50 protein-coding genes, 7 tRNA genes, 1 rRNA gene and 1 other RNA gene (1 of these 59 only partly in view) are annotated in these 56,661 nt (G+C 62.7%); 6 read left to right on the top strand and 53 right to left on the bottom strand.

Annotated elements, in window-relative coordinates; genetic code table 11:
• The 4 genes from H582_RS0115910 to H582_RS27960 form a co-directional block, all read right to left on the bottom strand.
• Positions 1-153: the beginning of an SRPBCC family protein gene (locus H582_RS0115910; RefSeq protein ID WP_028599316.1), read on the bottom strand. The gene continues 294 nt to the left of window position 1, outside the view; the window shows 153 of its 447 coding nt (coding positions 1-153); its start codon is at positions 151-153; its stop codon lies off the left edge, out of view.
• Positions 154-284: 131 nt separating this feature from the next.
• Positions 285-1,127, bottom strand: a complete 843-nt coding sequence (locus H582_RS0115905; RefSeq protein ID WP_028599315.1) for an aldo/keto reductase — start codon at positions 1,125-1,127, stop codon at positions 285-287.
• Between the two features lie 103 nt (positions 1,128-1,230).
• Positions 1,231-3,363, bottom strand: a complete 2,133-nt coding sequence (locus tag H582_RS0115900) for a pectate lyase family protein (protein WP_028599314.1) — start codon at positions 3,361-3,363, stop codon at positions 1,231-1,233.
• 298 nt (positions 3,364-3,661) lie between these two features.
• Positions 3,662-4,285 carry an NAD(P)H oxidoreductase gene (locus tag H582_RS27960; RefSeq protein ID WP_043111463.1) on the bottom strand — a complete coding sequence of 208 codons (624 nt, stop codon included), beginning with the start codon at positions 4,283-4,285 and terminating at the stop codon, positions 3,662-3,664.
• 37 nt (positions 4,286-4,322) lie between these two features.
• On the opposite strand from H582_RS27960, the gene H582_RS33365 reads away from it, so the two are divergent.
• A complete protein-coding gene (locus H582_RS33365) occupies positions 4,323-4,460 on the top strand; it encodes a winged helix-turn-helix transcriptional regulator (RefSeq protein ID WP_373864110.1) in 138 nt (45 codons plus the stop codon).
• 9 nt (positions 4,461-4,469) lie between these two features.
• Here H582_RS33365 and H582_RS0115885 read toward each other — a convergent pair whose 3' ends face one another.
• The 5 genes from H582_RS0115885 to H582_RS0115865 all read right to left on the bottom strand — a co-directional run bounded on the left by H582_RS0115885 (position 4,470) and on the right by H582_RS0115865 (position 10,965).
• The gene (locus H582_RS0115885) at positions 4,470-5,357 is read right to left on the bottom strand and encodes a carbohydrate ABC transporter permease (protein WP_028599313.1); all 888 of its coding nucleotides are present in this window, start codon (positions 5,355-5,357) and stop codon (positions 4,470-4,472) included.
• Between the two features lie 14 nt (positions 5,358-5,371).
• Complete coding sequence (locus H582_RS0115880) at positions 5,372-6,262, bottom strand: ABC transporter permease (protein WP_028599312.1); 891 nt, start codon at positions 6,260-6,262, stop codon at positions 5,372-5,374.
• Positions 6,263-6,353: 91 nt separating this feature from the next.
• Complete coding sequence (locus H582_RS0115875; protein WP_028599311.1) at positions 6,354-8,060, bottom strand: extracellular solute-binding protein; 1,707 nt, start codon at positions 8,058-8,060, stop codon at positions 6,354-6,356.
• Between the two features lie 128 nt (positions 8,061-8,188).
• Positions 8,189-9,238 (bottom strand): response regulator, encoded by a 1,050-nt coding sequence (locus tag H582_RS0115870; RefSeq protein ID WP_028599310.1) that lies wholly within the window; start codon positions 9,236-9,238, stop codon positions 8,189-8,191.
• The gene (locus tag H582_RS0115865; protein WP_164820111.1) at positions 9,235-10,965 is read right to left on the bottom strand and encodes a sensor histidine kinase; all 1,731 of its coding nucleotides are present in this window, start codon (positions 10,963-10,965) and stop codon (positions 9,235-9,237) included. The genes H582_RS0115870 and H582_RS0115865 overlap by 4 nt, the downstream gene beginning before the upstream one ends.
• Positions 10,966-11,176: 211 nt before the next feature.
• Here H582_RS0115865 and H582_RS0115860 point away from each other — a divergent pair, with 211 nt between their 5' ends.
• Both H582_RS0115860 and H582_RS31100 read left to right on the top strand, forming a co-directional pair.
• The gene (locus H582_RS0115860; protein ID WP_028599308.1) at positions 11,177-11,440 is read left to right on the top strand and encodes an AbrB/MazE/SpoVT family DNA-binding domain-containing protein; all 264 of its coding nucleotides are present in this window, start codon (positions 11,177-11,179) and stop codon (positions 11,438-11,440) included.
• Positions 11,437-11,841: a type II toxin-antitoxin system death-on-curing family toxin gene (locus tag H582_RS31100; protein WP_084137364.1), complete on the top strand. Its 405-nt coding sequence runs from the start codon at positions 11,437-11,439 to the stop codon at positions 11,839-11,841. The genes H582_RS0115860 and H582_RS31100 overlap by 4 nt, the downstream gene beginning before the upstream one ends.
• A gap of 178 nt (positions 11,842-12,019) precedes the next feature.
• Here the strand turns inward: H582_RS31100 and H582_RS0115850 are convergent, their stop codons facing one another.
• From H582_RS0115850 to H582_RS0115800, 12 genes are all read right to left on the bottom strand, one after another.
• The gene (locus H582_RS0115850) at positions 12,020-14,485 is read right to left on the bottom strand and encodes an ankyrin repeat domain-containing protein (RefSeq protein WP_127464372.1); all 2,466 of its coding nucleotides are present in this window, start codon (positions 14,483-14,485) and stop codon (positions 12,020-12,022) included.
• A gap of 211 nt (positions 14,486-14,696) precedes the next feature.
• Positions 14,697-15,060: a transfer-messenger RNA gene (ssrA, locus tag H582_RS31095) on the bottom strand.
• A gap of 232 nt (positions 15,061-15,292) precedes the next feature.
• Positions 15,293-15,778, bottom strand: coding sequence for an SsrA-binding protein SmpB (gene smpB, locus H582_RS0115845; RefSeq protein ID WP_028599305.1), 486 nt, complete (start codon positions 15,776-15,778; stop codon positions 15,293-15,295).
• 65 nt (positions 15,779-15,843) lie between these two features.
• Entirely contained in the window at positions 15,844-19,551 is a 3,708-nt protein-coding gene (locus H582_RS31090; RefSeq protein WP_084137363.1) for an RNB domain-containing ribonuclease, read from the bottom strand.
• A 169-nt stretch (positions 19,552-19,720) separates the two neighbouring features.
• Positions 19,721-19,951, bottom strand: a complete 231-nt coding sequence (secG, locus tag H582_RS0115835) for a preprotein translocase subunit SecG (protein WP_028599304.1) — start codon at positions 19,949-19,951, stop codon at positions 19,721-19,723.
• A 261-nt stretch (positions 19,952-20,212) separates the two neighbouring features.
• Positions 20,213-20,977: a sugar phosphate isomerase/epimerase family protein gene (locus H582_RS0115830; RefSeq protein WP_028599303.1), complete on the bottom strand. Its 765-nt coding sequence runs from the start codon at positions 20,975-20,977 to the stop codon at positions 20,213-20,215.
• Positions 20,978-21,138: 161 nt separating this feature from the next.
• Entirely contained in the window at positions 21,139-22,434 is a 1,296-nt protein-coding gene (gene eno, locus H582_RS0115825; protein ID WP_028599302.1) for a phosphopyruvate hydratase, read from the bottom strand.
• A gap of 132 nt (positions 22,435-22,566) precedes the next feature.
• Entirely contained in the window at positions 22,567-24,105 is a 1,539-nt protein-coding gene (gpmI, locus tag H582_RS0115820) for a 2,3-bisphosphoglycerate-independent phosphoglycerate mutase (protein ID WP_028599301.1), read from the bottom strand.
• Between the two features lies 1 nt (position 24,106).
• Complete coding sequence (gene tpiA, locus H582_RS0115815; RefSeq protein ID WP_028599300.1) at positions 24,107-24,862, bottom strand: triose-phosphate isomerase; 756 nt, start codon at positions 24,860-24,862, stop codon at positions 24,107-24,109.
• 15 nt (positions 24,863-24,877) lie between these two features.
• Complete coding sequence (locus H582_RS0115810; RefSeq protein WP_028599299.1) at positions 24,878-26,059, bottom strand: phosphoglycerate kinase; 1,182 nt, start codon at positions 26,057-26,059, stop codon at positions 24,878-24,880.
• Between the two features lie 118 nt (positions 26,060-26,177).
• Positions 26,178-27,182, bottom strand: a complete 1,005-nt coding sequence (gene gap / locus H582_RS0115805; protein WP_028599298.1) for a type I glyceraldehyde-3-phosphate dehydrogenase — start codon at positions 27,180-27,182, stop codon at positions 26,178-26,180.
• Between the two features lie 133 nt (positions 27,183-27,315).
• Entirely contained in the window at positions 27,316-28,341 is a 1,026-nt protein-coding gene (locus H582_RS0115800) for a sugar-binding transcriptional regulator (RefSeq protein ID WP_028599297.1), read from the bottom strand.
• 270 nt (positions 28,342-28,611) lie between these two features.
• Between H582_RS0115800 and H582_RS0115790 the strand changes: the two genes are divergently transcribed.
• Positions 28,612-28,686: transfer RNA gene (locus tag H582_RS0115790), tRNA-Arg, on the top strand.
• Between the two features lie 246 nt (positions 28,687-28,932).
• A complete protein-coding gene (clpP, locus tag H582_RS0115785) occupies positions 28,933-29,514 on the top strand; it encodes an ATP-dependent Clp endopeptidase proteolytic subunit ClpP (protein WP_028599296.1) in 582 nt (193 codons plus the stop codon).
• A gap of 156 nt (positions 29,515-29,670) precedes the next feature.
• Here clpP and H582_RS0115780 read toward each other — a convergent pair whose 3' ends face one another.
• The 23 genes from H582_RS0115780 to hprK form a co-directional block, all read right to left on the bottom strand.
• Positions 29,671-30,462, bottom strand: a complete 792-nt coding sequence (locus H582_RS0115780; protein ID WP_052333329.1) for an SIMPL domain-containing protein — start codon at positions 30,460-30,462, stop codon at positions 29,671-29,673.
• Between the two features lie 172 nt (positions 30,463-30,634).
• Complete coding sequence (locus H582_RS0115770) at positions 30,635-30,904, bottom strand: HPr family phosphocarrier protein (RefSeq protein ID WP_028599294.1); 270 nt, start codon at positions 30,902-30,904, stop codon at positions 30,635-30,637.
• Positions 30,905-31,056: 152 nt separating this feature from the next.
• Positions 31,057-31,989, bottom strand: coding sequence for a DNA-binding protein WhiA (whiA, locus tag H582_RS0115765; protein ID WP_028599293.1), 933 nt, complete (start codon positions 31,987-31,989; stop codon positions 31,057-31,059).
• 7 nt (positions 31,990-31,996) lie between these two features.
• Positions 31,997-32,986, bottom strand: a complete 990-nt coding sequence (locus H582_RS0115760) for a gluconeogenesis factor YvcK family protein (protein ID WP_028599292.1) — start codon at positions 32,984-32,986, stop codon at positions 31,997-31,999.
• A 12-nt stretch (positions 32,987-32,998) separates the two neighbouring features.
• Positions 32,999-33,880, bottom strand: coding sequence for an RNase adapter RapZ (rapZ, locus tag H582_RS0115755; protein WP_028599291.1), 882 nt, complete (start codon positions 33,878-33,880; stop codon positions 32,999-33,001).
• Between the two features lie 66 nt (positions 33,881-33,946).
• A complete protein-coding gene (locus H582_RS0115750) occupies positions 33,947-34,897 on the bottom strand; it encodes an ROK family glucokinase (RefSeq protein ID WP_028599290.1) in 951 nt (316 codons plus the stop codon).
• Between the two features lie 399 nt (positions 34,898-35,296).
• Entirely contained in the window at positions 35,297-36,244 is a 948-nt protein-coding gene (trxB, locus tag H582_RS0115745) for a thioredoxin-disulfide reductase (RefSeq protein ID WP_028599289.1), read from the bottom strand.
• 102 nt (positions 36,245-36,346) lie between these two features.
• Positions 36,347-38,065, bottom strand: coding sequence for a tetratricopeptide repeat protein (locus tag H582_RS27940; RefSeq protein WP_043111478.1), 1,719 nt, complete (start codon positions 38,063-38,065; stop codon positions 36,347-36,349).
• A 155-nt stretch (positions 38,066-38,220) separates the two neighbouring features.
• On the bottom strand, positions 38,221-39,171 hold the full coding sequence (locus tag H582_RS0115735; RefSeq protein WP_028599288.1) for a ribose-phosphate diphosphokinase: 951 nt from the start codon (positions 39,169-39,171) through the stop codon (positions 38,221-38,223).
• A 95-nt stretch (positions 39,172-39,266) separates the two neighbouring features.
• Positions 39,267-40,073, bottom strand: coding sequence for a histidinol-phosphatase HisJ (gene hisJ, locus H582_RS0115730; RefSeq protein WP_028599287.1), 807 nt, complete (start codon positions 40,071-40,073; stop codon positions 39,267-39,269).
• A gap of 92 nt (positions 40,074-40,165) precedes the next feature.
• A complete protein-coding gene (gene hisIE / locus H582_RS0115725; protein ID WP_028599286.1) occupies positions 40,166-40,867 on the bottom strand; it encodes a bifunctional phosphoribosyl-AMP cyclohydrolase/phosphoribosyl-ATP diphosphatase HisIE in 702 nt (233 codons plus the stop codon).
• On the bottom strand, positions 40,864-41,622 hold the full coding sequence (gene hisF / locus H582_RS0115720) for an imidazole glycerol phosphate synthase subunit HisF (RefSeq protein ID WP_028599285.1): 759 nt from the start codon (positions 41,620-41,622) through the stop codon (positions 40,864-40,866). Before hisF ends, hisIE begins: the two co-directional genes overlap by 4 nt.
• A gap of 18 nt (positions 41,623-41,640) precedes the next feature.
• The gene (hisA, locus tag H582_RS0115715; protein WP_028599284.1) at positions 41,641-42,396 is read right to left on the bottom strand and encodes a 1-(5-phosphoribosyl)-5-[(5-phosphoribosylamino)methylideneamino]imidazole-4-carboxamide isomerase; all 756 of its coding nucleotides are present in this window, start codon (positions 42,394-42,396) and stop codon (positions 41,641-41,643) included.
• A 28-nt stretch (positions 42,397-42,424) separates the two neighbouring features.
• Positions 42,425-43,057 (bottom strand): imidazole glycerol phosphate synthase subunit HisH, encoded by a 633-nt coding sequence (gene hisH, locus H582_RS0115710; protein ID WP_028599283.1) that lies wholly within the window; start codon positions 43,055-43,057, stop codon positions 42,425-42,427.
• A 1-nt stretch (position 43,058) separates the two neighbouring features.
• Positions 43,059-43,670, bottom strand: a complete 612-nt coding sequence (hisB, locus tag H582_RS0115705) for an imidazoleglycerol-phosphate dehydratase HisB (protein WP_028599282.1) — start codon at positions 43,668-43,670, stop codon at positions 43,059-43,061.
• A 2-nt stretch (positions 43,671-43,672) separates the two neighbouring features.
• Complete coding sequence (hisD, locus tag H582_RS0115700) at positions 43,673-45,001, bottom strand: histidinol dehydrogenase (RefSeq protein WP_028599281.1); 1,329 nt, start codon at positions 44,999-45,001, stop codon at positions 43,673-43,675.
• A 28-nt stretch (positions 45,002-45,029) separates the two neighbouring features.
• Positions 45,030-45,677 carry an ATP phosphoribosyltransferase gene (gene hisG, locus H582_RS0115695; RefSeq protein ID WP_028599280.1) on the bottom strand — a complete coding sequence of 216 codons (648 nt, stop codon included), beginning with the start codon at positions 45,675-45,677 and terminating at the stop codon, positions 45,030-45,032.
• A complete protein-coding gene (locus H582_RS27935) occupies positions 45,674-46,954 on the bottom strand; it encodes an ATP phosphoribosyltransferase regulatory subunit (protein ID WP_084137361.1) in 1,281 nt (426 codons plus the stop codon). The genes hisG and H582_RS27935 overlap by 4 nt, the downstream gene beginning before the upstream one ends.
• Positions 46,955-47,140: 186 nt before the next feature.
• Positions 47,141-48,253 (bottom strand): polysaccharide deacetylase family protein, encoded by a 1,113-nt coding sequence (locus H582_RS27930; protein WP_052333328.1) that lies wholly within the window; start codon positions 48,251-48,253, stop codon positions 47,141-47,143.
• A gap of 87 nt (positions 48,254-48,340) precedes the next feature.
• Complete coding sequence (locus H582_RS0115680; protein ID WP_028599279.1) at positions 48,341-48,835, bottom strand: acyltransferase; 495 nt, start codon at positions 48,833-48,835, stop codon at positions 48,341-48,343.
• Positions 48,832-49,494, bottom strand: a complete 663-nt coding sequence (ppaX, locus tag H582_RS0115675) for a pyrophosphatase PpaX (RefSeq protein WP_028599278.1) — start codon at positions 49,492-49,494, stop codon at positions 48,832-48,834. Before ppaX ends, H582_RS0115680 begins: the two co-directional genes overlap by 4 nt.
• On the bottom strand, positions 49,463-50,488 hold the full coding sequence (lgt, locus tag H582_RS27925; protein ID WP_052333327.1) for a prolipoprotein diacylglyceryl transferase: 1,026 nt from the start codon (positions 50,486-50,488) through the stop codon (positions 49,463-49,465). The genes ppaX and lgt overlap by 32 nt, the downstream gene beginning before the upstream one ends.
• A 24-nt stretch (positions 50,489-50,512) precedes the next feature.
• The gene (hprK, locus tag H582_RS0115665) at positions 50,513-51,451 is read right to left on the bottom strand and encodes an HPr(Ser) kinase/phosphatase (protein ID WP_028599277.1); all 939 of its coding nucleotides are present in this window, start codon (positions 51,449-51,451) and stop codon (positions 50,513-50,515) included.
• Positions 51,452-51,703: 252 nt separating this feature from the next.
• Here hprK and nagZ point away from each other — a divergent pair, with 252 nt between their 5' ends.
• Positions 51,704-53,173 (top strand): beta-N-acetylhexosaminidase, encoded by a 1,470-nt coding sequence (gene nagZ, locus H582_RS27920; protein WP_084137360.1) that lies wholly within the window; start codon positions 51,704-51,706, stop codon positions 53,171-53,173.
• A 94-nt stretch (positions 53,174-53,267) separates the two neighbouring features.
• Here nagZ and H582_RS0115655 read toward each other — a convergent pair whose 3' ends face one another.
• The 9 genes from H582_RS0115655 to H582_RS0115615 all read right to left on the bottom strand — a co-directional run.
• Positions 53,268-54,389, bottom strand: a complete 1,122-nt coding sequence (locus H582_RS0115655; protein WP_028599276.1) for an ABC transporter ATP-binding protein — start codon at positions 54,387-54,389, stop codon at positions 53,268-53,270.
• Positions 54,390-54,497: 108 nt separating this feature from the next.
• Positions 54,498-55,598, bottom strand: coding sequence for a PucR family transcriptional regulator (locus tag H582_RS0115650; RefSeq protein WP_028599275.1), 1,101 nt, complete (start codon positions 55,596-55,598; stop codon positions 54,498-54,500).
• A gap of 145 nt (positions 55,599-55,743) precedes the next feature.
• A tRNA-Lys gene (locus H582_RS0115645) sits at positions 55,744-55,819 on the bottom strand.
• A gap of 12 nt (positions 55,820-55,831) precedes the next feature.
• A tRNA-Tyr gene (locus H582_RS0115640) sits at positions 55,832-55,917 on the bottom strand.
• A 45-nt stretch (positions 55,918-55,962) separates the two neighbouring features.
• Positions 55,963-56,038: transfer RNA gene (locus H582_RS0115635), tRNA-Phe, on the bottom strand.
• A gap of 17 nt (positions 56,039-56,055) precedes the next feature.
• Positions 56,056-56,132: transfer RNA gene (locus H582_RS0115630), tRNA-Asp, on the bottom strand.
• Between the two features lie 9 nt (positions 56,133-56,141).
• A tRNA-Val gene (locus tag H582_RS0115625) sits at positions 56,142-56,217 on the bottom strand.
• A 7-nt stretch (positions 56,218-56,224) separates the two neighbouring features.
• Positions 56,225-56,301 (bottom strand) — tRNA-Met (locus H582_RS0115620).
• Positions 56,302-56,441: 140 nt separating this feature from the next.
• Positions 56,442-56,661: ribosomal RNA gene (locus tag H582_RS0115615) — 23S ribosomal RNA — on the bottom strand; the annotation flags it as partial.

Here is a 56,661-nt window from a genome sequence, read left to right as displayed (position 1 = left end):
GGCCTTGAACGTCCAGACCGACTCCCGCGCGCTGACGATCTCGTGCTTGATGTAGCCCGGCATGAGCGGCTCCCATCGGTCGGGATCGCGGATGAAGGCTTGGACCTGCTCCAGACTGGCCTTGACCTCGCTGCGATGCGTTCCGCTTGGCATGGTGAATCCATCCTTCCGTCGGCATGTTGGTTCCCGGCTTCCCTCGCCTCTGCAGCTGTTGCATGACAGATGGAAAGCGCTATCATCTGTTTAACACAGCGCTGCCGCCCGCGTCAAGCTGCCGCACTGACTCAGAATTCCTCGTATTCCGCCGGGCCTTGGCCCCACAGCCATCCGTCCGGCCGATGGAGAGTACCGATCGCCTCCATCTGCTGCGCCGACAGCTCGAAGTCGAAGATCGCCAGATTTTCCCGCTGATGCTCGGCCGAGCCGGCTTTGGGAATCGGCAGCGCTCCGAGCTGCACATGCCAGCGCAGCACGACCTGCGTCGGCGTCTTGCCGACCTGCTCCGCGATGCTGCGGATCGGCTCCAGCCCGGCGAGGTCATGGTCGCGGCCGAGCGGGCTCCACGACTCCGTCACGATGCCGAGCTCGGCATCCTTGGCCCGCTGCTCCGGCTGGTGGAAGAGCGGATGCAGCTCCACCTGATTCAGGCTCGGGGCGACGCCCGTCTCGGCGACGAGCCGATCGAGATGCTCCGGCAGGAAGTTGCACACGCCGATGGAGCGGACATGCCCTCTTTTCTTCGCCTCGATCAGCGCCTGCCAAGCCTCGACGTAGCGGTCCCGCTTCGGATTCGGCCAGTGGATCAGATAAAGGTCGTAATAGTCGAGGCCGGATCGATAGAGCGACTCCTCGACCGTCAGCAGCGCCTCCTTGTAGGCATGGCGGCGGCCCGGCAGCTTGGAGCAGAGGCGCAGCTCCTCCCGCGGCACGGAGCTTAGGCGCACCGCCTGGCCAAGCGCCCCCTCGTTCTCGTAGTTGAACGCCGAATCGAGCAGCCGGTAGCCGATGTCGATCGCCCCGGCGATCGCCTTCGCGCCTTCGGCTCCCCGCAGGCTGTACGTGCCAAGCCCGATGGCAGGTACCTTGAGGCCGTCGTTGAGTTCTCGCTGCGGAATCGTCTCTTGCATGTCTATCGCCTCCCTTTTTCCGTTTCTGAATCTAGTATATACCCGAAAAGCCATGGACCGGAACCGGTCCATGGCTTTGGCATGCTCGTGCAGCCGGCTTCCGTCACGAAGAAGGAACCAGCTTCATGTAGTACAGGTTGGCGACCGCGTTTTTCGAGATGCTGTGCGCGCCCGCGGACAGGGCGACGCTGACGGTCCCGTTCGTCATCGCATGCGCCGCGCCGTCGATATTGACCTTCGTCCCGTCGGGCGAATTGAAGACGAGCGTCAGCGTCGAAGCCGTCGCGGCCGTGAACGAGATCGAGGTCGAGCTTTCCATCTTCAAGCAGCTCGTCAGCGTCAGGCCGTCGTAGATCACCGTGCCCTTCGTCGACGACAGGCTGCCCTGAATCGCGAAGAAGGAGCTGGTCAGGCCGTCGGCCGTAAAGTTATGCACGCGGACTCCTGCACCAGGAGTCGCGGTCGGTCCGGACGTCGGCGTCGGCGTGGCCGTTGGCGTAGCCGTTGGAGCCGCCGTCGGACTCGCGGTCGGAGATGGGGTCGGGGTGGCCGGGCTCGCGTTCCCTCCGACCGAGACGAGCTGCGTCCGATACGAGACGATCTTGGCCATCAGCGGCGCAAGGACCGCATAGGACGTATCATCCGCCGCATCGTTGAACGTCCACGCGAAGTCGCCGCCGCCGAGGCGTCCGGCCTCTGCCGTCACGATCGCCTCGACCTGGCCGGCGGGATCGACGTCGGAGGCGTCGGCTCCGGTCGCGATCCGGGTATCGAAGTTGTTGTACGGCGTGCCGCCCTTGAGCGCCTTGTAGGCTGCCGGAACCGCCTCGCTCCGCGCCGATGCGAGATAAGCGTCGAACGAGGAGGCATGGGCCGGAGCCGTGCCCGCGTCGGAGTTGGCGTAGATCAAGCTCTCGGCGTCGACGACGATGTTGCCGTACGCCTTGATCATGCCGCCGTTCTCGCCCGAGAACGTGCCTTCTCCAAGCGCGTCGGTGCCTTGCAGCGAGCTCAGCATCGGATGCTTGGCGTGCCGGAAATAGTTCGCTTCGACGAAGGCCGAAGCCCCCGTCGTCACGCCTACGCCGTACTTGGAGATTCCGTCGAAGAAGTTGTTGTAGATATGGACGGAGGCGACGCGGATGCGCGGATGGCGGGAGTCGGAATGATCGAACCAGTTGTGGTGGAAGGTGGCGAAGAATTCCGCCGTCTCGCTCAAGCCGACGAGGGAGGCTTTCCCGGAGTCCCAATAGTGGTTGTACGAGATTGTAATGTGCGTCGAGCCCTTCTTGAGATCGGTCGAGCCGTCGCCCTTGGCCTGATCGGCATCGCTGCCGGCCTTGCCGTAGAACAGATCGTTATGATGCACCCACACGTTCGCGTTGCCGGTGTCGAGCGAGATGCCGTCGTCGGGGAACAGCATCCAGCCGATGTTGCGGACCTCGACGTTGCCGACGGAACGCAGCAGCAGTCCCCAGCCGTAGGCAGAGGCGTCTTTCCCGATGCCTTCGATCGTCAGGTTCAGCTCGGCGTAGTCGGCTTTCCCCTTGACCTGCAGGTAGCCGCTGCCGTTCAGCTGCCCGCTCATGTCGCCCTCCGTAATTTGTCCGACGATCCGGACCGCCAGCGGCGTCTTGTCGTAGCCTTTTTGCCTCAGCTCCATGATCTGGGCGATGCCGATGCCCTTCTGCACCGCTCCGGAGCTGCTCGTGACGACATCGAGCTCGACCGTCCGCGCCGTCGCAGAGGTGACATACAGCACCTTCGCTCCTGCCCGGAGCGTGCCGTCCTCGTTGTAGGCGCCCGATCCGGTGCCATAGGCCGAGCCCGGGGCAAAAGCGAATCCGGAGCGGTCGTGGGCCGCTACCGGCAGCGCGCCGGTGACGACGCTGGTCCTTCCGCCGCCGGACAGCAGCGCTTCGACCTTCAGGACATACGATCCCGCGGCCAGCCCTACGGCGTCGGCCCGCCAATAGGACGGGTAGCGGCGGATCAGCTCGTTGTCGAGCTGGCGGTACTGGGCGTCGGCGGCGCCGGCCGGCTTGACGTAGACCTGGTAGCCCGTCGCCCCGCTCTCCGGCGTCCATTCCACATAGGCCGTCTCGTTCCAGCCCCCTGCGCTCGTGATCGCCAGGCCGGCAGCATGGATCGTGGCGGCCCTTCCGCCGGACAGGATCGTCAGCAGCAGCGCTGCCGCCAGAGCCACGCAGGCCAAGCGGATGATTCTTTTCTTCAATGGAATCCCTCCTGAATTCATGCAGGATTTCGGCCGATGCCGCTTCGCTGCCGTTCTCGAATGCATGCAACCGCTTTCAATAAATCGCTTCGCTTGTCCTCCTCTCCCCTCCGGATGCGGACTCTAGAATCGGCTCCCGACAGAAGCTCTCGAAAGCTCCTTCACCTTACCTTCCCGACTCCAGGTTGCGAAACAATCATTTGCTGGGATTTGCCGCTTCCTATCGCAGAACTGAGTCGATGATTATCGGAATAACCGCAAAAGCCATGAACCGGAAGTTCCGGTTCATGGCTTCGCATCAGATTTCCGTCCCGACCTTGAACCTCGCGGCATGCTCCGCATGCCACTGGTCATAATGGACGCCCAGCTCATGCGCATCGTCCAGCAGCTTCTCCATGTACGCTTGATCGGAGCTGAGCGTATCGTACAGGATCTCTAGCCTGGACTCGGCTATGCCGGAGTAATGGGCCAGACCGACATTGAGCTGGTGGCCGAGCATCTCGTCAAAGCCCCTCTTCCGGAGCTGCTCCTGCGTGGCCGCCGCCAGACCGATCCACAGCACGCGCTGATGCGGAAGCTTGGAGTCGCCGTAAGCGAAGCCGTAGTTCCAGACGCGGTCGATATATCCCTTCAGCATGGCCGGCAGGCCATACCACCAGATGGGGAAGATGTAGGCGAGCGCATCATGCCGCCTCATCCGCTCCATCTCCGCTTCCGCCTCGGCGGAGTATTTCTTGCTCCCGTTCGACCAGTCGGGCTCATCCTCCTCCCGCAGCACCGGATCGAAGCCGCTGCGATGAAGATCGAGCACCTCCGCCGAGTGCCCTGCGTCCAGCAGGCCTTGCTTGAACCGCTCCGTCACCGCAAACGTAAGCGAGCCGCTTCTCGGATGGGCCGTTACAATCAGTACGTTCTGAGCCATTGCCTCTCCTCCTGACCAAATCTGGAATAGGTAGAGTATGATTCATATAATGAGATCAGGGGTCGTCTATGAGATGACCGAGCTTGGACAATCGCTCAGCGGCATTTTGGACCAGCTATGCGAATGGGGAGAGAAGTTCATTCGGGGCGACTTTCAAACGAAAAGAAAGGAGTAGGACCGAGTCCTACTCCTTCACCGCTCCGAGCATGATGCCCGACACGAAATATTTCTGCAGGAACGGATAGACGATCAGCATCGGCACCATCGCGATGAACACCTTGGCCGAGTTCAGCGTCCGGTTGGACAGCTCCGACAGCTTCTTGTACTGGTCGGGCGTCAGGTTCGTCCCGGTCGGGATGTTGACGACCAGCTGCTGGATGTACGTCTGCAGCGGGTACTTGTCGGAGGTGTTCATCAGCACGAGCCCGTTGAAAAACTCGTTCCAATGGTACACGCCGATGAACAGCGCCACGGCCGCCAGCACGGGAATCGAGCACGGCAGATAGACGCGGAACAGGATCGCCCACGGGCCGGCGCCGTCGACGACGGCGGCTTCGTTCAGCTCCTTGGGCAGGTTGCGGAAAAAGTTCATGATGAGGATGACGTTGAACACCGGCAAGCCTCCGGCCAGCACGAGCGCCCAGATCGAGTTGATCAGGCCGTAGCTCTGGACGGTCAGATACCACGGGATCAGTCCGCCGCTGAACAGCATGCAGAACACGAGGATCCACATGAACACGTTGCGCAGCCGGAATTCCCGGGAGGGCCTGGCTAGCGGGTAAGCCATCAGCACCGATACGAACAGCGACAGCCCCGTGCCGAGCACGGTGCGCTGGATGGAGATCCAGAACGAGTTGAAGAACAGCGCGTCGCCTAGAATTTCCTTGTAGGACGCCAAGGAGAAGCCGATCGGATAGATCGTCACGAGGCCCGCGTTGGCGGCGGCCTTGTCGGAGATCGATACGCAGAACGTATACCAGAGCGGATACAGGCAGCTGAACAGCAGAAGGGCGAGCAGCACGTAATTGGCGCCGTCGAACGCCCTCGAGCCGAATGTCTTGCTTTGGACCATGCCGTCTCCCTCCCTTAGAACACCGTGTAATCCGCATAGCGGTAGGCCAGCCGGTACGAGACGACGATCAGCACGAAGCTGATGGCCGACTTGAACAGTCCCGCCGCCGTCGCCAGCGAGAATTGCAGGTTCTGCAGGCCGAGGCGGTATACCCACGTGTCGAGGATGTCCCCGGTCGAGTAGACGAGCGGATTGTACAGGTTGTACACCTGGTCGAACCCGGCGTTGAGCACGTTGCCGAGGCTGAGCACGCCGAGCAGGACGACCGTCGTCGTCATCGCGGGCAGCGTCACGTTCCGGATCAGCTGCCAGCGGCTGGCGCCGTCGATCGCGGCCGCCTCGTATAGGTTGAGGTTGATGCCGGTCAGCGCCGCCAGGTAGATGATGGCGTTGTAGCCGAACTCCTTCCACACGTCGGTGCCGACCAGCAGCTGGCGGAAGATGCCGGCATCCGCCATGAACAGCTGCGGACTCACGCCGAACATGCCGAGCACCGTGTTGACGACGCCGTAATAGCCGAAGATGCCGATGACGATCGTCGCCATGATGACCCAGGACAGGAAGTGCGGCAGGTAGGCGACCGTCTGCACGAGCTTTTTGAAGCGCAGATGCCGAAGCTCGTTCAGCAGGATCGCGAAGACGAGCGGAATGATCAGATTGAGCACGATTTTTCCGATGGCGATGATGAACGTATTGACGATGACCGTCCGGCTGTCGCTCAGCTGGAACATGTACCGGAAGTTGTCCAGCCCGACCCACGGCGACTTCAGCAGGCCCGCCCCCGGATTGTAGTTCTGGAACGCCATCACGATGCCGGCCATCGGCACGATGCTGAACAGGACGAGCCAGACCATCCCCGGCAGCAGCATCAGATAGTAATGCTTCTCGACGTTCATTCTTCTCATGGCCGCCGATCCCCCCTTCACGGACTCGCCGGCTTGCCGCAGGCTCCGGCCGCCTTTTTGCAGGCAGCCGGAGCCGCTGGCCGGCGACTCGTTATTTTTTCAGCAGCTCGGCGACCTCGGCCGTGATCTCGTCTCCGCCTTGAGCTTTCCAGTCCTTCACGAACTTGTCGAAGGAATCGATCGGCGCCTGGCCCAGAATGATTTTCAGCACCGTCTCGTCCTCCAGCTTCTTGAGGTTGGCCCACTTCGTCTCCATCGTCGGCGTCTGGTTGTAGGTGACGCTGAACACCTTTTTGTCGATCGGCACGGTCGAGAACGGACGATCGCCGATCAGCAGCGAGTAGAGGCGCTGGAAGTCGCCGAAGTTCGCCGTATTGAAGTTGCTGACGTTCAGCTCGTCATAGGGCGGCTTGATGACGTCCTTCACTTTTTTGGCGTCGGCGTACATCAGCTTGTACAGGCTGTTCGGCACGTTGTAGTCCTCGGCCTGCGTCTCGCCCTTGAGCACCTTGAGCAGCTCGGCGTATTCGTACTCCGTCTCGTTGGCCGCTGCCATGACGTTGCGCAGCGGATACCAGCCGACCGCTACCGACAGGTCGAACGTCGCCTCGTCGCGGACGAGCGCGTTGTTCATGATGAGGATCGCCTTGACGACATCGGGCTTGGCGTTTTTGCTGATGAGCGTATAGGTGCTGCCGGTCGTCTTCATATGCGCGTTCCACTTGCCGTCGTCGGTGTAGACGGGATAGGCCTGCCAGTTGGCCGTCGGATCGTTCTTGAACGAATCGCCGTTGCCGTAGCCGCCGCTCCACCAAGGGCCGAAGAAGATGCCCGTCTGGTTCGCGTTGATCGGATCGCCGACGTTGTCGCGGGTGCCGGCCTCGGGATCGATCAGCCCTTTTTTGTACCAGTCGGCCAGCGTCGCCAGCGTTTCCTTGGTCTGCTCCGTCAAGGTTCCGTACGTCACCGAGCCGTCGCCGTTGTCGAGCCAGTACCCCGGGTAGGCGTCCTTCGCGCCGAACAGCGGATCGAATCCTCCCAGGTTGTTGGACGAGGTGAGGAAGGTAGCGTAAGGGAACGTGTTTTTCGACGGTCCGGCGATGCCGATCGTGTTCGCGCCGCCGAGCTTGCCGTCCTTGAACGCCTGGGCGGTCTTCTCGATGTCGGCCAGCGTTTTCGGCACCGGCAGCCCGAGCTTGTCGAGCCAGTCCTTGCGGATCCAGAGCAGGTGGACGCCGTCGGTGTCAACGGTAATGTTGGGCAGCGAGACCATCCGGCCCTTGTAGCTGGCGTTATCCATGGCGCGGCCGCCGGTGCTCTCCATGATGTCCTTCACCTGAGTCGACTGGTATTGCTGGAACAGGTCGGTGATGTCGTAGAGCAAGCCGGAGCTGGCCGCCTTCGTCATGAACGAGCGGTCGTCGACGACCATGCCGTCCGGTAGCTTGCCGGAGGCGATCGTCAGGCTCACCTTCTGCTTGAAGTCGTTGCCGGTCGCCGCCGTCCAGTCCACGATGACGTTGATGTTGTACTTTTCCTTCAGGTAGCGCGTGTACTGGTTGTTGCTGACGCTGTCGCCCGCCGGCAGCGTCTTGTCGGTCGGATCGACCGGCATGCCGATATGGACGTCGACCGGCTCCGGGAATCGGTAGAACGCCAGATCGTCTCCCGACAGCGCCGGGCCGGACGATTCCGCGGGCGCCTGCGCGTCCGTATTCGTCGAGTTGGAAGATGAGCAGGCGGTCAGGCTTAGCCCCAGCATGAAGGCGGCCAGCATCGTGGCCATCGTTCGTTTCATAAGATCCCTCCCCTTGAATCGGTGCTTTCCCATTGTAATATGAAAGCGCTTCACAAAAGTCGGGGAGCTGTGCCGCCTTTTTCGGCGGCCTCTGCGGCAGGGGCGGTCAGATGTTTCGTCCGCAGCGATCATTCCTCCCCCTTGTGGTGCTGGGCGCGGAATTCCGACGGCAGCAGCGACGTCTGTTCGTGAAAAAGCTGGGAGAAATATTTGGAATCGCTGTAGCCGACCGCATTGGCGATCCAGCCGATGGAGCGGTTCGTCTCGCACAGCAGCCGCTCGGCGGCGCGGATCCGCTCCTGCCGCAAGTACTCGTTGAACGTCGAGCCGGTCCACTTCTTGAAGCATTGGCAAAAGTAGCTGCGGCTCATATGCACATGCTCGGCCGCGTCTTCGGCATGCAGCGTGCCGGTAGCCCGCTCCCGGATGAACAGGACGGCCTTCAGCATGCTCTCCATCGTCGTGGCGCCGTCGGAGGCCGCCGCGACCTGAGCGTAGATCACCGAGCGGCAGTCGCGCATCCACTGCAGGGCGGCGGCGACGTCGCCCGCTTCCGCCAGCCGCCCGAAGTCCGGCGCATGGACGTTCTCCAGCGGCGCGAGGATGCGGGGAAACAGCCCGGCCAGCCGGCGCACGGAGACGCCTGCCTCCGCCGTCCGCTGGCAGAGGCGCTGGAACAGCGCCTCGCTGTACAGCCAGTGCAGCGAGCGCCACTGAGCCTCGAGCGCGGTCCAGTCCTCCTCCGCGGGAAGAGGGACGCTGCCGGGAGCAGCCGCGGCAGGAGCAGAGCGCGGCGTCTCGCTTGCGAGCCGCTCGCCGATCCGCTGCAGGATCTGCTCGTCGTCCTCGGATTCCAGCCGGACCTTCGACAGATAGTCCAGCACGCCCAGCCGGTACGCCGTCTGCACGCTTTCGAACTCCTCGTGAAAAGACAGCACGACCGACCGCACGTCCGGGAAGCGGCTCTGGACGATGCGCAGCAGCTCCAGGCCGGACATGACCGGCATGGAGAGGTCGACGAACAGCAGATCCACCTCCTGCCGTTCCATGAACTCCAGCGCCTTCGCGCCGTTCGCCGCCTCGCCCACTACGGTCATGCCATGCCGGGACCAGGGCAGGATGGAGATCAAGCCCTTGCGCGCCAGCTTGTCGTCGTCGACGATCAGCACCCGGATCATATCGCTCGCTCCTTTGCTTGGGGAAGGGAATAGGGCAGCAGCAGCGTCACCGTCGTGCCCTCGTTCGGGCCGCCCTCGATCGTCAGGCGCGCCTTGAAGCCGTAGAACGATTCCAGCATCGAGCGGACATAGCGCAAGCCAATGCCCCATCCTGCCTGCCGCTCGTCCGGCGTCTCGCGCTGCAGCAGCTCCAGCGTCTCGCGGCTCAGCCCCTTGCCGTCGTCGCGGATGACGATGGCGACCGTCTCCGTCGACGGATCGGGACGAACGACGATGTCCAGCCTTCCGTTGTCGTCGATGCCGTGGCAGACGGCGTTTTCCACGATCGGCTGCAGGATGAAGCGGGCGACGGGACAGTCGAGATAACAGCCCTCTTCGACGTCCAGCCTCACCTCGAAGTCATAGCGCATCTGCTGCAGCTCCAGGTACGTCGCCATGACCTGCAGCTCCGATCGCAGCGTAGCCGCTTCATTCGACTTGCCCAGGTTGTAGCTGAGCAGCGCGATCAGCGCCGCCGCGAACTTCTCGATCTCCTCCTGCTTGTGCAGCGCCGCCAGCCAGCGCATGGAGTTCAGCGTATTCATCAGAAAATGCGGGTTGATCTGGCTGGCGAGCTTCTCCAGCTCCAGCTGATGCCGGCGCTTTTCCTTCTGCTCCGCCTCCATCATCAGCTGCTGGATCTGCCGCTTCATGACGTTGAACTGGTCGAAGATGCGGTCGAACTCCAGCATGCCCGTATGGACCGTCCGGGTGCCCATGTAGCCTTTGCCGAACGTCTTCATTTCCTTCTCGATCAAGCGGAACGGCCGATTGATCAGCCGGCGCAGCAGCAGCATGAGCAGGAGCATCGTCAGCAGGGCGGCGCAGACGATCCAGAGCATGTGGTTTTTCCAGGCATACAGCTCGCGGTTGTAGCTCGATACGGGAAGCAGCAGCGCCAGGTCATAGCCGTACTCGCCCTGTACCCGGTTCCAGACGTAGCCGTCCGTCATGCCGGATTCTCCGTTCAGCTGCAGGCTCGCTCCGGCGGCGTAGGCATTCGGAGCGCTGCTGTAGGTCACCTTGCCCGCGGCATCGGCGACGAGCAGGATGTACGGCAGGTCCAAGTTGTCTGTAAGCGTTTTCATGTCGGTGATGATTTCGGCTCTGGCTTCGACATAGACGACGCGCTCCGTCCCGTCGGAGAATCGGATTTCCCGCGTCACCGATACGACTTGATCGTCGCTGAACCGGCACATCGAGAGATGGGGAGATTGATAGGCGATCCCTGCCGAGGCGGCCGCATCGGGCAGCGCGCTCAGATGGAAGCTTTCGCGAAGCGGGAGGTTGGAGTAGGAGGCCTGGCCTTTCGCCTCGTCGTAGTACATGACCAGCTCCATGGACGGGTTGGAGAAGGTGATCAGGCCGATATTGTAGGCGATGTCCCGCGAGAGGAGCAGCTGCCGGTAGGAGTCGGGCGCGGCGAGGTACGCCTCCGTCAGGTTGCCGACCGTGCCTTCCGGCGCCATCTGCTGCGTGACCTGGAGCAGATGGCTGTAGAGCTGGTTCAGCTTGCTGCTTTGCTGATACAGATTGAACGCCATGGACGTCTTGATCTTGTCGCGCTGCATCGTATAGATCGCATTGTAGGACACCGCGGCCATCAGCATGGCGAAGCATGCGAAGCCGACGATCAGAAACAGCATGATCCGCTTGCGCAGGGAGGAGAACCTGAACCACCGGCTCATCCTGCTGTCTTCCTCGACGAACATCCGGCGCAGATCGAGCATGGCGTCACCTCGCGAAAAGGATACCCTTGAATTCGCGGTTCGCGCGGCAACTCCTGCCTGGCGGACGGCAGAGAGATCAGGGAGATACTGGGGACGTTGTCATTGAACATCTATTCCATTGTTGTATAATTGTTATAACAGTTGAATATACTCCTAAGGAGGGATTTCCATGAACAGGGTGGTTGAAATGGAACGAAAAGTGACCCGAATCGGCAACAGCCTTGGCTTGACGCTGACTGAAGCGCTGAAGCAGATCGGAGCGGAGCAGGGCGATCTGGTCAGCATTGAAGTGAGTCCCGCTACAGGTGAAATCAAGATTAGGAAATCAACCAAAGTCTCTCTGCCTGAGGGAATCAGCGCAGACTTCATGGATACTCTATCCGAAGTTATGGAGCAGTACGACAAGACGCTTCATGGACTTAAGGACAGATGACTCCGATTCGCTATCTTTCAGTCACGGAAGCGATCGCCATTAATGTAGCGATGATTCGGGTTTACAGTCCGGGCGAACAAGTGGGCGTCAAAGAAGCTGGATTGCTCGAGTCAGCCTTTCATCGTCCTCAAACATCTGTTTTGGGCCAAGATGCTTATCCAACGATTTTCGATAATGCAGCAGCCTTGTTCGAGTCGCTTGGACAAAACCATCCCTTTCATAATGCGAATAAACGTACGGCATTTACGGCCATGGTGATTTCTCTTCGTTACAACCAACAGCAATTTATAATGGACGCAAAAGAAGCCGAGGATTTTACGGTGGATATGGTCAATCATCGATTCGACCGTCACCATGCAGCTGCAATCATCGAGGCGCATTGCGTCCCAATGCCTGAATGATCTTACTCATCGTTCTTTAGAGCCCTCGGCGAAGGGCTCTTCCGAATGCTACAGAGGGTGCCTCAAAGCCTTGGCTTTGAAGCACCCTCTGTATTGTTTTTGCCTATGCCCATCCAGGTGAAGGCCGAGACAAAAAGGATCCGTCCCGGAAGGCACCTCTACGCTTGGGGACATGTCCTCAAGCAGGCTGCTCCTGGGAAGCATGGTCGAGCAGCGCCTGAACGACGGATTCGTGGCCGCAGTCCTTGGCGAAGCTGAGCGCCGTATTGCCGTGCTTGTCCCGAACCTCCGGGTCCGCTCCTGCGGCCAGCAGCAGCGAGGCGCATTCCGCATGCCCGTTGTAGGCCGCGATCATCAGAGGCGTCTCACCGTCTGCATGGCAGGTGTAGATCGGCCGGGCGCCGGCGTTCAAAAGGATCTTCAGCACGGCTGCATGACCGTGCATGCATACTGCCGACAGCACGGAACGTCCGGTCAGATACCGCACGTTCGGATCCGCCCCTTGCTCCAGCAGCCAGTTCACCGCTTCCTCGTCCCCCTGATACGCTGCCCAGAATAATGGCGTGTTGCCGTCCTCATTCTTCTCGTCGATGCGGGCGCCTTTTTCCGCCAAGAGCTTCATCGTGACGAGATCCTCCTGATTTGCCGCCATCGACAGAGGCAGCATCCCCTGCTCGATCCGATTCGGATCGGCGCCCATGGCCAGCCAGAAGCGGACCGCACCGGTCCTTCTTTTGGCGATCGCCTCCATCATCCTCCGGGAGGACAGGCTGCGGAGCATCGCCGCCGGCGTCCAGGCCGATTCCCTACGGAACAGCACTCCATGCGGATGAAGAAGAGCCTGCTCTTGAACCGGCTTGAACCGGCGGGACGTGTTCAGCACGATGATGCTCGTCCCGCTCGGGAGCGCTTCCTCCTTGGCCAGATTCCGGACCATCAGCCGGGCAAGCGTACGGCTCCACACCCTCCATTTCCGCTTGTTGCGGATGAGGAGTACGAACTTCGGCTTGTTCGGGAAATGCGTCACGACTTTCCGCACGAGATAGGCTTCCCGCAAGATCGGGTACTGCCTCAGCTCCTGCGTCAGCGGAGCCAGCTCGTACGCTTCCAGGCCATGCGGCACGAAGGAATCGGTCGGCAGCACCGAAGCGCGCTCCAGCTGCCCTTGACGGAGCCGCTCCAGGAATCGGACCTGCTTGTCCCGGTATTGCTCGGCTTCCCTGGCCATGCCGATCCGGGTGCAATAATCCGCCAGCTCGCCATAGGCGCTCAGCGCATAATCCTCGTCCAGCTCAGCAGCACGGCTCAAGTAAGCCGCCGCCTGCGCTTCCATCGCCGCCCCCTCCTGCTTCATGAGCGCCCTTCCGGCAGCCGCATAGGCGTGAGCGAGCCGATCATTGCGGGCGATCAGCCGCTCGTACAGCGGGAGCGCGGAAGTCGGGCCGTTCAGCTCTTCCTCGAGGCGAGCCAAGCCCCATAGCTGATTGTCGGTCAGTTCATCCGAATCCAGGCAGCTCAGCTCGGCATGCTCCTTGGCCATCTCCCGATAGCTCTCCACTCGCTCTGCCCAGGAGTCGGCCGTCTCTTGCTTCCATTGGTCGTCCAGGCGGGATGTAAGCTCCTCCGCAGAGCTTCCCAGCAGCTCCTGAAGGCAAGAGGCATAGGCAGGATCAGGCACGGAAGCGGTCTGCTGCAGCGCCTCCAGACGGTCGCGCAGAGAAGGATGCGTATCGTCGTATGCCGTCTCTACAAGCATCGCCTCCCGCAGAAGCCGCTCTGCTTCCGCTGCCGGCTGCGGCTGGGCGAGCTCCTGTCCCATCAAGGAGTGCACGGCAGGAATGGGCTCCGCTCCTCGGACCCGCCGCTCCAATCCGGGCCAGAAGTCGGACTGCAGACGGGCTCCAGCGATGCGGATCCGCAGAAGAGCCGAAGCGACGGAGCGGGCTCCAGCGGCATCCGCGGCGAGCCGGTCGGCTTCATACTCGTTGTCCCGTGCCAGGACAAACGTATATGCGCCAAGCTTGGGACTGTACCAGTCCAAAAACCGTTGGAACAGCAGGACCCAGGCGCTGTCCTTTTCCTCCAGCTTGTCCATCAGCTGGCCCCATGCCCGGCGCACCCGATAGATCCAGCCATGGAACTTGCTGTGGGACCGGGACAGATGGGCCATCTCATGAGCCAGCACGGCGCGGAACTCGTTCATCGGCATCGCCTGGAGAAGAGGCAGTCCGATCATCAGGTAGTTGCGCTGCCATCCGAAAAGGCCCAAGCGAGGAATCTGCACGACCGAGGCATTGAACTCCGGGGTCAGCAGCACCTTGTGGATGCGGAGCGTCCGCAGGCTGGACGCCAGGCCGCTGATTTCGCGGAACAGTCCGGGAGCATTGATCGGGGTCAGAGGGATGCCTTCGGGCTCGTCGAACTTGATGCGCAGCGAGCGGACCAGCATCCAGATCAGGCCGGCCAGCGGAAGGACGAGCTTGACGAGCAGCACGGACGCCTTCCCCGAGAGCCCGACGACAAGCGCCGCTATGCTTCCTGCGAGAAGAAGCAGGATGCCGATCAAATAGGCGAAGCCCAGCCCGACAATACCCAGCACCTTCAACCGGTAGGCAGATGGGCTGATCCGAGATTTCTCTTCCAATTTCTTTACGGTTTCTTCAAACTGCGCTGGCGTCAACTGAACAGCCCCCTGACACGACTATAATGACAACAAAGGAATGGTTTCGCCTTATTATAGCGGATTTCATTCCCTTTTCTTCCTCTTTTTTTAGTCTAAGCAAGAATTCGTCTTCTACATTCAAATCCAGATAAAGCAAAAACCCACAACCTTTTCGGGTTGTGGGTTTTTCTTTTAATGGAGGCGAGGGGATTTGAACCCCTGTCCGAAGGCAACGGCACACAGGCATCTACGGGTGTAGTCACGGATTTGATGTCACTTGCAAGAGCGCCCCGTAACCGGCTATCTCACAAGTCAGCCTGATTGTCTTCTTCTGCCGACCCCAGGCGGAGACCGAACAGCGTAGCCTACTAAGGGTGAGCCCCTACATCCGGCACATAGGCGATGCTGGAGAGGAGCTTAGCATACAGTTTCTTAGGCTGCTGCTAAAGTTGTACGTTGGTTGCCATTTAATAGGCTTTAGCGTTGATGAAGCGGACGCGTCCCCACTACCCGCAACCCATGCTCGAACTACCCCCGTCGAATCCATAAACGCCCCCGGACAGATCCGTCCTGCCGGCGCATGCACCTAAGCTGCAGCAGCCGCGCGGCGGTCCGAAGCGCAAGGACTGAGCGAGACACTCGCACAGCATTGCAAATTCAAAGCCAACGTAACTTGATACTCCTAGTATACCACAGGTGAATCGGAAAAAGCGAAGCGAAACGCTGGAAGCAGGTCTTATGCGACCTGGCGTCAGCAACGCCCGAAAATCTGGCGGCAGGCAGCAGGAGCTAGCGAGCCACCTTCTGCTTCTCCCGCAGCGCCCGCTGAATGTCGCGCTGGGCATCCCGCTTGGCGGCGGACTCGCGCTTGTCGTACTGCTTCTTGCCCTTGCCGAGTCCGATCAGGATTTTGGCGTAGCCGTTGCGCACGTAGATCTTGAGCGGGACGATCGAGTAGCCATCCTGCTTGGACTGGCCGTACAGCTTGGCGATCTGCGCCTTGTGCAGCAGCAGCTTGCGCGCGCGCGTCGGATCGGTCGGATTATGCCGGTTGCCCTGCTCGAACGGGCTGATATGCAGGTTGTTAAGGAATATCTCGCCGTTCCGCACGGTCGCGAACGCATCGTTCAAGTTCGCCCGCCCGGTCCGCAGCGACTTGATCTCCGTCCCCATCAGCACCATGCCGGCCTCGTACGTCTCCTCGATGAAGTAATCATGCGAGGCCTTCTTGTTCTGAGCGAGCGGCTTCTGCGACTGATCTTTGTTTTTAGCCATGCCTCGATCTCCTCCTTTCGTTGAAAACAGGGATTGCCGGTTCGGCAACCCCTGTCCATGTCTGCTTACTCCGCAGAGTCCGATCCGCCCTGAGGCGCGGAGCTCGGATTCGTTCCCGCATCGCCGCCGCTCACCGGCGGAGCGCCTGCGGCGCCTTTGTTCTTCTTGCGGCGCGAACGGCTGCGCTTGGAGCCCTCGGCCGGAACCGCGTCCGGCGTGACGGAAGCGCGCGATTCCGGATCCATGTCCCGGAACAGATCGGCGATGTCCGCCCGCGTCACTTCGCGGATGGACGGCGCCGTGCTGCTGCCTTTGCGACGCTTGCGCTTCGCCTTGGCTCCGCCGGAGGCCTGCTCCTGCGGCACGCCTGCGGCCGTCTGGCCCTCTGCGGCGGAAGCCCCGCTGATCGTCGGACCGCGTCCGCCCTTAGGGCGTCCGCCGCGCGGCGCGCCGTCCGGAGACGGCCCGCGTCCGCGGCTGCGGTCCGCTGCCGGGCCTGCGCCCGGACGACCGCCACGGTTGCCGAGGCTGGACGGCGGCACCGGCAAGCCCCACATGTCCGTGCGCTTCGTGCTCTCGATCTTGCCGCCCTCGCGCACGCTCCAAGGGTTGTCATCCCGCACGTTCGGGATATCCTCCGGCATGCTGCCCCGCCAGCCGTTGGGGCCGAACCCGCTGTCGCGGCGGCCTCTGCCGCCGCCGCCCCCGCGAGGACCGCGCCCGGCTCCGCCCGGGCCGCGGCCGCCGGCTTCGCCGGCTCCGCGTCCGCGCTGCGCGCTCGGACGCGCGCCGCTCGCCGGCGCTGCCGGCGACCCGCCGCCCTGCGCGGCGGGCCTGCCGCCTGCGCCGGCGCGCCCGGCGGCTGCGCCGCCTTGCTGGCCGCCTGCACGGCCGGCGGCTTCCTTGCCGCGGCGCCCTTTGGCTCCGCGGCCCTTCCCGCGCGCTCCGCCTCCTTGAGCGGCTCCGCGCGAACCACCTTCGACCATCGCGAAGTCAATCTGATGATCATCCATATCTACCCGCTCCACGCGCACTTTCACCTCGTCTCCGATGCGATACATGTTGGAGGTGCGCTCACCGATGAGGATCATCTGCTGATCGTCAAAGTGGTAGTAATCGTCGTTCAGGCTGCTCAGCCTTATGAGACCTTCTACCGTGTTCGGCAGCTCCACGAAAATTCCGAAGCCGGTCACGCTGCTGATGAGGCCCGTGAACTCTTCTCCTACTTTATCGAGCATAAACTCGCATTTCTTGAGCTGATCCGTATCCCGCTCGGCGTCGACCGCCACGCGCTCGCGCTCCGACGACTGCTGGGCGATGTCCGGCATGCGGGCGGCAAGCGCCTCGATGCGGGCTTCGGACAGCGTGCCGCCATTTTCCAGCACCTCGCGGATGATCCGGTGGATCACCAGGTCCGGATAGCGCCGGATCGGCGACGTGAAGTGGCTGTAGTACTCCGCCGCCAGGCCGTAGTGGCCGAGGCTCTGGGCATCGTAGCGCGCCTGCTTCATCGAGCGCAGCATCATCGTCGAAAGCACCGTTGCTTCCTTGGTGCCCTTGATCTCCTCGAGCAGCGACTGCAGCGCCTTGGGATGGACCGTGTTGTTCTTGCCGCGCACCGAGTAGCCGAAGTTCGAGGCGATCTGGATGAACGTCATCAGCTTCTCGCCCTCCGGATTCTCGTGCACCCGGTAGAGGAACGGCACCTTGAGCCAGAAGAAATGCTCGGACACCGTCTCGTTCGCCGCCAGCATGAACTCCTCGATGATCATCTCGGCGATCGTGCGATCGCGCTTGATGATGTCGGTCGGCTTGCCTTCGTCGTCCACGAGAATCTTCGATTCCGAAAAATCGAAGTCGATCGCGCCGCGGTTCATGCGCTGGCGGCGGAGCTTCATCGCGAGCTCCTCCATCAGCTGGAACGTCGGCACGAGCTCGGCATAGCGCTCCAGCAGCTGCTCGCGCTCCGCGCGCCGCTCGGCGCGGTCCTGGCGCTCGGCGGCGAGCCGCGCTTCGCGCTCGGCATCCGTCTCGGCCGGCTGAGAAGCCGGAGCCTGTCCGCCGGCAAAGGCGTCCAGCTGGTCGAAGTCCTCCTGCCGCGTGCGCACCTTCTCCGCCTTGCGGATCGGCTTGTTGTTGATGACCGGCTGCGCTTCCTGCGCCATCCAAGGATTGTCCGACTCGCGGGAGCGCGTCGGTCCGCCGGCTCCGGCTCCGCGCAGCGGATACGGCTCGCCGTCGTCCGCCTGCGCGGCCGGAGCATCCGGCTCGTCATCGGCAGCGAACTCCTCGTCGGTATTTTCGCCCGGACTGCCGGCATCGCCTCCGGGAATGATGAGGCCCATGTCCGACGGACGGCTCAGCCGCTCCGGCTGACGGACGCCTTCATCCTCGTCCTCGTCGCTCGAGGCCTCGACGAACGGCTCCTCTTCCTCCTCCGCTTGGCGCGGCACGCCGCCGTCATCGTCGGCGACGATCGTGCCCATGCCGCCCGGAGGCAGCTTTTCGGCCGGCGCGCTCAAGCTCGGGTCGAACTCCGCCTCGTCGGACGCGAAGTCCGCCTGAGGCGCTTGCAACGGCTCCAGAGGCTCGTCCGATACGATCGCTTCCGCCGTTTCTTCCTCCACCGGAGTCAGAATCTTGCGCACGTTCGTATACGACATGCGTTCCTTGGAACGGATGACGCTCGTGAAGATGTCGTGGCGCACGCGCTTCAGCGTCGAGGCGTCGAACTCCATCTCGCAGCTCATCGTCAGCCGGTCGACCTGCGGATGCAGCGAGCAGATGCCGTTGGACAGCCGATGCGGCAGCATCGGGATGACCCGGTCGGTCAAGTAGACGCTCGTGCCGCGGCGGTACGCTTCCTGGTCGAGAGCGCTGCGCTCGCGGACGTAGTAGCTGACGTCGGCGATGTGGACGCCGAGCAGGTAGTTGCCGTTCGGCAGCCGCTCGACGTTGACCGCGTCGTCGAGGTCCTTGGCGTCCTCGCCGTCGATCGTGACGATCGTCTTGGCGCGCAGGTCGCGCCGGCCCTGGCTGACGATCTCCTCCTCCGTGATGGAGTCGGGAGCCGCCTCGGCCTCCGCCATCACGTCGTCCGGGAAGCTCTCCGGCAGCTGATGCTTGCGGATGATCGACAGGATGTCGACGCCAGGATCGTTCTTGTGTCCGAGCACCTCCACGACCTCGCCCTGAGCCGCGGCGCGGCCCTGCGGGTAGTGCGTGATGTCGACGACGACCTTCATGCCGGTCACCGCTCCGCCGAACGAGCCTTGCGGGATGAAGATGTCGCGGCCGAGGCGCTTGTCGTCCGGCGAGACGAAGCCGAAGCTCTCATGGCTCTCGAACGTGCCGACGAACTGCTTGACGGCCCGCTCGGCGACGCGCACGACTTCCCCTTCCATGCGTCCGCCGCCCGGTCCGCGCGTCTGGACGCGGACGAGCACGGTGTCGCCGTTCATGCCGGTGTTCAGATCGTTCGCCCCGATATAGACGTCGGGGTGGGTCTTGTCCTCGGGCAGCAGGAACGCGAAGCCTTTGGCATGCACCTGAAGGCGGCCCTTGAGCAGGTCCATATGCTGCGGCAGGCCGTATGCGCCTGCGTCGTTGCGGAAGATCGCTCCTTGATCCTCCAGCTCATTGAGCAGCTTCAGGAACGCCTTGAAATCGGAGGCGTTGTCGATGCCGAGCTGCCGTTCCAGTTCTTGATACGTCATCGGCTTGTAAGCCGGCTGGTTCATCAAGTCGAGCAATGTTTGATGTTCGATGGTCATGTTCTCCTTCTCACCTCGTGCCGTAAGGACCCGTCCTGCTATCCTGGCAGATCCAGCCACTTCTATCTCCTTGATAGTATACACGAATTCGGGCCTCATCAACCGCCAACGTTCCGGAATATAAAGAAAAAGCGGGGATTCCCCCGCTTCCTCAAGGCTGTATTCCGTGCTATTTCAGGTAGGCGACCAGCAGCGCGACGATGAAGAATCCGGCGGCGAGCCCGATCGTCAGGCGCTGCAGGAACAGGTCCAGGCCGCGCGCCTTCTGCTTGCCGAACAGATGCTCCGCTCCGCCGGAAATCGCTCCGGAGAGGCCAGCGCTCTTACCTTTTTGCAGCAGAACTACCGCAATCAGTCCGAGGGAAAAAATCACGAGCAGAATCTTCAGGAAAATATCCATGCGTACGTTACCTCCCAGCCTTCGTACAGCCTCCCGGCTGCCTGCCGCTATGAGTTTTGCACATGCAGGCCGTCTCCTGCGGCCAGCAAGCGGCTTGCATGGGCAAAACCAAATCATAAACAGCGGTTTCATTGTACCATAGCCAGGCCTGTGGAAACAAGCGCGTCCTTTGCGCTCCGAAAAAGCCCGTCCGAACCGTGCCGGTCCGAACGGGCTTCCTGAGGAAGGGCTGCGTCCGCTAAAGCAGAATCCGCCCAGAGCCTAGTAGCCTTTGCCGCGCAAATAGTCGAGGCTCAGCTTGGCGCTCTCGAGCGAGGAGCTGGCGAACTCCTCCTGCTCCACGATGAAATATTCGATGCCGGCTTCCTCGGCGATCGCGAATACCGGGTCGAACTCGACCGAGCCGCTGCCGACCTCGGTGTCGCGGCGTCCGACGCCGAAGTCCTTCAGATGCGCGATCGGGGTGCGTCCTGCGTAGCGCTGCACGTATTCGACCGGAGATTGGCCGCCCATATGCACCCAGCCGAGGTCGAACTCCATGATCATGAGGTCGGCCGGAATTTTTTGCAGCAGCAGGTCGATGACCGGAGTTCCGTCGACTTGCTTGAACTCGAAGTCATGGTTGTGATAGCCGTAGATCAGGCCGGCCTCCTTCACCTGGCGGGCCGCCTTCTCAAGCGTCGAGGCCAGGCTGTCCACGTCCTCCAGCTGCGGGTTTTCCGGCAGCGGAGCCCACGGCGTAATCAGATACTTGAGGCCGATCGCCTTGGCGTACTCGATCTGCTCCGCCAGGTCCGCCTCCATCTTGTTCGGATCGTTGAAGTTCAGGCCGACATGCGCAGACACCGCTTGGATGCCCGTCTCCTCCAGCACCTTGTTCAGATCCGCCGGGCTCGTGTTGAAGTAGCCCGCGAATTCCACGTACTTATAGCCCATATCAGCGACCTTGCGGATCGTGCCGAGGAAGTCTTTTTCCGTCTGGTCGCGCAGCGTATACAGCTGCAGTCCGACTTGAGGTTTTGCCATCGCTTAACACCGCCTGTTCGATAGGTTCGTCTAGCCTAGCCTCAGTATAGCGTTTTCAGGGAACGGCGGGCTATGCCGGTTTTTGCGCCGTTTGTTTGTGATTTTGGCCTAACGAACCTAAAAAAATCCTGTCCGCACAGGGCGGACAGGATAAGAGAGCTCTATTTCTTGAAGCTTTTGAGGTTGTAGAACGCGCTGCGGCCGGCGTACTGGGCCGTGGAGCCGAGCTGGTCCTCGATGCGGAGCAGCTGGTTGTACTTGGCGACGCGGTCCGTGCGGGACGGAGCGCCCGTCTTGATCTGGCCGGCGTTCGTCGCCACGGCGATGTCGGCGATCGTGCTGTCCTCGCTCTCGCCGGAGCGGTGCGAGATGACCGCCGTGTAGCCGGCGCGCTTCGCCATTTCGATCGCGTCGAACGTCTCGGTCAGCGAGCCGATCTGGTTGACCTTGACGAGGATCGAGTTGCCCACGCCTTTGTCGATGCCGTCCGCCAGGCGCTCGGTGTTCGTGACGAACAGGTCGTCGCCGACGAGCTGCACTTTGCCGCCCAGCTTGTCGGTGAGCAGCTTCCAGCCCTCCCAGTCGTCCTCGGAGCAGCCGTCCTCGATCGTGAGGATCGGGTACTTGTCCGCCCACTCGGCGAGCAGGTCCACGAATTCAGCCGACGTGTAGGACTTGCCTTCGCCCTCGAGGTGGTATTTGCCGTCCTTGTAGAACTCCGTGGAGGCGACGTCCATGCCGAGGAAGACGTCCTCGCCCGGCTTGTAGCCCGCGCGCTCGATGGCGGAGATGATCGTCGTGATCGCCTCTTCGTTGGAGCCGAGGTTAGGCGCGAAGCCGCCTTCGTCGCCGACAGCCGTGTTCAGGCCTTTGTCCTTGAGGACGGACTTCAGGCTGTGGAAGATCTCGGCGCCGATGCGCAGCGCTTCCTTGAAGCTTTCCGCGCCGACCGGCAGCACCATGAACTCCTGCACGTCGACGTTGTTGTCGGCATGCTCGCCGCCGTTGATGATGTTCATCATCGGCACCGGCAGCACCTTGGCGTTGAAGCCGCCCAGGTACGTGTAGAGAGGCACGTCCAGCGCGTCCGCAGCCGCGCGCGCTACCGCCATCGACACGGCCAGGATCGCGTTCGCGCCCAGCTTGCCTTTGTTGTGCGTGCCGTCCAGCTCGATCATCTTGCGGTCGATCAGCACTTGGTCGAGCGCGTCGAGGCCGATGATTTCCGGAGCGATCAGCGTGTTCACGTTCTCGACGGCTTTCAGGACGCCTTTGCCGAGGTAGCGGCCTTTGTCTCCGTCACGAAGCTCGACAGCTTCGTAAGCGCCGGTGGAGGCGCCGGACGGAACGATCGCGCGGCCTTTGCCGCCGGATTCGAGGGATACTTCGACTTCGACGGTCGGGTTGCCGCGGGAGTCGAGCACTTCGCGTGCGTATACGTCAACGATGATAGACATAGTTTGAACACTCCTTCAAGGAATTGAGTTGGTTGTAGCAGGCTGTAACCAGTATAACCGATTGCCAGCCGCGGAACGAGTGCGGGCGAAGGCGCGGGCCGAAAGGCCCGCGCCTTTCGGCCGCAACCGCCGTCAGCTCGGGCGGATGAGGCTCAGGCCGGTCATCTCGGCCGGCTTGGGCAGCTCCATCAGGTCGAGCAGCGTCGGCGCGATGTCGGCGAGGATGCCGCCCTCGCGCAGCTGCACGCCTTTTTGCGTGACGATCAGCGGCACCGGATTCGTCGTATGCGCCGTGAACGGGCGTCCGTCCGGTCCGATGACCATGTCCGCGTTGCCGTGGTCGGCCGTGATGAGCACGACGCCGCCCTTGGCCAGCACCGCGTCGACGACGCGTCCCATGCATTCGTCCGTCGCCTCGACCGCCTTGATCGTCGGCTCCAGCATGCCGGAGTGGCCGACCATGTCGGGGTTGGCGAAGTTCAGGATGATCGCGTCATGCTTGTCCGAGTTGATCTCGCGCACGGCGGCGTCGGCCACCTCGTAGGCGCTCATCTCCGGCTTGAGGTCGTACGTGGCGACCTTCGGCGAGTTGATGAGCACGCGCGTCTCGCCCGGCAGCTCCTGGTCGCGGCCGCCGCTGAAGAAGAACGTCACATGCGGATACTTCTCCGTCTCGGCGATGCGCAGCTGCGTCTTGCCGTTCTGCACGAGCACCTCGCCGAACGTGTTGTCGAGGTTTTTGGGCTTGTAGGCGACGAAGCCGCCGACCGTCTCGCTGAACAGCGTCAGGCAGACGAAGTACAGGTTGGCCGGAGCCTTGTCCCCGCGGTCGAAGCCGCGGAAGTCTTCGTTGGTGAACACCTGCGACAGCTGGATCGCGCGGTCCGGACGGAAGTTGAAGAACACGATCGCGTCTTCGGACTCGACCAGCGCGACCGGCTGTCCGTCCGCCTCGACGATGACCGTCGGCATGACGAACTCGTCGAAGACGGATTTCTCGTACGACTCGCGCACCGCCAGGATCGGGTCCGTGTACTGCGGGCCGTCTCCGTACACCATCGCGCGGTACGATTTCTCGACGCGCTCCCAGCGCTTGTCGCGGTCCATCGCGTAGTAGCGGCCCTGCACGGTCGCGATGCGGCCGATGCCGAGCTCCTCGATCTTGCCCTGCAGCTCGGTCAGGTAGCCGACCGCGCTGTCCGGCGCGACGTCGCGGCCGTCAAGGAAGGCATGGATGTACACCTGCTCCAGCCCTTCCTTTTTGGCCAGCTCCAGCAGCGCGAACAGATGCGCGATATGGCTATGGACGCCGCCGTCGCTGACGAGGCCGTACAGATGCAGCTTTTTGCCGTTCAGCTTGGCGTGGCGCACGGCGCCGATCAGCGTGTCGTTGTCGTAGAACTCTCCGTCGCGGATCGACTTGGTGATGCGGGTCAGATCCTGGTAGACGATGCGGCCGGCGCCGATGTTGAGATGGCCGACCTCGGAGTTGCCCATCTGGCCCTCCGGCAAGCCGACCGCCTCGCCGCAAGCGGTCAGCGTCGTGTTCGGATATTCCGCGAGGAAGCGGTCATAGTTCGGCTTGTTCGCCTGCGCGACGGCATTGCCGACGATGTCGCTGCGAAGGCCGAATCCGTCCATGATGATGAGCGCAACCGGTTTGGGAGCCATCTTACTTCGCCCCCTCGACGAGGGCGATGTAGGAAGCCGGCTCCAGGCTGGCGCCGCCGACGAGCGCGCCGTCGATGTTCGCTTGGCCCAGGTATTCCTTGACGTTGGCCGGCTTCACGCTGCCGCCGTACTGGATGCGGACCGCATCCGCCGTCGCTTGGTCGTACAGCCCTGCAACGACCTGGCGGATATAGGCGATGACGTCCTCAGCATCCTCGGCCGTGGACGACTTGCCCGTGCCGATCGCCCAGATCGGCTCGTAGGCGATGACGGTCTCGGCCGCCTGCTCTGCCGTCAGGCCTTTCAGGCCGCCCTCCGTCTGCACTTTGCAGACGTCCTTCGTCTCGCCGGCCTCGCGCTCCTCGAGCTTCTCGCCGACGCACAGGATCGGAGTCAGGCCGTGCTTGAACGCCGCGACGACCTTCTTGTTCACGATCTCGTCCGTCTCTCCGAAGTACGCGCGGCGCTCGGAGTGGCCGACGATGACGTACTTCACGCCGAGATCGGCCAGCATGACGCCGGAAATTTCGCCGGTGTACGCGCCGTTGTCCTCGAAGTGCAGGTTTTGCGCGCCGATGGCGATGGAAGTGCCTTTGGCCGCTTCGACGAGAGCCGGAAGGGTCGTGAACGGAGCGCAGATGACGCTCTCGACGCCATCGACCTCAGCGCCGCCTTTCGCTTCGTTGAAGAAGGAGACCGCCTCGGAGACGGTCTTGAACATTTTCCAGTTGCCTGCGATGATCGGGGTTCTTGCCATAGGTTGTTCTCCTCTCTACTTGTCGTTAAGGGCGACAACGCCCGGGAGGGCTTTGCCTTCCATGAATTCGAGGGATGCTCCGCCGCCGGTGGAGATGTGGTCCATCTTGTCCGCGAGGCCGAACTTCTCGGCCGCCGCCGCGGAGTCGCCGCCGCCGATGACCGTGTAGCCCGCCGTTTCGGCGCAAGCCTGAGCGACGGCGCGCGTGCCGTGGGAGAACGGCTCGATCTCGAACACGCCCATCGGTCCATTCCAGACGACCAGCTTGGAGTCCTTGATCACGTTCGCGTACAGCTCGCGCGTCTTCGGTCCGATGTCGATGCCTTCCCAGTCGGAAGGGATGCCGTCGACGCCGACGATGTTCGTGTTGGCGTCCTTGCTGAACTCGTCGGTGACGACGATGTCGACCGGCAGCAGGAAGTTCTTGCCGAGCTTCTTGGCCTTCTCGATGAACTCGAGCGCCAGGTCCAGCTTGGAGTTGTCGACGAGCGACTGGCCGATCTCATGGCCTTGCGCCTTGAAGAAGGTGTAGCTCAGGCCGCCGCCGATGAGGATGTTGTCGGCGATCTCGATCATCTTGTTGATGACGTCGATCTTGTCCTTCACCTTGGAGCCGCCGACGATCGCGGTGAACGGACGCTCCGGATTGTTCAGGGCTTTGCCGAGCACGTCCAGCTCCTTCTCCATCAGCAGGCCGGATACGGCCGGGAGCAGATGAGCGATGCCTTCCGTGGAAGCATGCGCGCGGTGCGCGGCGCCGAACGCGTCGTTGACGTACAGGTCGGCCAGGGAAGCCAGCTGCTTGGCGAACTCCGGATCGTTGCTCTCCTCGCCGGCGTTGAAGCGCGTGTTCTCCAGCAGCAGCACGTCGCCGTCCTGGAGCGCCGCGGCTTTAGCCTGGGCGTCCGGACCGGCGGTGTCGTCCGCCTTGGCGACCGGCTTGCCGATCAGCTCGGACAGGCGCGCCGCGACCGGGGTCAGGCGCAGCTCTTCCTTGACTTCTCCGCCCGGACGGCCGAAGTGGGCCGCCAGGATGACGCGCGCGCCGCCTTCGATGAGGTGCTGGATCGTCGGCAGCGTCTCGCGGATCCGGGTATCGTCGGTGATCGCGCCGTCTTCCATCGGCACGTTGAAATCGACGCGCACGAAGACGCGCTTTCCTGCTACTTCCACATCACGAACACTTTTTTTGCTCACAGCTGCTCGCCCTCCCGATATATAGGTTTCTATGGGTTAAACATCGTTAAAGAGGAGAACGAAACGCTCGCCTCTCCTCTTTAACCTTACCGCTGTCTATGCAGTTAAGCGCCGCTTCTTACAGCCCTTTGGAGGCGATGTAAGCCGCCAGGTCGATAACACGGTTGGAGTAGCCCCACTCGTTGTCGTACCAGGACACGACTTTGACCATGTTGCCTTCAACGACCATCGTGGACAGGCCGTCGATCGTGGAGGAAGCCGGGTTGCCGTTGTAGTCGCTCGATACGAGCGGCTCGTCGGAGAAGTACAGGATGCCTTTCAGCGGGCCTTCAGCCGCTTCTTTGAGGGCCGCGTTGACTTCTTCGACCGTGACGTTGCTTTTCACTTCGGCGACGAGATCCGTTACGGACACGTTTTTCGTCGGCACGCGCATCGCCATGCCGTTCAGCTTGCCTTTCAGCTCAGGCAGAACGAGGGAGACGGCTTTGGCAGCGCCCGTCGAGGAAGGAATGATGTTCTCTGCGGCAGCGCGGGCGCGGCGCAGGTCCTTGTGCGGCACGTCCAGCACGGACTGGTCGTTCGTGTAGGAGTGGACCGTCGTCATCATGCCTTTGACGATGCCGAACTTGTCGTTCAGGACTTTGGCGAAAGGCGCCAGGCAGTTCGTCGTGCAGGAAGCGTTGGAGATGACCGTGTGAGAAGCCGCGTCGTATTTCTCTTCGTTGACGCCCATGACGATCGTGATGTCTTCGTTCGTAGCCGGAGCGGAGATGATGACTTTTTTCGCGCCGCCTTTCAGGTGAAGCTCGGCTTTTTCCTTCGCCGTGAAGATGCCCGTCGACTCGACGACGATCTCAGCGCCGACGGAGGACCAAGGCAGGTTTTCCGGATTGCGCTCGGCGAACACTTTGATTTCGCGGCCGTTGACGATCAGCGCGCCTTCTTTGGCTTCGACGGTCGCGTCCAGCACGCCGTGCGTCGTGTCGTATTTGAGCAGGTGAGCCAGCGTTTTCGTGTCGGTCAGGTCGTTGACGGCGACGATTTGAACTTCGCTGCTGTTCAGAGCGGCGCGGAATACGTTGCGTCCGATACGTCCGAATCCGTTAATACCAACTTTTACCATGGTTGAAAACCTCCTGAAATTAGGTGATGGTCCTGCATGATCCTTCAACGCGAAGCGCTCGGCCCTGCCCCTGTCAGGCGCAGAGCCCGCTTCGCCTTCATTCACGGTCGCGGTTGCGACGCGGATCGCCGGTCTAGTCCGCCATCGCGGCGATCTCCAGCGCGGCCGCCTCGTCGGTCACGAGCACATCCTCGTGGCCGAAGCGCAGCACCGCCGCGATCGCTTCGGCCTTGGACCTGCCGCCGGCGACGGCGATGACGACCTCGGTCGTCATGATATCCTCGAGCCGGATGCCGGCGGTCGGCATCTTGTGCACGACGGACCCGGCCCGGTCGAAGTAGTAGCCCCACGCCTCGGCGAGCGCCCCCTCCTGGCGGAGCTCCTCGACGACATCCGATTCCACTCGCCGTCGCCGCGCCATCGTCATCGCATCGCCGATGCCGTGGATGACGATGCGGGCTCCGCGGATGACGCCGACGACCTCTTTGACGCCGGGCTCGTGCATGAGGCTCGTATAGGCCTCCTCGCTCAGATGGTCCGGCACATGCAGCATCCGGTACTGGGCGCCGGTGCGCTTGGCCATCGCCGAGACGATCGTGCTCGCCTGGTACTCCAGGCTCTCTCCGAGCCCGCCCCTGGCCGGTACGAACAGATTGCTCGGATGCGGGACGGGGGCGTTCAGATGGCTCGCCACCTGTGCGAGCGTGGAGCCGCCGGTGACGGCGACGACGTCGCCCTCCCGCAGCTGTCCCAGCAGGGCGGACGCCCCGGCGCGTCCGAGCTCCCGCTTCGTGCTAGCGGAGTGGTCGGAGTCACCCGGCACGATGACGACCTTGCTCAGGCCGAAGCGCGTCCGCAGCTGCTCCTCCAGGTTGGACAGGCCGAGCAGTCCGCTCAGCACCGGCTCCATCTCCTCGAGCAGGCGCCGGCCGCTCTGGCTGACGCGCATGCCGGAGGCGTTGATCTCCAGGAAGCCCTGCTCCTTGAGGAAGTCGGTCTCGGCCCGAAGCACCCGCTCGGTCATGCCGAGCGCCGAAGCGAGCGAGCGGCGGCCGATCATGTCCGCCACGAGCACCTGATGGAGAATCCCATAGCGGAGACGGACCGTCTCCAGCAGATCGGGCACCAGCTGACGCTGCAAATCAATAAGGCTGCGCATGAGCGCTCCAACTCCACTCGTTAGCTATCCGTACGGGACAATTAATGTCCCAGCTATTCAATAAACGTCCCACAACCTCATTGTACTCCTTCTGCCGAGGACCCGCAAGGGACCTTTACCCGATGAAAACGGTTGCCGACACGCCTTTCGGCCTAAATGTTTTCCAGCAGTTGCAGGGAAACGGAGCCCTCCGGAAGCCGGACAGGTTAGTGTTGCTTTTTCTGGCAGGCTGTTATACAATCTTAGACGTTACGCTTTTCAAGCATACATGCGCCCGTGGTCCAATGGATATGACGTAGGCCTCCGGAGCCTGAGATCTAGGTTCGATTCCTAGCGGGCGCGCCAATCATTTACATCATGCTTTTCCGATACATGGGATCGCGCCCCTCCAGGGCGCGATCCTTTTTTGTTTTTGCAAGCCTCGTTTAAGAGGCGCCCGAGCCGGTTAAAATGGGCTATTGAACCGGCTTGGCGAAGCCGTCTCCGACCTCTTTGACCAAATTTGACTTTAACAATCGATTCTCGTAGAATGAAAAAAGCACCTGCAGTGACAACCTTAATGAGGATATAAGGAGGGACTTGCACATGAACATGAACTACGTGCCTATGGTCATCGAGCAGAGCAACCGCGGCGAGCGCGCCTACGACATCTACTCGAGGCTGCTCAAGGACCGCATCATCTTCCTCGGTACCGGCATCAACGACATGGTCGCCAACTCCGTCATCGCCCAGCTGCTGTTCCTCGCCGCCGACGATCCGGAGAAGGACATCTCCATCTACATCAACAGCCCCGGCGGCTCCATCACGTCCGGCATGGCGATTTACGACACGATGCAGTTCATCAAGCCTGACGTCTCGACGATCTGCGTCGGCATGGCCGCCTCGATGGGCGCGTTCCTGCTGGCCGCGGGCGCCAAGGGCAAGCGCTACGCGCTGCCGAACAGCGAGGTCATGATCCATCAGCCGCTCGGCGGAGCCGAAGGCCAGGCCAGCGACATCGAGATCCGCGCGCGCCGCATCCTCCAGATGCGCGACAAGCTCAACCATATTCTCGCCGAGCGTTCCGGTCAGCCGCTGGAGCGCATTGAGAAGGACACCGACCGCGACTACTTCATGAGCGCGGACGCCGCCCGCGAGTACGGCCTCGTCGACAAGGTCATCGAGAAGCTGTAAGCCAGGCTGCGACAGGCAAAAAGCGCCGCCCCTTCCGAATCGGAAGGGGCGGCGCTTTGCGTTTCGACGCTCTCGCGGCCGTCGCGGGCACGCGCGCAGGCCATCCTGCGCGGCGCCGCGGCTGCCGCGGCAGACCGGGGCTGGCCGAGAGCTATGCTACTTCAGCTGGTACACGACGGTCAGCTGGCCTTGCACGTCGACCTGGCCCGGCTCGACGGAGGTCGAAGCGCTGTCGCTGGCAGCCATGGCCTTCATCTGCGCCATCTCGCGGTACACCGGCACGGCCTGCGCGCCGTTCTCGGTGATGTTCACGACCGGACCGAGCGAGCGGCCCGCAGCGGCGGCAAGCGCCTCCGCCTTGACGCGCGCGTTGTCGAGCGCTTTTTTGAGCGCGTCGTTCGTATACGCGTCCGTCTTTTCCGTGCCGAAGGAGACGCCGCTGATCTGGTTCGCGCCCGCGCTTCCGAGGCTGTCGAGCAGCTCCCCGGTCTTGTCGATGCTGCGCCAGGAGATGCTCAGCTCATGCGTCGCCGTATAGCCGGTCAGCACCTGGCCTTCCTTTTCGGTGTAGCGGTACTGCGGCTGCACGTAGTAGGACGTCGTCTTCAGATCCTTGTCCGCCAGACTGTAGGTTCCTTTAAGCATTTTGACGACCGCGTCGTACCGCTTGGCCGCTCCGGCCTGAGCCTCCTTCGCCGTCTTGGCCGTCACGTTCACGCCCGCTGTGACATACGCGATGTCCGGCGCCACCGACAGCTTGCCTACGCCTTGCACTGCGATCGTGTTCTCCATCGCCGCTCCTTGCTCCGCCGCATAGACGGGCTTTGATCCCGAGTCCAGCACGCCGGCTCCGTTCAGAGCCAGCAGCGATCCTGCCGTCAGCGAGGCCGCCAGCAGCAGCACCTTGCCTTGACTTGCCAGCTTGCCGAATCCTTGTTTGCTTCCCATATCTGTTCGCCTCCGTTTCGGTTTGTCCTTTGAAACGCTCGCCCGCCTGAAAATGTTGCACATACAGGTCCCAACGGGGGCTTCAGCCAATGGCCAAAACGCAAAAAAAGCCCCCGGATCGGGAGCCTCGGGAGCCGCAGCGAATCAAGCTTGGGGACCGGCAGGCCGAGACCTACTGGTTCTCCAGCTCTTCCTTGCTGACGAGCGATACTAAAGCGTTTACAGCCTGCTCGGCGTCCGAACCTTCGGCACTGATGTGAACTTCGGTGCCGGAGCTGATGGCAAGGCTCATGATGCCCATGATGGACTTGGCGTTCACTTTTTTCTCGTCCTTCTCGACAAAGATCTCGGAGGAGAATTTATTCGCTTCCTGGACGAAGAGCGCGGCCGGTCTTGCGTGAAGACCCGTCTTCAGTCTCACGACTACGGGTTGTCTTGTCATGAACTCTATACCCCCTAATCCTAATTCATTGCTGCATGGCCGCCGGAAGGCGAACGTGAGGCATGCTCTTGCAAAGGGCCGCCGGGTGGAACGGACCTTACCTTGCGTGACAATTGCTTTCATTATACCATCGGCCGGCGCAACATGAAAGTTCAGCTTCCCCGGATTTTTTCGGCGAGCTCGTCGATCTTGCGCAATCGGTGGTTGACCCCGGACTTGCTGACGGAGCCCTTGAGCATCTCGCCGACTTCCTTGAGGTTCATGTCAGGATGCTGCAGCCGGATCTCCGCCACCTCCCGCAGCTTCTCGGGCAGGTTCTCGAGGCCGAGCTCCTTTTGCAGCAGCCGGATGTTGTCGATCTGGCGCACGGCCGCGCCGATCGTCTTGTTGAGATTGGCCGTCTCGCAGTTGACGATCCGGTTCACCGAGTTGCGCATGTCGCGCATGATGCGGACATCCTCGAACTTGAACAGCGCCTGATGCGCGCCGATGATGTTCAGCAGCTCGATGATCTTCTCGCCTTCCTTGATGTAAAAGACGAAGCCCTTCTTGCGCTCGATGCAGCGGGCGTTGAGGCCGAACTTGTTGGCGAGCGTGACGAGCGCGGAGCAGTGCTCCTCGTACATGCAGGCGATCTCCAGATGGTAGGACGAGCCCTCCGGATTGTTGACCGAGCCGCCGGCGAGGAACGCGCCGCGCATGTAGGCTCGCTTGCAGCATGGCTTGCGGATCATGTCCTTGTCGATGCCCTGGTTGAACATGAAGCCCTCGGAGACGATGTTCAGCTCCTTGAGGATCTCCTGCACCCGCGCCGGGATGCGCACGATGTAGACGTTGTTCTTCTTAAGCCGCATCTTCTTGCGCACCAGCAGCTCCGTATGCACGTCGAACAGCTTCTTGATGAGGCTGTAGATTCTGCGGGCGATGGCTGCATTCTCGGTGGAGATGTCCAGAATGACCTTGCGGCTGGACAGATGCACCGAGCCGTTCATGCGGATGAGCGCGGAAAGCTCCGCCTGCTCGCAGCAGGCATCCTGGTTCTCGACGAGCGTCAGCTCTTTTTTCGTTTGAGCGGCGAAGGACATCCCTCTCTCACCCCTTTCGGTCCATCCAGCTGTCGACGAGCTGGTAGATATGATGGCTCAGCCGCACGGCGTCATGCCGCAGGTAGGTGCGGAACAGCACGAGCCGGTCGGCGATGACTTTGTAGCCTTGACGCGTCACCTCGTCCAGATCGAGCTGGACTGCCTGGGCGCCCATCTCGGCATAGCGGTCCTGCACCTGCGGCGGAATCTCGCCGTCATTGACGATGATGTAGTCGAACAGCTGGTGGCCGACGTGGCGCTCGATCGCCTCCAGATGATCGCTCACCGAGTAGCCGTCCGTCTCCCCCGGCTGGGTCATAACGTTGCAGATGAAAATTTTGATCGCGCTCGACTGCACGATGCAGTCGGCGAGCTTGGGCACGAGCAGGTTCGGAATGATGCTCGTGTACAGGCTGCCCGGTCCGATCAGGATGGCGTCGGCCTCCTGGATCGCCAGGCACGCCTCCTCGAGCGGCTCCACGTCCGCCGGCTCGATGAATACTCGCTTGATCGGCTGGCCCGCCAGCGGAATGCTCGACTCGCCTTCGACGATCGAGCCGTCCGCGAGCTCCGCCTTGAGCACGATCGACTGGTCGGATGCCGGCAGCACCGTGCCGCGCACGGCAAGCACGCGGCTCAGCTCGCGGATGCCGGTGACGAAGTCGCCGGAGATGTCCGTCATCGCCGCCAGCATCAGGTTGCCCAGGCTATGTCCGGCCAGGCCGGTGCCATTGGAGAAGCGGTACTGGAGCATCTCGGAAAGCAGCGGCTCCACGTCCGCGAGCGCGATCAGCACATTGCGGATGTCGCCCGGAGGCGGCATCTGCAGCTCGCTGCGCAGCACGCCGGAGCTGCCGCCGTCGTCGGCGACCGTGACGATCGCCGTAATGTCGAGGGGCTTCTCCTTCAGGCCGCGCAGCATGACCGACAGGCCGGTCCCGCCTCCGATGACGACGATCTTGGGGTTTTTCGGGTCCGCAGACCTTTTTCTTGCCATTGCACTCCCGCCTTAGGGGCGATCGCGGTCAGCATCGCGATGGCTGACCCGGACCGACTCCGTCTCGCTGCTGCCGAGCATCCGCCCGAGATATTCCGCTATGGCCACGGAGCGGTGCTTGCCTCCCGTGCAGCCGATGCCGATGACGACCTGGCTCTTGCCTTCCTTGCGGTATAAAGGAATGAGGAATTGAAGCATATCCAGCAGCTTGGTCAGAAACGTCTGGGTATCGGGCCATTTCATAACATATTCATATACATCGGGCTCCCGTCCGGTGCGTGGACGAAGGTGATCCACATAATGCGGGTTCGGCAGGAAGCGCACGTCATAGATCAGGTCGGCGTCGATCGGGATGCCGTACTTGAAGCCGAACGAGGTCACATTGACGGAGAAGCGGGACTGCTTGAGGTTCGTGAAGCGCGAGATGATCGCTTCCTTGAGCTGGGCGGGCTTGAGATTGCTCGTATCGATGATCTGGGTCGCCGAGTCCTTGAGCTCCTCCAGCAGCCGGCGCTCCATCGCGATGCCGTCGAGCGGCAGCCCTTCCGGGGCGAGCGGATGGCGGCGGCGGCTCTCCTTGTAGCGGCGCACCAGCACGTTGTCGGTGGCGTCGAGGAACAGGATCTCGTACGGGATCGTGAAATGAGTGCGGATATGCTCCAGCGAATCCGCCAGCGCCGTGAAGAATTCCCGGCCGCGCAGGTCGATGACGAGCGCGACCTTGGCGATCTTGCCGCTCGAGCCGTCGATCAGCTCCGCGAATTTGGGAATGAGGACGGGCGGCAGGTTGTCGACGCAAAAGAAGCCGAGATCCTCGAGGCTTTGCACCGCGATCGTTTTGCCTGCGCCGGACATGCCGGTGATGATGACGAGCTGGGGTGAGTTGGTTTCCATCGGGATTCCCCTTCCTGCGGCTGGATCAAGCCGAAAAGCCGCCGCGCGAGGCGGCGGCGGGCCGGACTAGGAGCGAAGGATGAGGCCGGCCGCTCCGACGACGCCGGCATTGTTGCCGAGCGTGGCCGCGACGATCTCGACGCCTTCCTTGGCTTCCGGCTGCGTATACTTGGCGAACACCTCGCGGATCTGGTCGAACAGGAAATCTCCGGCCTTGGCGACGCCGCCGCCGACGATGAAGCGCTGCGGGTTGAGCGTGACCGCCGTCGCGGCCATCGAGCGGCCGAGGTAGTAGGCCGCGCGGTTGACGATGCGGGCCGCCACCTCGTCGCCTTCCTTGGCGGCGTCGATGACTTCCTTGGCCATGAGGTTCGGCACGAGCGACAGGCTCGTCTTGTCCCCGCGGGCGACGGCGTCCTTGGCCATGCGGATGATGCCGGTCGCCGAGGAGACCGTCTCCAGGCAGCCCGTCATGCCGCAGGTGCATTGGATCGCTTCGAGATCCGGCACGATCGACATATGGCCAAGCTCGCCGGCCATGCCGTTGTAGCCTTCATAGATGCGGCCGCCGATGATGACGCCGCCGCCGACGCCCGTGCCGAGCGTGTAGCAGACGCAGTTCGGCACGCCGCGGCCGGCTCCGCCCCACGCCTCGCCAAGCGCGGCCACGTTGGCGTCGTTGTTCACCTTGACGATGACGCCGAGCTGATCCTCGAGCATCTGCTTCAGCGGAACGTTGCGTATGTTCAAATTGTTGGAGAACTTCACGATGCCGTTCGGAATGTCGAGGAATCCGGCGATTCCGACGCCGACGCCGCCTACCTGCTCCCAGGAATGTCCGGTCGCATCGACGATATGGCGCACGTACTTGACGATATTGTCGACGATGCGGTCCGCCCCATGGCTCGCCTCGGTCGGTCCCTCGTACGTCTGGAGCAATTCGCCCGCCGCGCTGCATACTCCAACTTTAATGGCGGTGCCGCCGATATCTGCTCCAACGTAGATCGTCTCTGACATGTGATAGCCACCTCAACGAATTAGTTTAACTTCTTTAGCTACTATAAGCGAAGGCATGGGTTAGGTCAAGGTAACAACGCCCCCCGGCGAACCGCGCCGAAGCTGGCCTCTCGCGGCTTTTCGGGAGCGCCGGGAAGGGCTTTTGAATCGTTTTTGGATTGCTCTCGGATTGCTTTTGGATGGCTTTCTGATGGCTTTCGAATGGCTTTCAGACCGCTCTCGAAGCGTCTTCGGGGCGCTGCCCAAACTGCCGCATGACCAGGCAATACCGGGTCCGCCCCGTCTCTCGCCGACCTTCGCGCCTGACGTTGCAGATCGACGTTAGCCGCAGGGCGATCCGCTTTTCCCCGTAAAAAGAAACGTCCGCCATCCGGAAGGATGGGGACGCCCGAAGCAAGCTTATAGGGACTGGCTCCAGTCATGGACCATCGAGCCTTCAAGGAACTTCTCGCAGTCCAGAGCGGCCTGGCAGCCGCTGCCCGCGGCGGTGACCGCCTGGCGATACTTCGTGTCCTGCACGTCGCCGCAAGCGAACACGCCCGGCACGTTCGTCTCGGTCGTGCCCGGCTTCACGACGATGTAGCCGTGATCGTCCGTGTCGACCTGCCCGCCGAGGAACTTCGTATTCGGCGTGTGGCCGATCGCGACGAAGATGCCGTCGGTCTCGATGAGCTCTTCCTGGCTCGTCTCGTTGTTGCGCACCTTGAGGCCGGTGACGCCGAGCGGGCCGGCGACGACCTCCAGCGGCGTGCGGTTGAGCGCGAAGCTGATCTTCTCGTTGTCGCGAGCGCGGTCCTGCATGATCTTGGAGGCTCGCATCTCGTCGCGGCGATGAACCAGGTCGACGCCGGTCGCGAAGCGCGTCAGGAAGTTCGCCTCCTCCATCGCGGAGTCGCCGCCGCCGACAACGACAATTTTCTTGCCGCGGAAGAAGAAGCCGTCGCAGGTCGCGCAGGTGCTGACGCCGCGGCCGACGTTTTCTTTTTCCCCCGGGATGCCCAGGTAGCGCGCGGACGCGCCGGTGGAGATGATGAGCGACTCGGCGACGAGCTCGCCCTGGCCCTCGACCTGGAGCTTGAACGGACGCTGCGAGAGGTCGACGCTGTTGACCCAGCCCGTGCGGAATTCGGCGCCGAACCGTTCCGCCTGCTTGCGCATGTTGGCCATGAGGTCAGGGCCAAGGATGCCGTCAGGGAAACCAGGGAAGTTCTCGACCTCGGTCGTCGTCGTCAGCTGTCCGCCCGGCTCCGGTCCCTCGATGACGAGCGGATTCAGGTTGGCGCGGGCAAGATAGATGGCGGCGGTGAGCCCGGAAGGTCCGGTACCGATAATGATGGATTTGTACACGATGAAACTCCTCCTTGTTGCCTGCTTGATTATAATTATTCTAATCCAAAGCGAGGCGATCCGTCAAAAGCGGCGGCGTATTCTTCATAAAACGTTCATCCGTTACTTTTCCCAATGGCCGCAAATCTCATCAATGCGCTTGGCATGCTTGCTCACGGTCGCCGCGGACGCGCCGTAGCGCTCCGCTACCTCCTGATAAGAAACCGTCCGGCGATGCTGCTTGGCGGTCAAATATTCAAGCGCGGCCGACCAGCTCTCCGGCTTGGCCATGCGCGGCACGTCCGGATACACCCGGACGAGGTAGTCGAGCCAGAGCTTCATCAGATCGTACTGCTGCAGCAGGCCGTACTCTTTCCCCATATGGCGGAAAGCGGTATCGAGCACGATCTGCCAGCTCGGCTCCCAATCCGGCAGCGGGCTGCCGTCCTCGAACGCCGTCTCGGCCACCGAGCCGAGCATCCGGCGGCGTCCCGACAAGACGGCGGGCACCGGCTCCTCGACACCGAGCTTGCGCAGGACGAACAGCGCGATGCGTTTCAGATCGTCCTCCTCGTCGGGCTCCAGCAGAAACGCCCGCAGCGCTTCCTGCACCTCTCCGTCGCCGATCGCGGCGAAGGCCTGGATGACCTGCAGCTTCGTCTTGCTGTCGCCGTGGCGCAGCGCCCAGAAAAACGAGGAGCGCACGAGCGGATTGCTGCTCATCCCTTCGGGCATCGCTTCCGGCGTCCGTTCCCACGTCTGGAACTGCTCCTCGAAGGGCAGGTGGTAATGGTAGCTCGCCGTCATCCGCTCTTCCTGCCCGCGCAGCATCGGCAGCTGCTCGAGGTAATACCGGGCCACATCGGACTCGGGATCGAGGCGCGCCGCCTGCTGCCAGAACCGCCGCGCCTCTTCCAGCCGACCGGAATGCACGGCCGCTACCGCCGCATAATGGTAGAGCGAAGCCTCATGCTCTCCCGATTCCCCCTTCAGCAGCCGGCGGAAATGGCGCAAGGCGCATTCATGCTCGCCGAGAATGCCCATCGTCGTCGCCAGCTTGAACACATGCTCCTGATGGAAGGGCACGGTCCGGCGCAGCCGATCGGTCAGCGGCTCCAGCGGCTCCCGATCGTCCGCATGCTGATAGAAGATCGCCAGGTTGCACAAGGCGTGAAGGTTGCCCTCCTCCTGCTCCAGCGCCTCCCGGATCGTCTCCATCGCGCGGTCGAGACGGCCCATATAATAGTAGGCCAAGGCGAGATTGTTGCGCGCCGCCATGAAATCCGGCGTCCGCTCCAAAATCGACTCCAGCAGCTTGGCCGCTTGGGCGAATCGGCCCTCTTCCAGCAGAGAGCGGGCGCGGTCATGCTCCGCCGTTCCCTGGCGAGCCTTGATCGTTACGGCCGGCGCAGGGCGCTTCAGCTCGTACTGAAGCAGCTCCATCATCTCCTCGGCGTCGTCGAGGTAATGCCCTTCCTCGTCCTCCTCGAGATAACGCAGCAGGGCGTGCTCGGCCTTGTCATACTGCTCCATGTTGGCGTAATTGTTGGCCATATAAAAGAAGCATTCCGTCATAGACGGATCCAGCGTCTCCAAAATCTCGATCAGGATCCGATTGGATTCCTCGTACTGGCCCGTCTCCGACAGGATTCCGGCCAGATTGCAATGGTTGACCGGATTGTCCGGCTCGTATTCCACGGCCTTGCGGAAATATTTCAGCGCCTTGTCGTAATGATAGCGGTCCATCGAGCGCACTGCGCGCTCGAAGAAGAACGTCGCGTCCCATTGGATCGGTATAATCTTCGCTGCCTGGTCCGCAGCCGCCCTGTTGTCCTCTTTCACCCGCCAAGGCACCTCCTCTGATTCCGTTAAAATCGAATGCACATGATTATACCATAACGTGTAACGCTTAACACGGTAGAAAATAAGGAACGAAAACGTCAAAAAACGGAAGGCCGCGAGTGGCCTTCCGTTCTTCGGAAGAGCAGGTTGGCCGGTCAGATGCCGGCATTTTTGAACAGGGTGCTGATCGAGCCGCCCTGCATGATGATCTTGGTGGCGTCCGCCAGCATCGGAGCGACGGAGAGCACCTTGAAGCGGTCCGAACGAATGTCCGGCAGCGCGATGGAGTCGGTCACGACGACTTCCTTGATGAGCGGATGGTCCAGCTTCTGCAAGGCGTTGCCCGAGAACAGCGGATGCGTCGCGCAGACGTAGACGTCTTCGGCGCCGCGCTCCTTCAGTCCTTCGACAACGTTGACGATCGTCGTGCCGGTGTCGATCAGATCCTCGATGATGATCGGGGTCTGGCCCTCGACGTCGCCGATGACGTGGGTGATGACGGACTCGTTGTGGGCCGGGCGTTTCTTGATCATGATAGCGAAAGGCGAATCCAGGTAGTTGGCCAGCTTCTCCGCCGTGGAAGCTCGTCCGGCATCAGGGGAAACGACAACGGGATTCTTGATGTTTTTGCTCTTGAGATGATCGCTGATGAGGTCCAGCGCCGTCAGATGGTCCACCGGGATGTTGAAGAAGCCTTGGATAGCCGGAGCGTGAAGGTCGATCGTGATGATGCGGGTCGCCCCGACGGTCGTCAGAATGTCCGCCAGCATCTTGGCCGAGATCGGTTCGCGCGGCGCGGATTTGCGTTCCTGGCGCGCATAGCCGTAGTACGGCATGATGATGTTGATCGTCTTGGCCGACGCGCGCTTGGCGGCATCGATCATGACGAGCAGCTCCACGAGGTTCTCGTTGATCGGATGGGAGAACGACTGCACCAGGAATACGTGGCAGTTCCGGATCGTCTCCTCATAGTGGCAGTAGACTTCTCCGCTCTTGAACCGGGAGATCGTGATCGCCCCAAGCGGCAGCCCCAGCTCCGCGCTGATCTTCCTCGCCAGCTCCGGGTTCGAGGAACCCGAAAAAATTCGCAACTTGTCGCTAAACATGATACCCTCCTGAGCGTTCCAACCAAAAATTTGACATCATCCTGCTAAAGCTCTGCGTGTTCGACACATCTATTATACATCCTGAGCCGCAGATTTCAAAAAGGAATCGGGAAGCGCTTGCGCTCCTTGAACGTGAGCAGCTGCGTGTAGCCGGCCTGGCGCAGCGCCTCGCGCGCTTCGGGCAGGTACTGCTCGAGCCGCTCCGGCTGGTGGCAGTCGGAGCCGATCGTGACCGGGATGCCGAGCTCATGCGCGCGCCTCAGCATGCGCGGTCCCGGGAACATCTCCGCGCACGGCATGCGCAGCCCGGAGGCGTTGAGCTCGATCGCCATGCCGGCGTCCGCGACCGCTTGCAGCGCGGCGTCCTCCAGATGCGTCACGTCCTGCTCCGGCGCGTAGCCGAAGCGCTTGATGACGTCGATATGACCGATGTAGTCGTAAAAGCCGGTGCGCGCCGCCTTGATGACGGCGTCGTAGTACGTCTCGTACACCTGCAGCCGGTCGCGGCCTTCCCAGCCGGCCGTCTGCCGGAAGTCGGTGATGTCCCATGTCCCGAGGAAATGGACCGATCCGATGACGTAATCCCACGGATACGCTTCGATGATCGCTTGGATCTGCTCCTCGCAGCCCTCGATGTAGTCCCCCTCGAGTCCGAGGCGGATGTCGATCTGGCCGCGGTATTTCTCCCGCAGCTCGAGCACCTCCTCGACGTAGCGGGGAAGCTCCTCCATCGGCATGGCCATCTCGGGGAAATAGTCCTCCGGCCTGACATGCAGCAGCGGCATGTGGTCGGACAGGCCGATCTGCGCGAGGCCGCTGCGGATGCCTTGGCGCACATAGTCCTCCAGCGTGCCGACGGCATGGCCGCAGCGCTCGTGATGGGTATGGTAGTCGATGCGGATCGTCATGGATGGGCTCCTTTCGCCGCTAGGCGCTTCTCGCTATGGGATAGCTCGCTGCTCAGCGCTCTCGTTCCGGCATCTCCCGGAACTCGCTACCTATTCATCCTGTTCGTCGTCGGCTGGCCGTGGCGCTCGCGAAGCACGGCCATGACGTCGTCCAGCGGCAAGCCGCGCTCGCGAAGCAGCACCATGAGGTGGAACAGCAGGTCGCCCGCCTCCGCGCGAAGCTCCTCGTTGTCGCCGTTCTTGGCGGCGACGACGACCTCGATGCTCTCCTCGCCGAACTTCTTGAGGATCTTGTCGAGCCCCTTTTCGAACAGGTACGTCGTATACGCGCCGTCCGGCCGCTCCGCGTACCGCTGGGCGATCGTGCCCTCCAGCTCGCCGAGCATCGCGAAGCGGTCGCCGGCCGCCGCTTCCGCTGCCGCCTCTCCGCCCGCGACCGGCAGCGGGTTGTGGAAGCAGCTGTACGCGCCGGTATGGCAGGCCGGTCCCTGCTGCTCGACGCGCACGAGCAGCGTGTCGCCGTCGCAGTCGTAGCGGATCGAGCGGATGCGCTGCGTATGTCCGCTCGTCGCGCCTTTATGCCACAGCTCCTGGCGGGAGCGGCTCCAGTACCACGTCTCGCCGCTCTCCAGCGAGAGGCGCAGCGATTCCTCGCTCATGTAGGCGAGCATGAGCACTTCCTTGGTGAGCGCGTCCTGCACGACGGCCGGCACGAGACCGGCCGCGTCGTACCTGATGCGGCTCAGGTCGAGCTCGAGCCCGCCTGACGCCTGAAGATCCTTGCTCATCGCACCGCCACTCCTTCCCGCCGCAGCTCGTCCTTGACCTCGGCAATCGTCATTTCCTTGTAGTGGAAAATCGTCGCCGCCAGTCCCGCGTCCGCGCCTGCTTCCCGGAACACCTCGCCGAAATGCTCCTTGCGTCCCGCACCGCCCGAGGCGATGACCGGAATGCCGACCGACTGCGACACCGCGCGCGTCAGCGCGAGGTCGAAGCCGTCCTTGGTGCCGTCCGCGTCCATGCTCGTCAGCAGCAGCTCGCCGGCGCCGAGCTGCTCGGCGCGGCGCACCCACTCCAGCGCCCGCTGCCCCGTCGGCTTGCGTCCGCCATGCGTGTAGACCTCCCACTCGCCCCATTCCGGGTTGAAGCGGGCGTCCACCGCGACGACGATGCACTGCGAGCCGAAGCGGCGCGCGCCGTCCGAGATGAGCTGCGGATTCAGCACCGCCGCCGTGTTGATGCCGATCTTGTCCGCGCCCGCGCGCAGGATGCGCTTCATGTCGTCGGTCTGCGAGATGCCGCCGCCGACCGTGAACGGGATCGTGATCTCGCCCGCCGTGCGGCGCACGACCTCGATCATCGTCGCCCGCCCTTCGACCGAGGCGGAGATGTCGAGGAACACGAGCTCGTCGGCCCCCTCGCGGTCATAGAGCGAGGCGAGCTCGACCGGATCGCCGGCGTCCCGCAGATTGACGAAATTGACGCCTTTGACGACGCGTCCGTCCTTCACGTCCAGGCAAGGGATGATTCGTTTAGCCAGCATAGGCTCGACCTTCTTTCGCTAGATTCCCTGACGCCGGCCTTGCGGCTCCAGCTCCCGCACCGCTTCCGCGAGCGAGATCGCGCCGGTGTACAGCGCCTTGCCGACGATCGCGCCGCGGATGCCTTCTCCCGCATGCTCGACCAGCGTGCGCAGATCCTCGATCCGGCTGACGCCGCCCGATGCGATGACGTCCGCTCCCGAATACGCGGCCAGCGAGCGGATCGCCTCCACGTTCGGCCCCTGCATCATGCCGTCGCGGGAAATGTCGGTGAAGATGAACGTCTCCGCGCCTTTGGCCGCCAGCTCCCGGGCCAGCTCCTCGGCCTTGACCTCGCTCGTCTCCAGCCAGCCGCGCGTCGCCACATACCCGTCCTTGGCGTCGATGCCGATCGCCACGCGGCCGCCATGCCGCGCCAGCACGCGCTCGACGAACGCGCGGTCCTCGATCGCCGCCGTGCCGAGGATGACGCGCGAGACGCCGAGCGACAGCAGGCGCTCGACGTCCTCCTCCGTGCGCAGGCCGCCGCCGAGCTGCACCGGCACGGACACCGAGCGCGCGATCTCGCCGATCAGCTCGGCGTTCACGGGATGGCCGGCCTTGGCGCCGTCGAGGTCGACGAGATGGATCCAGGACGCGCCTTGCGCCTCCCAGTCGCGGGCCGCCTGAACTGGACTGTCGTTGTAGACGGTCTCCTGGGCGTAGTCGCCCTGCACGAGCCGGACCGCCTTGCCGCCGCGGATGTCGATCGCGGGATAGATCGTGAATGTGGTCATGTCTTTTCCTCCAAGCGGGCCTCTCGCCCTATCGGTTGTCGCTTGCCGCCGGCGCTCCGGCCAGCCTCAGGAAGTTTCGCAGCAGGCTCATGCCGAGCTCCCCGCTCTTCTCGGGGTGGAACTGCATTCCCGTCACGTTGCCGCGGCCGACGATCGCCGTCACCGGCTGATGATAGTCCGTCACCGCGATCAGATCCAACGGCTCCGCCGGCAGCGCGTGGTAGGAATGCACGAAGTACACATGCCCCTCCTCCAGCCCTTCCAGCAGCGGGCTCTCCTGCCGGAACTGCAGCCGGTTCCAGCCCATGTGCGGAATCTTGTACTCGCCCCGGAAGCGCACGACGCGGCCCGGCAGCAGCCCCAGTCCTTGATGCGGACCGTGCTCCTCGCCCTCGTCGAACAGCAGCTGCATGCCGAGGCAGATGCCGAGCAGCGGCTTGCCGGATGCGGCGAACGCGCGCGTCGCCTCGTCCATGCCGGTCTCGCGCAGGAATGCCATCGCGTCGCCGAACGCGCCGACGCCGGGCAGGATCGCCCCGTCCGCGCTCAAAATCTCCGCCAGGTCCGACGTCACAAGCGCCTCGCAGCCGAGCCGCTCCACCGCCTTGCTGACGCTGTGCAGATTGCCGAGCCCGTAGTCGATGACCGCGATCGCGCTCATGCTAGAGCACTCCCTTGGTCGACGGCACGCCCTGCACGCGAGGGTCGATCGAGGTCGCCTCGTCGAGCGCGCGTCCGAGCGCCTTGAACACCGCTTCGATCATGTGATGCGTATTTTTGCCGTAGTGCACGATGACATGCAGCGTGAAGCGCCCCTCGAGCGCCAGCTTCCAAAGGAACTCGTGGACGAGCTCCGTGGAGAAGCTGCCGACCTGCTGGGACGGATACTCGGCCCGGTATTCGAAATGCGGCCGGTTGCTCAGGTCGATGACGACCTGCGCGAGCGCCTCGTCCATCGGCACGAACACGCTGGCGTACCGCTTGATGCCGCGCTTGTCGCCGAGCGCCTCCGCCAGCGTCTGGCCGAGGCAGATGCCGATGTCCTCCACCGTATGGTGGTCGTCGATGTCCACGTCGCCGCGGGCGTCGACCTTGAGGTCGAACTGGCCGTGCTTCGCGAACAGGTCCAGCATATGGTTCAGGAACGGCACATCCGTCTCGATCTCCGATACGCCCGTGCCGTCCACGGCGAACGCCAGCTTGATGTCCGTCTCGTTCGTCTTGCGCGCCACCTCGGCGCGGCGGAGCTCCCGCCCGTTGTCCCCAGTCGCCATCTCTATGCCCTCTTTCCTTCTGTCGATTGAAGTCCGGCCGCGCCTGCGGCCGCTTCCTTGTCCAGCCGCGCCCCGATCGCGCGGGCATGGCCCTCCAGCCCCTCGTGGCGGGCGAGCGTCATGATCTGCGCTCCGTCCCGCAGCAGCGCCTCGCGGCTGTACGAGATGAGGCTCGACTTCTTGATGAAGTCGTCCACGTTCACCGGCGAGCTGAAGCGCGCCGTGCCGTTGGTCGGGATGATGTGGTTCGGACCGGCGAAGTAGTCGCCGACCGGCTCCGAGCTGTACGGCCCGAGGAAAATCGCGCCGGCGTTCTCGATCGAGCCGAGCAGCCCCATCGGATCAGCCGTCATGATCTCCAAATGCTCCGGCGCCAGCCGGTTGACGACGTCGACGCCTGCCTGCAGCGAGTCGACAAGCAGCGCGGCGCCGTGCCGGTCGATCGACTCGCGCGCGATCGCCGCCCGCGGCAGCAGCGGGAGCTGGCGCTCCACCTCGGCCGCGACCGCTTCGGCCAACGCGGCCGAAGGCGTGATCAACAGGCTCGACGCCATCTCGTCATGCTCCGCCTGCGACAGCAGGTCCGCCGCCACATAAGCCGGATCGGCCGTCTCGTCGGCCAGCACCGCGATCTCGCTCGGCCCGGCCAGGCTGTCGATGTCGACCGCCCCGTAGACGGCGCGCTTGGCCAGCGCCACATAGATGTTGCCCGGTCCCGTAATCTTGTCGACCGGCGGGATCGTCTCCGTGCCGTAGGCCAGCGCCGCCACCGCCTGCGCGCCGCCGATGCGGTACATCTCCTTGACGCCGGCCTCGGCCGCCGCGACGAGGATGTACGGGTCGATGCCCGGCTTGCCCCCGGTCGCCGGCGGCGTCGCCATCACGATCTCCGGCACGCCCGCCACCTGGGCGGGGATGACGTTCATCAGCACCGACGACGGATACGCCGCCTTGCCTCCCGGCACGTAGACCCCGACGCGCTTCAGCGGCCGGATCACCTGCCCTAGCATCGTGCCGTCCGGCTGCACGTCCATCCACGACTGGCGCTTCTGCCGCTCGTGATAGGCGCGGATGTTGGCCGCCGCCTGGCGCAGCGCCTCCAGAAAGTCCGGCTCGACCTGGCTGTACGCCGCCTGGATCTCCGCCTCGCCGACGCGCAGCTGCGCCGCGCTCAGCCGCACGCCGTCGAAGCGCTCCGTCAGCTCCAGCAGCGCCTCGTCCCCGCGCGTCCGCAGCGCCTCGACCGTCTGCCGCACCGACTCGTTCTGCTCCGGCGTGCCGTATTCGACCTCCCGGCTCAGCTTGAACTGCTCCGCTCGCATGATCCGCATCGTCTCTCTCCCCTTTCCTTCCTAGACTCTAGACTCGCGCCGACAGCGTCGCCTGCAGCCGGTCGCACAGCGACTGGATGCGGTCGTTCTTCATCCGGTAGCTGACGCGGTTGGCGATCAGGCGGCTCGTCACGCCGAACATCGACTCCATCTCCACGAGCCCGTTGTCGCGCAGCGTCTGTCCGGTCTCGACCATGTCGACGATCCGGTCGGCGAGGCCGATCAGCGGCGCCAGCTCGATCGAGCCGTTCAGCTTGATGACCTCCACCTGCTGGCCGCGCTCGCGGAAGTACTGCGAAGCGACGTTCGGATACTTGGTCGCCACGCGCGGGTTCATGACCGGCTTCCAGTCCGGCAGTCCGATGACCGACATGCGGCACGGCGCGATGCCGAGGTCGAGCAGCTCGTAGACGTCCTTGTTTTCCTCCATCAGCACGTCCTTGCCGACGACTCCGATATCCGCCACGCCGTACTCCACATAGGTCGGCACGTCGACCGGCTTGGCCATGATGAACTCCATCCGCGCGTCCGGCACCTCGATGATCAGCTTGCGCGTATCCTCCAGGTCCTCCTGGATCAGCAAGCCCGCCTCGCGGAAGAGGCGGGACGCCTGCTTGTAGATGCGGCCCTTGGGCATCGCCACCTTGAGAATGTCCTTCGTCGGCTCTCCGCTCATCGTCCCGCCCCCTCTCCTGCCTCTTCATCGTTGAAAAAAGGAACAAAAACCCCGTAGGTCTGTCCGCCATAACGGACCGACTCTCCATCCGGCAGCCGCCGCGCCTTGCGCTCCAGCCGCTCTCCTGCGGCTGCTCCGGCTGCTCGCGCCTGCGCGCCATGGGCCACGCCCGGCGCCTCCAGCAGCGCCGTCACGACGACGGCGCCCTCGCCGCGCAGGCGGCCCGCCTCGGCCAGCGCCCGCTCGCGCGAGGCGGCGTCGTAGCCGATCAGGATGCGCCGCTGCGGCTCGCTCTCCTCGCCGACCAGCTCGAGCACGCGCGTCGTCTTGATCGCGAAGCCCGTCGCCGGCGCGGGCCGGCCGAACTGCTGCAGCAGATTGTCGTACCGTCCGCCCGCCACGACCGGGAACCCGAGATCCGAAGCATAGCCCTCGAACGTCATGCCCGTATAATAGGAGAAGTCGCCGATCATCGTCAGATCGATCAGCACATGCTCGCTCACGCCGTACGCCTCCAGCGCGTCCCACACTCCGCACAGATGGCCGATCGCGCTGCGCGCCGTCTCGTTGGCGCTCAGCTCCAGCGCCTGCTCGCATGCCGCGCGTCCGCCGCGCAGGCGCAGCAGCCCTTCGAGCTCCCGGCGCACGCTCTCGGAGAGGCCGAGCCGGCGCAGCTCGTCGCGATAGCCGACATGGTCGCGATTCAGCAGATAGTCCTTGAGCCGGCCCTGATCGCTCTCCCGGCCCGGCAGCAGCTCCTCCAGCAGCCCGTTGAGGAAACCGACATGGCCGACCGCCATCCGGAACCGCTGCACGCACGCCGCCTGCAGCGAGGCGATCGCCAGCGCGATCACCTCCGCATCGGCCTCGGCGGAAGCGTCTCCGACCAGCTCCACGCCCGTCTGGAAAAACTCCGCGTCCCGCCCCGCCTCGTTCTCGAACGCGCGAAAAACGCTCGCATGGTACGACAGCCGCAGCGGGAACTCGTGCTCCCGCAGCAAGGAGGAGACGACGCGCGCGATCGGCGCCGTCATGTCCGAGCGCAGCACGAGCGTCGTGCCGCGGTTGTTGAGCAGCTTGAACAGCCGCTGATCCGACGTCGAGCTCGCGACGCCGACCGTATCGTAATACTCCAGCGTCGGCGTCATGATCTGCTCGTAGCCCCAGCCGGCCATGCAGCTGAGCACGCTGCGCTCGATCTGGCGCAGCTTCGACACGGCCAGCGGCAAGTAGTCCTTGACGCCGACCGGCTTTTCAAACACCTTCGGTTTCGACATGATCCAATCTCCTATAAAGACGCGCATCACTTTAACGCGTTAATGTACTACCATGTTACCATACTGCCAAAGTAAAGGTATGGGTTATACTATCACGAACGCTCCGCATCCGTCAACCTGCGTTAAGCCGCCTCCGTCCGGCGGTTGCCGGCAGAGGCGGCTCGTGCCGACTTCCGCTCCTTCTTGCTACATCGGGTCTCGCCGCATCCGCGATCGCAGCCGCAGCTCTACGGCCAGCTCCCACGCGCTGCGCAGCCACAGGGCGCCGAGCAGCAGGCAGACGAGCGGCAGCAGCAGCAGCATATAGATCAAGCTCGGCCGCTCGTACCGGACATGGCCGAGCCGCTCCTCCGCATGCTTCATGAGCGCGATCTGCAGCGCCGGATCATTGTCGGCTCCGCCGGCGTTGAGCCGGTAGCCGTTGTGCTGGCCGGGACCGTTGAGTCCCGGCTTGACGGTCAGCGTCACGTCGATCCCTTCCTTGCGGCACGCGCGCAGCAGCGGCTGGGAGAAGGCCCCGTAAGGAAAAGCCAGCACGTCGTTGCGGACGCCGAGCTTCTCGCGCAGCACCGCATTGGCCTGGCGCACATCGCTTGCGATCCTGCGCTCGTACTCGCGCTCGGTCTCCCGTCTTCCCAGCCTCGGGACGAAAGCGCGGCCGGCCAGCAGCGCGGTCTGTCCGCCGCCCAGCGCCGCCTCCGGCGCGTAAGCGTGGGAGTTGAAGGAATGGCTGTAGAACTCCATTCCGCCCCGCTTCATCTCCCGCACCTGCTCCCAGCTCAGCTTGGCGACGCCGTCGCGCCTCGCATCGCCGATCGTGCTCGCGATCAGGAAGTTCGTCGCCGTGACGCCATGCTTGAGCAGCAGCGGATACGCATAGCGGTAGAACGACTCGTAGCCGTCGTCGAACGTCAGCAGCACGGCATTGTCGGGCACCGGCCCTTTGCGGCGGATGAAGCGCTTGTATTCGTCCATCGAGATGACATGAAAGTTGTTCGCCCGGAGCAGCGTCAGCTGCCGGTCCAGCTTGTCCAGCGCGAGCGCCTTGTCGTCGGCCGGAGCGGGCGCGACATCGTGGATCATCAGCACGAGCACCTTGTTCCGATAGTAGCGGCCGTCCGGCGTATCCGGCTCCGGCTTCAATCCTTGATACAAGACGGGCTCGCCTTGCGGCCCGAGCAGCTTTCCAAGCATCGGAATTCTGTCTTTATACGAAAAGGCCGCTCCCGCCAAGCCCGTGGCGAGAACAGCGGCGGCAAGCAGCGCGGTCAGCAGCGCGAAGCGGCCGGTCCGATCCATATTGATTGTCCTCCTCTTGCCTCAGCGAATCCATCTCCCTGACGATCCGCTTTCGCAAAAGGTTTCTCCCTGGTTGAAACGATTCCCTTATACATCCCTTTTATTCCGTTCGATCGGACGCGCCGGGTTGCCCCCGACGAACGCTCCTGCAGGCACGTCCCGGTGCACGACCGAACCGGCCGCGACGACCGCTCCGTCCCCGATCGTTACGCCCGGCAGGATCGTCGTGTTGGCTCCGATCATGACGTCGTTGCCGATGACGACATCGCCGAGCCGGTATTCCCGGATGAGGTATTCATGCGTCAGGATTGTCGTGTTGTAGCCGATGATGCAGTTGTCTCCGACGGTGATCCGCTCCGGGAAAAAGACATCGACCATGACCATGAGCGCGAACGAAGTCGTCCGCCCGACCTTCATGCCGAGCACGTTCCGGTAGATCCAGTTCTTGACCGGAAGCGACGGACAGTATCGGGAAACCTGGATCGCCGCGAAATTGCGCACGGCCTTGAAGCGGCTGACGGTCCGATACACCTGCCACAGCGCGTTCGGCCCCTCGGTCGGATATCGCTCCACCCGCCTCACGCGGGGCTCGGCTCCAGTCCGACCAGCGCATACAGGTCCCTCATATCCTGCAGCACATGCTGCGCCCCGTATTCGCGGAGCAGCTGCTCGCCCTTGAGCGACCAGGCGACGCCGATCGGCACCGCGCCAGCTTCAATGGCGGACTGCATGTCGACCGCGCTGTCGCCGACCATGAACGTCGCGGCCGGATCGGCGCCGAGCTGCTCCATCGCCAGCCGCACTGGCTCCGGATCGGGCTTCGGCTGCGTCACGTCATCCATCGTGACGATGGCGTCCATCAGGTCGAACAGCCCCGTCAGCTTGAGGCCCTTGTCGGTCGTCAGGCGGATCTTCGTCGTGACGACGCCGAGCTGGAAGCCCTCTTGCTTGAGGCGCTGCAGCACCTCGAGCGTATGGGGGAACGGCTTCACGAGATCATCGTGCAGCCGCAGGTTCATTTCGCGGTAGATCGGGATCAGATGCGAGGCATCGGCCAGTCCGGAAAAGAAGTTCATCTGGTCGAGCAGCGGCAGTCCCATATGCGGAATCATCTGCTCCCGCCCGAAGCCTTCCGGCGCGACGCCTTGCAGCGCGTGCAGGAAGCTGCGGATGATAAGCTCGTTCGTATCCAGGATCGTGCCGTCGAGGTCAAACAGTAGGGTTTTGATTTTGCGGGTCATCTTGATTCTCCTTGCCTTTGGCAGAGACGGCAGGCGCCGTCTCGGATTCCGCTCCGGCCGGCAGGCCGGTCTTGCGGTTGAGGATCGGGTCGCTGTAGCGCTCCGAGGACCAGCCCGCCTTGCGCCGCACCGCGATCAGGATCGCGCAGGCGAGCACGGTCAGCACCGCGATCAGCTGCGAGCTGCGGACGTTTCCGTAGTTCGGATCGAGGAATCCGGCCTGGAACATCGCCGTCATCGGCGACCAGAGCGCATCCATCAGCGAGGCGAGCCAAGCCGGTCCCTGGAACGCCAGGCTGTCCGTGCGCAGCCCCTCGACGAAGAAGCGGCCGATCGAATACCAGATCAGATAGGTGAAGAACATCTCGCCCGCGCGCACCCATGGACGGCGGCGCAGCACGAAGATCAGCACGATGCCGAGCACGTTCCACAGCGACTCGTACAGGAACGTCGGATGATGGAACAGGCCGTCCTTCTCGACATACATCTGGTTGACGATCCAGTCCGGCAGATGCAGCTCTCCGGTGAGGAAGCGCTTGGTCACCGGCCCGCCGTAGGCTTCCTGATTGACGAAGTTGCCCCAGCGCCCGATGATCTGCCCGATCAGCAGCGACGGCGCGCAAATGTCGGCGATTCTCCAGAAGCTGTAGCCTTTGACGCGGCAGTAGATGACCGCGCTGATGACGGCGCCGATCAGCGCGCCGTAGATGGCGATGCCGCCGTTCCAGATGGCGAGGATCTCGCCGGGGTGCTCGCGATAGTAGTCCCACTTGAACAGGACGAAGTACGCCCTCGCCGCGAGGATCGCCGACGGCACTCCGAGCAGCAGGATGTCCATGAAGAAATCGGAGGAAAGCCCGAAGCGCTTGCCCTCCCGGATGGCCAGCACCAGGCCGGCGAGCGCGCCGAGCCCGAGAATGATGCCGTACCAATGGACCGTGATCGGTCCCAGCTTGAAAGCGATAGGGTCAATGAGCAGGCTGATAGGCGTCATCCAGACAGACCTCTTTCCGTTCTATTATTCGTAATCGTCCATATCGTCGGCGATCGTCTCGGTCAGCTTGTTCGTGAACTGCAGCGCCGCGTTGTAGCCCATGCGCTTGAGCCGGTAGTTCATCGCCGCCACCTCGATGATGACCGCCAGGTTGCGTCCCGGCCGGACCGGCACGGTGACGAGCGGCACGTCGGTCTCGATGATGCGCGTCGTCTCCTCGTCCAGTCCGAGCCGGTCGTACTGCTTGTCCGGCTGCCAGTTCTCGAGGCGGATGACGACGCTGATGCGCTTGTTGTTGCGGATCGCCCCTGCCCCGAACAGCGTCATCACGTTGATGATGCCGAGGCCGCGGATTTCCAGCAGATGGCGGATCAGCTCCGGCGCGGTGCCGTGCAGCTGGCCGTCCGACGTCTGGCGGATCTCCACCGCGTCGTCCGCGACGAGCCGATGGCCGCGCTTGACGAGCTCGAGCGCCGTCTCGCTCTTGCCGATGCCGCTGCCGCCGGTGATGAGGATGCCCATCCCGTAGACGTCGACGAGCACGCCGTGGATCGTCGTCGTCGGCGCGAGGCGGCGCTCCAGGAAGTTCGTCAGCCGGCTCGAGAAGATCGTCGTCGAAATCTGGCTGCGCAGCACCGGAATCTGCTTCTCCGTCGCCTGCTCCAGCAGCTCCGTCGGAGGCTCCAGCCCGCGCGTCAGCAGGATGCATGGCGTCTCGTCATGGCAGAGCCGCTCCAGCCGCTCGCGCCGCTCCTCGCTGCCCAGCGTCTCGATGAAGGCAAGCTCGGTCTTGCCGAGCAGTTGAACGCGCTCTTTCGGGTAATAATGAAAATAGCCGGCCATTTCAAGAGCGGGCCGGTACAGATCATCCGTCGTGATGAAGCGCTTCAGTCCGTCCTCGCCGGCCAGGATTTCCAGCTGGAACGGCTGGATCAATTCAGATACCTTTACTTTTTTAGGCATGGAAGCCTCCCTGTATCGATTCCTTCTGCAAGACTTATGTAGGAATAGTGGTGGTTCATTGCTCCTTGGCTGTTAGTTCCATCCTAATGGAAATCCGCTTTCGGCGCAACGTAGCGGCCCAATGCGGCTTTTCCTGATTTCGGAAGGATTCCCGATCCTCGCCGGAGAAACCTTTTGGAAGCGCTTGTCGTCCATCTTTTCAAGCGGATCGTCCGGACCGTCCATTCCTTGTCCCTGCGGAGGTGCTGCCCCATGAGATCAAAACGAAAGTCGCCGTCCCGCTTGCGGCCGGGACGTCTTGCCGCTTGCCTGCTGCTTTCCGCTGCGGCGACGCTTCCCTTGGCCTACGCGTCATCCCGGCCGTCAGACTCGCCCGACGCGCTGACGGCAGCCGTCACCGCCCTCGCGCCGGCATCCGCCTCTGTCGCCGCCTTTACGGCTCCTGCCAAGCCCGCGCTGCCGTCCGCTGCTGGCGCTGCCTCTGCTTCGTCCGCCGAATCGATTCCCGCTCCCGTCGCCGATACGTCCGCTCCCGCTTCCTACGCCAATTCGGTTTCGGCCGCCGTTCCCGCGCATGTCTGGCCCCGCATCTCCGGCCTGTCCGAGCCGCAGCGAAAGCAGCTCGCGGATCAGGTGCTGCGGATGGCCCCGGAGGAAAAGATCGGACAGCTGCTCGTCGCCGGCATCGACGGCAGCGCGCCGGATCAAGCCGTCGCCCGCCTCATCGAACATCGCCAGGCCGGGGGCTTCATCCTGTTCCGGCGCAATATGGAGACGATCTCGAGCACCGTGTCGCTGCTGAACGAGCTCAAGAAGCTTAACCGCCAGGCTGGCGGGCAGCCGCTGTTCCTCGGCGTCGATGAGGAGGGCGGCCGCGTGACCCGCTTTCCCGCTTCCATGACCCGCTTGCCGGCAAGCGGAGCAGTCGGTCAAAGCGGCGATGTCGACTATGCTCGGGCGGTAGGCAAGCAGCTGGCCGAGCGGGTAAAGGCATTCGGCTTCAACGTCAATTTCGCTCCCGTGCTGGACGTGAACAGCAATCCCGACAATCCGGTCATAGGCGACCGCTCGTTCGGCGGCAGCCCCGAGCTGGTCGCCAAGCTAGGCATCGCCGAGCTGAAAGCCCATCAGGAGGCAGGCATCCTCGGCGTCGTCAAGCATTTCCCGGGACATGGCGATACAGCCGTCGACTCGCATAAGCAGCTTCCTGTCTTGACCCATGATTTGAGCCGCCTGACCAAAATAGAGCTGGCGCCATTCGAAGCCGCCATCGAGAAGGGGACGGACGCCGTCATGGTTGCCCATATTCTGCTGCCCAAGCTCGATCCCGACTGGCCGGCGTCTCTATCCAGCTCGATCATCGGCGGCTTGCTGCGCGGCAAGCTTGGATTCGACGGCCTCGTCGTCAGCGACGACATGACGATGGGCGCGATCACGGACAACTATGATCTCGGCGATGCCGCGGTGCGGTTCGTCGCTGCAGGCGGAGATCTCGTGCTCGTCTGCCACGATCCGCAGCAGGCGCAGCTCGTCTTCGCCGCTTTGCAAAAAGCCGTCCAGAACGGGACGGTTTCGACCCGAAGGCTGAACGACAGCATATACCGCATCCTCGCGCTGAAGCTTCGTTACAAGCTCGACGACTCGCCAAACGCCGTCCCTTCGCTGAAACGGCTGAACGGGCAGGTCGAAGCGGCTCTCGCGCCGTTCGGCACGGCTCCCTGAAGCCCGGCGCGGGCCCATCCCATCCCGCATCGACAGCAGCTCCAAGCGCAAAAAAAGGCGATCCCGGATGGGATCGCCTTTGTCGTTCGTTGAATTAGTTCTCGAACAGGTTCAGCTCGGTCGCTTTGTCGAAGATGTGGACCTTGTTCATGTCCAGCGCCAGCTTGACCGTCGTGCCGTCGCGCATGCCGGAGCGTCCGTCTACGCGAGCGATGACCGTATCGTTGCCGATGCCGTTCAGGTACAGGTACATCTCATGGCCCAGGTTCTCGGCAACTTCGATGTTCGCCGTAACGATGCTGTTCGGGGATGCTTCCAGGAACACCGGCTCTTCATGCAGGTCTTCCGGACGCACGCCGAGAACAACCTCTTTGCCGGAGAAGCCCTTGTCGCGGAGCGCTTGAGCTTTGCCTTCCGGCAGGACGACGTCCACGCCTGGAGCTTTGAAGCGCAGGGCGCCGGCGACTTCGTTCAGCGTGCCCGTGATGAAGTTCATGGCAGGAGCGCCGATGAAGCCAGCGACGAAGATGTTCACCGGATGGTTGTACAGCTCCTCCGGAGTTGCGTTTTGCTGGATGATGCCGTCCTTCATGACGACGATGCGGTCGCCCATCGTCATGGCCTCGATCTGGTCATGGGTTACGTAGATCGTGGTCGTTTCCAGACGCTTCGTCAGCTTGCTGATCTCAGCGCGCATCTGGCCGCGCAGCTTGGCGTCAAGGTTGGAGAGCGGTTCGTCCATCAGGAACACTTGCGGTTCGCGGACGATGGCGCGGCCCAGGGCGACACGCTGGCGTTGACCGCCGGAGAGCGCCTTCGGCTTGCGATCGAGCAGATGCTCGATGTCGAGAATTTTCGCGGCTTCGCGCACGCGCTTATCGATATCCGCTTTTTTGAACTTGCGCAGCTTCAGGCCGAAGGCCATGTTCTGGTACACGTTCATGTGCGGGTACAGGGCATAGGATTGGAATACCATCGCGATGTCGCGGTCTTTCGGAGCGACGTCGTTCACGAGGCGGTCGCCGATGAACAGCTTGCCCTCGGAGATTTCTTCAAGGCCAGCGATCATACGAAGAGTCGTGGATTTGCCGCAGCCGGACGGACCGACCAGAACGAGGAATTCCTTGTCCTTGATGTCGAGGTTGATGTCCTTGACCGATGCGTTGTCGGATCCAGGGTATTTCTTGTAAACATGCTCTAAACGTACGCCTGCCATGTTCGTTTTCCCCCTATGTGAGTGATGGTGAGTTCCTGCTGTTCCTCTTGTAGATCCATCTTAACCGAAAATGTAAGCGTGTGACTATGCACAACTCCTACAAAAAAATCAGGGTCTTTTCGTAACTTTATACAATAGCAGAATGACCTTGACCATGACTGCGTCCCGGAACAGCCTCACATCGAGTCCGGTCTCCTGCTTGAGCTTGTCCAGTCGGTACAGCAGCGTATTCCGGTGAATGTACAGCTTTTTTGCCGTCTCGCTCACGTTGCAGTCGAGCGAGAAGAACGTCTCCAGCGTCGTCATGATTTCCGGCTCCACATAGTAGTCGGAGCGGCTGAACGCCTGCTCCACGAACCGCGCGCGGTCTCCTTCGGGGATCGCGCTGAGCAGCCGCTCGAGGTGGAGCTCCCAGGGCAGGTGCACGCTCGACCCGATCTGGAAGCGGCGTCCGAGCTGCACCGTTTCCCGCAGCAGGGCGGTCGTCTCGACGATCGACTTGGACGGCTGGATCGGAAAAGCGATTGCGATATGGCATTCGCCGAGCCACTCGCTTGCCAGCATGTCATGCAGGCCAAGTCCGATCGAGCGCAGGCTCTCCTCTTCCGATTCCTCCTCTTCCCCCGAATCCAGCAAAGAGTCGCTCAAAGGCGCAGTCGGGCTCAGGATAAGCCACTCGTTGCGCTGCAGCGGCAGCAGGATGATCTCTTCCTCGAAGAAGGAGCGCAGCAGCTTCTCCAGCTCGGCGTACGGCTCGTCGACGAGTCCGTGATATTCTCGGATGAGCAGGAAAGGAATCATGTCGGCATACAGCCGGCCGCCCATCGTGAGCGCCTCCGGCAGCATCTCCGCTTGCGGCCTCTCCAGCTGCTCCATGATCCAGGCTCCGAGAGACGCCGCCTGCTTCTCGACTCCGGTCGGCGCCGCAGGCGCGGCTTTGCCGGCCTTCATCGCTCCTAGCATCCAGCCGATCAGGCGCAGCTCGGTATGGCCGAGCGGCCTTGCTCGCCGGATCTCCAGCACGTCCGCCCGTTGCGCGTCTGCTGTCCCTTGCACCGCTACCGCACCATCCGGCAGCTGCCGGAACAGCTCCGGGTCTTCGTCCGCCAGCGTCTCCAGCTCCTGCCACTGCCCCGGCTTATAGGAGCGAAGCTGCAGATCCGCGTCCAGGATATGCCTCAGTTCTTCCAGCCAGTCTGCCGATGCCATGTGTCATCTCCTGTTCCTGTCTTTGGATGAGCTATGACCCAAGTGTACCATGAAGCAGAGCGCCTCTTCCAACGCGCATCGCCAGCCGCTTGCGGGGGAACGACAAAAAAAGCCCAGACAAGGTCTGGGCTTGGATCGATAAAACTGGTGAGCCATGAAGGACTCGAACCTTCGACACCCTGATTAAAAGTCAGGTGCTCTACCAACTGAGCTAATGGCTCTTGAAGATGAAGTGGTGGAGGGCGATGGATTCGAACCACCGAACTCGTCAGAGAACAGATTTACAGTCTGCTGCGTTTGGCCACTTCGCTAGCCCTCCACATTTGCTCTAAGATGCGCCATTGAAGCTCACTTAGAAAACCAATGGTGGCTCGGGACGGAATCGAACCGCCGACACAAGGATTTTCAGTCCTTTGCTCTACCAACTGAGCTACCGAGCCGTATATGATTGAAAAAATGGCGGAGCTGACGGGATTCGAACCCGCGGTCTCCTGCGTGACAGGCAGGCATGTTAGGCCTCTACACCACAGCTCCAGGCGATAATGGTGGAAGCTGAGGGGATCGAACCCCCGACCCTCTGCTTGTAAGGCAGATGCTCTCCCAGCTGAGCTAAGCTTCCGTATAAGTGGTAGCGGCAGAGGGGATCGAACCCCCGACCTCACGGGTATGAACCGTACGCTCTAGCCAGCTGAGCTATGCCGCCACATGTGTCAGGTCAGGCATCGCCAAATGCCTGCACAACTTGTCCTGCTCTCCGGCACTAGTCCGTGAAGCAAAACGAGCTTGCGCCCTGAAAACTGGATCGAACGAAATGCCGTGCTGACCGGCTGGTTCTTGCTTGAATAGGATAAGCCCTCGACCGATTAGTACTCGTCAGCTGCACACGTTGCCGCGCTTCCACCTCGAGCCTATCGACCTGGTCGTCTTCCAGGGGTCTTACATACTGGGAAATCTCATCTTGAGGGGGGCTTCGCGCTTAGATGCTTTCAGCGCTTATCCCGTCCGTACGTAGCTACCCAGCGGTGCTCCTGGCGGAACAACTGGTACACCAGCGGTACGTCCA

It is taken from the genome of Paenibacillus pasadenensis DSM 19293 (genome assembly GCF_000422485.1).
GTDB classification, from domain to species: Bacteria; Bacillota; Bacilli; order Paenibacillales; family Paenibacillaceae; genus Paenibacillus_O; species Paenibacillus_O pasadenensis.
This window is presented reverse-complemented; position numbering and strand designations above follow the sequence as displayed.

Bases quoted from the DNA above. Each gene is read 5' to 3' on its own strand.
- hisA (WP_028599284.1), bottom strand. From the start codon at position 42,396: ATGACCACATTCACGATCTATCCCGCGATCGACATCCGCGGCGGCAAG.
- H582_RS31090 (WP_084137363.1), bottom strand. From the start codon at position 19,551: ATGACCATCGAACATCAAACATTGCTCGACTTGATGAACCAGCCGGCT.
- hisIE (WP_028599286.1), bottom strand. From the start codon at position 40,867: ATGAGCAAGGATCTTCAGGCGTCAGGCGGGCTCGAGCTCGACCTGAGC.
- tpiA (WP_028599300.1), bottom strand. From the start codon at position 24,862: ATGGCAAGAACCCCGATCATCGCAGGCAACTGGAAAATGTTCAAGACC.
- H582_RS0115885 (WP_028599313.1), bottom strand. From the start codon at position 5,357: ATGGTCCAAAGCAAGACATTCGGCTCGAGGGCGTTCGACGGCGCCAAT.
- H582_RS27930 (WP_052333328.1), bottom strand. From the start codon at position 48,253: ATGGATCGGACCGGCCGCTTCGCGCTGCTGACCGCGCTGCTTGCCGCC.
- rapZ (WP_028599291.1), bottom strand. From the start codon at position 33,880: ATGGAAACCAACTCACCCCAGCTCGTCATCATCACCGGCATGTCCGGC.
- H582_RS31100 (WP_084137364.1), top strand. From the start codon at position 11,437: ATGACTCCGATTCGCTATCTTTCAGTCACGGAAGCGATCGCCATTAAT.
- H582_RS0115800 (WP_028599297.1), bottom strand. From the start codon at position 28,341: ATGCGCAGCCTTATTGATTTGCAGCGTCAGCTGGTGCCCGATCTGCTG.
- H582_RS0115770 (WP_028599294.1), bottom strand. From the start codon at position 30,904: ATGACAAGACAACCCGTAGTCGTGAGACTGAAGACGGGTCTTCACGCA.
- smpB (WP_028599305.1), bottom strand. From the start codon at position 15,778: ATGGCTAAAAACAAAGATCAGTCGCAGAAGCCGCTCGCTCAGAACAAG.
- hprK (WP_028599277.1), bottom strand. From the start codon at position 51,451: ATGCCTAAAAAAGTAAAGGTATCTGAATTGATCCAGCCGTTCCAGCTG.
- hisH (WP_028599283.1), bottom strand. From the start codon at position 43,057: ATGAGCGCGATCGCGGTCATCGACTACGGGCTCGGCAATCTGCACAGC.
- lgt (WP_052333327.1), bottom strand. From the start codon at position 50,488: ATGACGCCTATCAGCCTGCTCATTGACCCTATCGCTTTCAAGCTGGGA.
- H582_RS0115650 (WP_028599275.1), bottom strand. From the start codon at position 55,598: ATGGCATCGGCAGACTGGCTGGAAGAACTGAGGCATATCCTGGACGCG.
- H582_RS0115860 (WP_028599308.1), top strand. From the start codon at position 11,177: ATGAACAGGGTGGTTGAAATGGAACGAAAAGTGACCCGAATCGGCAAC.
- hisF (WP_028599285.1), bottom strand. From the start codon at position 41,622: ATGCTGGCTAAACGAATCATCCCTTGCCTGGACGTGAAGGACGGACGC.
- gap (WP_028599298.1), bottom strand. From the start codon at position 27,182: ATGGTAAAAGTTGGTATTAACGGATTCGGACGTATCGGACGCAACGTA.
- whiA (WP_028599293.1), bottom strand. From the start codon at position 31,989: ATGTCCTTCGCCGCTCAAACGAAAAAAGAGCTGACGCTCGTCGAGAAC.
- secG (WP_028599304.1), bottom strand. From the start codon at position 19,951: ATGGATATTTTCCTGAAGATTCTGCTCGTGATTTTTTCCCTCGGACTG.
- H582_RS0115750 (WP_028599290.1), bottom strand. From the start codon at position 34,897: ATGTCAGAGACGATCTACGTTGGAGCAGATATCGGCGGCACCGCCATT.
- hisD (WP_028599281.1), bottom strand. From the start codon at position 45,001: ATGCGGATCATGCGAGCGGAGCAGTTCAAGCTGAGCCGGGAGGTCGAA.
- H582_RS0115780 (WP_052333329.1), bottom strand. From the start codon at position 30,462: ATGGGAAGCAAACAAGGATTCGGCAAGCTGGCAAGTCAAGGCAAGGTG.
- H582_RS33365 (WP_373864110.1), top strand. From the start codon at position 4,323: ATGATTCATATAATGAGATCAGGGGTCGTCTATGAGATGACCGAGCTT.
- ppaX (WP_028599278.1), bottom strand. From the start codon at position 49,494: ATGACCCGCAAAATCAAAACCCTACTGTTTGACCTCGACGGCACGATC.
- H582_RS0115830 (WP_028599303.1), bottom strand. From the start codon at position 20,977: ATGGCAAAACCTCAAGTCGGACTGCAGCTGTATACGCTGCGCGACCAG.
- H582_RS27960 (WP_043111463.1), bottom strand. From the start codon at position 4,285: ATGGCTCAGAACGTACTGATTGTAACGGCCCATCCGAGAAGCGGCTCG.
- H582_RS0115905 (WP_028599315.1), bottom strand. From the start codon at position 1,127: ATGCAAGAGACGATTCCGCAGCGAGAACTCAACGACGGCCTCAAGGTA.
- H582_RS0115870 (WP_028599310.1), bottom strand. From the start codon at position 9,238: ATGATCCGGGTGCTGATCGTCGACGACGACAAGCTGGCGCGCAAGGGC.
- H582_RS0115865 (WP_164820111.1), bottom strand. From the start codon at position 10,965: ATGAGCCGGTGGTTCAGGTTCTCCTCCCTGCGCAAGCGGATCATGCTG.
- H582_RS0115875 (WP_028599311.1), bottom strand. From the start codon at position 8,060: ATGAAACGAACGATGGCCACGATGCTGGCCGCCTTCATGCTGGGGCTA.
- H582_RS27935 (WP_084137361.1), bottom strand. From the start codon at position 46,954: ATGTCGAAACCGAAGGTGTTTGAAAAGCCGGTCGGCGTCAAGGACTAC.
- gpmI (WP_028599301.1), bottom strand. From the start codon at position 24,105: ATGGCTCCCAAACCGGTTGCGCTCATCATCATGGACGGATTCGGCCTT.
- nagZ (WP_084137360.1), top strand. From the start codon at position 51,704: ATGAGATCAAAACGAAAGTCGCCGTCCCGCTTGCGGCCGGGACGTCTT.
- eno (WP_028599302.1), bottom strand. From the start codon at position 22,434: ATGTCTATCATCGTTGACGTATACGCACGCGAAGTGCTCGACTCCCGC.
- H582_RS0115655 (WP_028599276.1), bottom strand. From the start codon at position 54,389: ATGGCAGGCGTACGTTTAGAGCATGTTTACAAGAAATACCCTGGATCC.
- H582_RS0115760 (WP_028599292.1), bottom strand. From the start codon at position 32,986: ATGGCAAGAAAAAGGTCTGCGGACCCGAAAAACCCCAAGATCGTCGTC.
- clpP (WP_028599296.1), top strand. From the start codon at position 28,933: ATGAACTACGTGCCTATGGTCATCGAGCAGAGCAACCGCGGCGAGCGC.
- H582_RS0115735 (WP_028599288.1), bottom strand. From the start codon at position 39,171: ATGTTTAGCGACAAGTTGCGAATTTTTTCGGGTTCCTCGAACCCGGAG.
- hisG (WP_028599280.1), bottom strand. From the start codon at position 45,677: ATGAGCGGAGAGCCGACGAAGGACATTCTCAAGGTGGCGATGCCCAAG.
- H582_RS0115880 (WP_028599312.1), bottom strand. From the start codon at position 6,262: ATGAGAAGAATGAACGTCGAGAAGCATTACTATCTGATGCTGCTGCCG.
- hisB (WP_028599282.1), bottom strand. From the start codon at position 43,670: ATGGCGACTGGGGACAACGGGCGGGAGCTCCGCCGCGCCGAGGTGGCG.